General features: G+C 39.8%; 48 protein-coding genes, 1 tRNA gene and 1 pseudogene (1 of these 50 cut by a window edge). 17 read left to right on the forward strand and 33 right to left on the reverse strand.

The features are described from left to right. The 3 genes from nrdA to yfaE all read left to right on the forward strand — a co-directional run. Positions 1 to 824 carry the end of a class 1a ribonucleoside-diphosphate reductase subunit alpha gene (gene nrdA, locus WDB87_RS04555; RefSeq protein ID WP_286247421.1) on the forward strand. Its footprint begins 1,459 nt before the window's first position, so only the last 824 of its 2,283 coding nucleotides appear in the window; its start codon lies beyond the left edge, outside the window; its stop codon occupies positions 822 to 824. Between the two features lie 73 nt (positions 825 to 897). Further along, entirely contained in the window at positions 898 to 2,028 is a 1,131-nt protein-coding gene (gene nrdB, locus WDB87_RS04560; RefSeq protein ID WP_337849203.1) for a class Ia ribonucleoside-diphosphate reductase subunit beta, read from the forward strand. Further along, complete coding sequence (gene yfaE, locus WDB87_RS04565) at positions 2,028 to 2,300, forward strand: class I ribonucleotide reductase maintenance protein YfaE (protein WP_286247419.1); 273 nt, start codon at positions 2,028 to 2,030, stop codon at positions 2,298 to 2,300. Before nrdB ends, yfaE begins: the two co-directional genes overlap by 1 nt. A 6-nt stretch (positions 2,301 to 2,306) precedes the next feature. Here the strand turns inward: yfaE and WDB87_RS04570 are convergent, their stop codons facing one another. Together WDB87_RS04570 and WDB87_RS04575 are read right to left on the reverse strand one after the other, a co-directional pair. Continuing rightward, positions 2,307 to 2,909, reverse strand: coding sequence for a DUF1287 domain-containing protein (locus tag WDB87_RS04570; RefSeq protein ID WP_337849204.1), 603 nt, complete (start codon positions 2,907 to 2,909; stop codon positions 2,307 to 2,309). A gap of 25 nt (positions 2,910 to 2,934) precedes the next feature. Beyond that, positions 2,935 to 3,273 carry a hypothetical protein gene (locus tag WDB87_RS04575; RefSeq protein WP_337849205.1) on the reverse strand — a complete coding sequence of 113 codons (339 nt, stop codon included), beginning with the start codon at positions 3,271 to 3,273 and terminating at the stop codon, positions 2,935 to 2,937. 186 nt (positions 3,274 to 3,459) lie between these two features. On the opposite strand from WDB87_RS04575, the gene WDB87_RS04580 reads away from it, so the two are divergent. After that, entirely contained in the window at positions 3,460 to 4,470 is a 1,011-nt protein-coding gene (locus tag WDB87_RS04580) for an alpha/beta fold hydrolase (protein WP_337849206.1), read from the forward strand. 97 nt (positions 4,471 to 4,567) lie between these two features. Here WDB87_RS04580 and WDB87_RS04585 read toward each other — a convergent pair whose 3' ends face one another. Continuing rightward, positions 4,568 to 4,993, reverse strand: a complete 426-nt coding sequence (locus WDB87_RS04585) for a tetratricopeptide repeat protein (RefSeq protein WP_337849207.1) — start codon at positions 4,991 to 4,993, stop codon at positions 4,568 to 4,570. A gap of 224 nt (positions 4,994 to 5,217) precedes the next feature. Here WDB87_RS04585 and WDB87_RS04590 point away from each other — a divergent pair, with 224 nt between their 5' ends. Both WDB87_RS04590 and WDB87_RS04595 read left to right on the forward strand, forming a co-directional pair. Beyond that, positions 5,218 to 5,607, forward strand: a complete 390-nt coding sequence (locus WDB87_RS04590) for a YkgJ family cysteine cluster protein (RefSeq protein ID WP_337849208.1) — start codon at positions 5,218 to 5,220, stop codon at positions 5,605 to 5,607. A gap of 124 nt (positions 5,608 to 5,731) precedes the next feature. After that, positions 5,732 to 8,113, forward strand: coding sequence for a TonB-dependent receptor (locus WDB87_RS04595; protein ID WP_337849209.1), 2,382 nt, complete (start codon positions 5,732 to 5,734; stop codon positions 8,111 to 8,113). A gap of 270 nt (positions 8,114 to 8,383) precedes the next feature. Here WDB87_RS04595 and WDB87_RS04600 read toward each other — a convergent pair whose 3' ends face one another. The 7 genes from WDB87_RS04600 to WDB87_RS04630 form a co-directional block, all read right to left on the reverse strand. Beyond that, on the reverse strand, positions 8,384 to 9,004 hold the full coding sequence (locus WDB87_RS04600) for an FKBP-type peptidyl-prolyl cis-trans isomerase (protein ID WP_004587856.1): 621 nt from the start codon (positions 9,002 to 9,004) through the stop codon (positions 8,384 to 8,386). Positions 9,005 to 9,073: 69 nt separating this feature from the next. After that, complete coding sequence (locus WDB87_RS04605; RefSeq protein ID WP_029772511.1) at positions 9,074 to 9,460, reverse strand: hypothetical protein; 387 nt, start codon at positions 9,458 to 9,460, stop codon at positions 9,074 to 9,076. 53 nt (positions 9,461 to 9,513) lie between these two features. Beyond that, positions 9,514 to 9,604 (reverse strand) — tRNA-Ser (locus WDB87_RS04610). A gap of 128 nt (positions 9,605 to 9,732) precedes the next feature. After that, positions 9,733 to 10,110, reverse strand: coding sequence for a hypothetical protein (locus WDB87_RS04615; RefSeq protein WP_024034084.1), 378 nt, complete (start codon positions 10,108 to 10,110; stop codon positions 9,733 to 9,735). Between the two features lie 203 nt (positions 10,111 to 10,313). Continuing rightward, a complete protein-coding gene (locus WDB87_RS04620; protein ID WP_337849210.1) occupies positions 10,314 to 10,862 on the reverse strand; it encodes an NAD(P)H nitroreductase in 549 nt (182 codons plus the stop codon). Between the two features lie 241 nt (positions 10,863 to 11,103). Continuing rightward, the gene (locus WDB87_RS04625; RefSeq protein ID WP_286247402.1) at positions 11,104 to 11,787 is read right to left on the reverse strand and encodes an HvfX family Cu-binding RiPP maturation protein; all 684 of its coding nucleotides are present in this window, start codon (positions 11,785 to 11,787) and stop codon (positions 11,104 to 11,106) included. Between the two features lie 93 nt (positions 11,788 to 11,880). Then, positions 11,881 to 13,842, reverse strand: coding sequence for an NADPH-dependent 2,4-dienoyl-CoA reductase (locus tag WDB87_RS04630; protein WP_337849211.1), 1,962 nt, complete (start codon positions 13,840 to 13,842; stop codon positions 11,881 to 11,883). Between the two features lie 220 nt (positions 13,843 to 14,062). Between WDB87_RS04630 and sppA the strand changes: the two genes are divergently transcribed. Together sppA and ansA are read left to right on the forward strand one after the other, a co-directional pair. Continuing rightward, entirely contained in the window at positions 14,063 to 15,928 is a 1,866-nt protein-coding gene (gene sppA, locus WDB87_RS04635; RefSeq protein ID WP_337849212.1) for a signal peptide peptidase SppA, read from the forward strand. 82 nt (positions 15,929 to 16,010) lie between these two features. Then, positions 16,011 to 17,021 (forward strand): asparaginase, encoded by a 1,011-nt coding sequence (gene ansA, locus WDB87_RS04640; RefSeq protein ID WP_337849213.1) that lies wholly within the window; start codon positions 16,011 to 16,013, stop codon positions 17,019 to 17,021. A 63-nt stretch (positions 17,022 to 17,084) separates the two neighbouring features. Here the strand turns inward: ansA and gndA are convergent, their stop codons facing one another. Next, entirely contained in the window at positions 17,085 to 18,458 is a 1,374-nt protein-coding gene (gndA, locus tag WDB87_RS04645; protein WP_286247395.1) for an NADP-dependent phosphogluconate dehydrogenase, read from the reverse strand. 384 nt (positions 18,459 to 18,842) lie between these two features. Between gndA and pyk the strand changes: the two genes are divergently transcribed. After that, on the forward strand, positions 18,843 to 20,279 hold the full coding sequence (pyk, locus tag WDB87_RS04650) for a pyruvate kinase (RefSeq protein WP_286247394.1): 1,437 nt from the start codon (positions 18,843 to 18,845) through the stop codon (positions 20,277 to 20,279). A 269-nt stretch (positions 20,280 to 20,548) separates the two neighbouring features. On the opposite strand, the gene WDB87_RS04655 is transcribed toward pyk, so the two are convergent. From WDB87_RS04655 to thrS, 10 genes are all read right to left on the reverse strand, one after another. Then, positions 20,549 to 21,373 carry a LytR/AlgR family response regulator transcription factor gene (locus tag WDB87_RS04655; protein WP_286247393.1) on the reverse strand — a complete coding sequence of 275 codons (825 nt, stop codon included), beginning with the start codon at positions 21,371 to 21,373 and terminating at the stop codon, positions 20,549 to 20,551. Continuing rightward, positions 21,370 to 22,443: a sensor histidine kinase gene (locus WDB87_RS04660; protein WP_286247392.1), complete on the reverse strand. Its 1,074-nt coding sequence runs from the start codon at positions 22,441 to 22,443 to the stop codon at positions 21,370 to 21,372. The genes WDB87_RS04655 and WDB87_RS04660 overlap by 4 nt, the downstream gene beginning before the upstream one ends. 207 nt (positions 22,444 to 22,650) lie before the next feature. Continuing rightward, positions 22,651 to 24,207 carry a SulP family inorganic anion transporter gene (locus WDB87_RS04665; protein WP_286247391.1) on the reverse strand — a complete coding sequence of 519 codons (1,557 nt, stop codon included), beginning with the start codon at positions 24,205 to 24,207 and terminating at the stop codon, positions 22,651 to 22,653. A gap of 131 nt (positions 24,208 to 24,338) precedes the next feature. Then, the gene (locus WDB87_RS04670; protein WP_002960703.1) at positions 24,339 to 24,797 is read right to left on the reverse strand and encodes an Lrp/AsnC family transcriptional regulator; all 459 of its coding nucleotides are present in this window, start codon (positions 24,795 to 24,797) and stop codon (positions 24,339 to 24,341) included. Between the two features lie 90 nt (positions 24,798 to 24,887). Further along, positions 24,888 to 25,529 carry an MBL fold metallo-hydrolase gene (locus WDB87_RS04675; protein ID WP_337849214.1) on the reverse strand — a complete coding sequence of 214 codons (642 nt, stop codon included), beginning with the start codon at positions 25,527 to 25,529 and terminating at the stop codon, positions 24,888 to 24,890. A gap of 1 nt (position 25,530) precedes the next feature. Continuing rightward, a complete protein-coding gene (locus tag WDB87_RS04680) occupies positions 25,531 to 27,348 on the reverse strand; it encodes a M14 family metallopeptidase (RefSeq protein WP_337849215.1) in 1,818 nt (605 codons plus the stop codon). A 328-nt stretch (positions 27,349 to 27,676) separates the two neighbouring features. Continuing rightward, entirely contained in the window at positions 27,677 to 28,039 is a 363-nt protein-coding gene (rplT, locus tag WDB87_RS04685) for a 50S ribosomal protein L20 (protein ID WP_004587841.1), read from the reverse strand. Positions 28,040 to 28,054: 15 nt separating this feature from the next. Then, positions 28,055 to 28,255: a 50S ribosomal protein L35 gene (gene rpmI, locus WDB87_RS04690; protein WP_004587840.1), complete on the reverse strand. Its 201-nt coding sequence runs from the start codon at positions 28,253 to 28,255 to the stop codon at positions 28,055 to 28,057. Positions 28,256 to 28,466: 211 nt separating this feature from the next. Beyond that, positions 28,467 to 29,027, reverse strand: a complete 561-nt coding sequence (gene infC, locus WDB87_RS04695) for a translation initiation factor IF-3 (RefSeq protein WP_024034072.1) — start codon at positions 29,025 to 29,027, stop codon at positions 28,467 to 28,469. A 59-nt stretch (positions 29,028 to 29,086) separates the two neighbouring features. After that, positions 29,087 to 30,997, reverse strand: coding sequence for a threonine--tRNA ligase (thrS, locus tag WDB87_RS04700; protein ID WP_337849216.1), 1,911 nt, complete (start codon positions 30,995 to 30,997; stop codon positions 29,087 to 29,089). A gap of 383 nt (positions 30,998 to 31,380) precedes the next feature. On the opposite strand from thrS, the gene WDB87_RS04705 reads away from it, so the two are divergent. Continuing rightward, complete coding sequence (locus WDB87_RS04705) at positions 31,381 to 31,827, forward strand: DUF3010 family protein (RefSeq protein ID WP_273603268.1); 447 nt, start codon at positions 31,381 to 31,383, stop codon at positions 31,825 to 31,827. Between the two features lie 186 nt (positions 31,828 to 32,013). Next, entirely contained in the window at positions 32,014 to 33,747 is a 1,734-nt protein-coding gene (locus WDB87_RS04710) for an AMP-binding protein (RefSeq protein WP_337849217.1), read from the forward strand. A gap of 62 nt (positions 33,748 to 33,809) precedes the next feature. Here the strand turns inward: WDB87_RS04710 and WDB87_RS04715 are convergent, their stop codons facing one another. The 5 genes from WDB87_RS04715 to WDB87_RS04735 all read right to left on the reverse strand — a co-directional run bounded on the left by WDB87_RS04715 (position 33,810) and on the right by WDB87_RS04735 (position 38,525). Beyond that, positions 33,810 to 34,274: a DUF1456 family protein gene (locus WDB87_RS04715; RefSeq protein ID WP_286247349.1), complete on the reverse strand. Its 465-nt coding sequence runs from the start codon at positions 34,272 to 34,274 to the stop codon at positions 33,810 to 33,812. A 113-nt stretch (positions 34,275 to 34,387) separates the two neighbouring features. Then, positions 34,388 to 35,632: a lipoprotein-releasing ABC transporter permease subunit gene (locus tag WDB87_RS04720; protein WP_337849218.1), complete on the reverse strand. Its 1,245-nt coding sequence runs from the start codon at positions 35,630 to 35,632 to the stop codon at positions 34,388 to 34,390. Further along, entirely contained in the window at positions 35,622 to 36,320 is a 699-nt protein-coding gene (lolD, locus tag WDB87_RS04725) for a lipoprotein-releasing ABC transporter ATP-binding protein LolD (RefSeq protein WP_286247344.1), read from the reverse strand. The genes WDB87_RS04720 and lolD overlap by 11 nt, the downstream gene beginning before the upstream one ends. After that, a complete protein-coding gene (locus tag WDB87_RS04730; RefSeq protein ID WP_337849219.1) occupies positions 36,313 to 37,530 on the reverse strand; it encodes a lipoprotein-releasing ABC transporter permease subunit in 1,218 nt (405 codons plus the stop codon). Before WDB87_RS04730 ends, lolD begins: the two co-directional genes overlap by 8 nt. Before the next feature lie 125 nt (positions 37,531 to 37,655). Next, the gene (locus tag WDB87_RS04735) at positions 37,656 to 38,525 is read right to left on the reverse strand and encodes a LysR family transcriptional regulator (protein WP_337849245.1); all 870 of its coding nucleotides are present in this window, start codon (positions 38,523 to 38,525) and stop codon (positions 37,656 to 37,658) included. 131 nt (positions 38,526 to 38,656) lie between these two features. Between WDB87_RS04735 and WDB87_RS04740 the strand changes: the two genes are divergently transcribed. Then, entirely contained in the window at positions 38,657 to 39,778 is a 1,122-nt protein-coding gene (locus WDB87_RS04740; RefSeq protein ID WP_337849220.1) for an S-(hydroxymethyl)glutathione dehydrogenase/class III alcohol dehydrogenase, read from the forward strand. 65 nt (positions 39,779 to 39,843) lie between these two features. Next, a complete protein-coding gene (fghA, locus tag WDB87_RS04745; RefSeq protein ID WP_337849221.1) occupies positions 39,844 to 40,686 on the forward strand; it encodes an S-formylglutathione hydrolase in 843 nt (280 codons plus the stop codon). On the opposite strand, the gene WDB87_RS04750 is transcribed toward fghA, so the two are convergent. Continuing rightward, on the reverse strand, positions 40,640 to 41,014 hold the full coding sequence (locus WDB87_RS04750) for a hypothetical protein (RefSeq protein ID WP_337849222.1): 375 nt from the start codon (positions 41,012 to 41,014) through the stop codon (positions 40,640 to 40,642). The two genes, fghA and WDB87_RS04750, sit on opposite strands and share 47 nt — an antisense overlap. A 72-nt stretch (positions 41,015 to 41,086) precedes the next feature. Continuing rightward, positions 41,087 to 42,592, reverse strand: a complete 1,506-nt coding sequence (locus WDB87_RS04755; RefSeq protein ID WP_337849223.1) for a BCCT family transporter — start codon at positions 42,590 to 42,592, stop codon at positions 41,087 to 41,089. A gap of 347 nt (positions 42,593 to 42,939) precedes the next feature. On the opposite strand from WDB87_RS04755, the gene WDB87_RS04760 reads away from it, so the two are divergent. Both WDB87_RS04760 and WDB87_RS04765 read left to right on the forward strand, forming a co-directional pair. Further along, on the forward strand, positions 42,940 to 43,356 hold the full coding sequence (locus WDB87_RS04760) for an MgtC/SapB family protein (RefSeq protein ID WP_058549073.1): 417 nt from the start codon (positions 42,940 to 42,942) through the stop codon (positions 43,354 to 43,356). A 142-nt stretch (positions 43,357 to 43,498) separates the two neighbouring features. Beyond that, positions 43,499 to 44,683, forward strand: coding sequence for a DUF1624 domain-containing protein (locus tag WDB87_RS04765; RefSeq protein ID WP_337849224.1), 1,185 nt, complete (start codon positions 43,499 to 43,501; stop codon positions 44,681 to 44,683). Positions 44,684 to 44,739: 56 nt separating this feature from the next. Here WDB87_RS04765 and WDB87_RS04770 read toward each other — a convergent pair whose 3' ends face one another. Both WDB87_RS04770 and WDB87_RS04775 read right to left on the reverse strand, forming a co-directional pair. Then, complete coding sequence (locus WDB87_RS04770; protein WP_286247326.1) at positions 44,740 to 45,765, reverse strand: energy transducer TonB; 1,026 nt, start codon at positions 45,763 to 45,765, stop codon at positions 44,740 to 44,742. Between the two features lie 173 nt (positions 45,766 to 45,938). After that, on the reverse strand, positions 45,939 to 47,846 hold the full coding sequence (locus tag WDB87_RS04775; protein WP_337849225.1) for a beta-ketoacyl synthase: 1,908 nt from the start codon (positions 47,844 to 47,846) through the stop codon (positions 45,939 to 45,941). A gap of 124 nt (positions 47,847 to 47,970) precedes the next feature. On the opposite strand from WDB87_RS04775, the gene WDB87_RS04780 reads away from it, so the two are divergent. Continuing rightward, positions 47,971 to 48,981, forward strand: a complete 1,011-nt coding sequence (locus WDB87_RS04780; RefSeq protein WP_286247322.1) for a GlxA family transcriptional regulator — start codon at positions 47,971 to 47,973, stop codon at positions 48,979 to 48,981. Positions 48,982 to 49,017: 36 nt separating this feature from the next. Here WDB87_RS04780 and WDB87_RS04785 read toward each other — a convergent pair whose 3' ends face one another. Genes WDB87_RS04785 through WDB87_RS04795 form a run of 3 tightly spaced genes read right to left on the reverse strand, consistent with a single transcriptional unit; the run spans position 49,018 to position 52,056 of the window. Continuing rightward, positions 49,018 to 49,530: an MgtC/SapB family protein gene (locus tag WDB87_RS04785; RefSeq protein ID WP_286247318.1), complete on the reverse strand. Its 513-nt coding sequence runs from the start codon at positions 49,528 to 49,530 to the stop codon at positions 49,018 to 49,020. Between the two features lie 17 nt (positions 49,531 to 49,547). After that, the gene (locus tag WDB87_RS04790; RefSeq protein ID WP_286247317.1) at positions 49,548 to 50,657 is read right to left on the reverse strand and encodes a GNAT family N-acetyltransferase/peptidase C39 family protein; all 1,110 of its coding nucleotides are present in this window, start codon (positions 50,655 to 50,657) and stop codon (positions 49,548 to 49,550) included. A gap of 4 nt (positions 50,658 to 50,661) precedes the next feature. Further along, positions 50,662 to 52,056 carry a RimK family protein gene (locus WDB87_RS04795; RefSeq protein ID WP_286247316.1) on the reverse strand — a complete coding sequence of 465 codons (1,395 nt, stop codon included), beginning with the start codon at positions 52,054 to 52,056 and terminating at the stop codon, positions 50,662 to 50,664. 305 nt (positions 52,057 to 52,361) lie between these two features. Between WDB87_RS04795 and WDB87_RS04800 the strand changes: the two are divergent. Further along, positions 52,362 to 52,482 (forward strand): annotated as a pseudogene (locus WDB87_RS04800) (alkylphosphonate utilization protein); the annotation flags it as partial.

The raw sequence follows: 52,482 nt of genomic DNA on the forward strand, positions 1-52,482 counted from the left end.
GTGCCCTTGATAACCTACTTGATTTCCAAGACTACCCTGTACCGGCTGCACGTAATGCCACTATGGGTCGTCGTACGTTAGGAATAGGCGTAATTAACTACGCTTACTACCTAGCTAAAAATGGTAAGCGTTACTCAGATGGCAGTGCTAATGCACTGACTCACAAAACGTTTGAAGCAATTCAATACTACTTAATGAAAGCGTCAAACGAGCTGGCTAAAGAGCGTGGTGCGTGTCCTAAATTTAACGAAACAACGTACTCACAAGGTATTATGCCAACGGATACGTACAAACGTGACTTAGATAAAATTTGTGATGAGCCACTGCACTTAGATTGGGATTCGTTACGTGCCAGCATTAAAGAGCACGGTATGCGTAACTCTACGCTTAGCGCATTAATGCCTTCAGAAACATCATCGCAAATCTCTAACGCAACTAACGGTATTGAGCCACCACGTGGACACATTAGCGTTAAAGCAAGTAAAGACGGCATTTTAAAACAAGTAGTTCCTGAGTACGAACGCTTAAAAGATAACTACGAGTTACTTTGGGATATTCCTTCAAACGATGGTTACTTACAGTTAGTGGGCATAATGCAAAAATTTATTGACCAAACTATTTCGGCCAATACTAATTATGATCCAAGTAAATACGAAGGCGGTAAAGTACCTATGAAAGTCTTATTAAAAGACTTACTAGGTGCCTATAAATTAGGTGTTAAAACCTTGTACTACCACAATACACGCGATGGCGCATCAGATGCACAAGACGACACGCCAGAAGTGGAAGATGATGATTGTGCAGGCGGCGCGTGTAAAATTTAATAGTTAAACTTAAAGCGGGCTCTTTGCCCGCTTTGTCCTGATAGTTTTAGTGATAGTTTTTTGAGTGATAGACATGTCTTATACTACTTTTAGTCGTAACCATAATGATCAAATGCAAGAGCCAATGTTTTTTGGCCAAACCGTTAACGTTTCGCGTTACGATCAACAAAAATACCCTATTTTTGAAAAATTGATTGAAAAGCAACTTTCGTTTTTTTGGCGTCCAGAAGAAGTAGACGTAAGTAAAGACCGTTTAGACTTTCAAGCATTACCAGAGCACGAAAAGCACATATTTTTAAGTAACTTAAAATATCAAACGCTGCTTGATAGTGTACAAGGTCGCTCGCCAAACGTTGCTCTACTCCCCATTGTGTCTATTCCTGAGTTAGAAACATGGATAGAAACGTGGGCATTTAGCGAAACTATCCATAGTCGCTCTTATACCCACATTATTCGTAACGTAACACAGTCACCCGAGCTTATTTTTGATGACATTGTAAGTAACGAAAAAATCAGCGAACGTGCTGATGCGGTAACCACCTATTACGACGATTTAATTAATGGCGTGTCGCTTTATAACCTGTATGGCGAGGGCAAGCACGAAATTAACGGTAAAACCGTCGTGATTAGTTTATTCGATCTTAAAAAGAAACTTTACCTTGCAATGATGTCGGTAAATATTCTTGAAGCCATTCGTTTTTATGTTAGTTTTGCCTGCTCATTTGCCTTTGCAGAACGTGAATTAATGGAAGGTAACGCTAAAATCATCAAGCTAATCGCACGTGATGAAGCACTTCACCTATCGGGTACGCAGCATATTTTAAACATTATGCAAGATGGTAAAGACGACCCAGAAATGGCGATTGTTGCCGCGCAGTGCCGTGAAGAAGCGATTAAAATGTTTGTTGAGGCCGCAGAGCAAGAAAAAGAATGGGCCGAATACCTGTTCAAAGATGGCTCAATGATTGGCTTAAATAAACACATTTTGTGTCAGTATGTTGAATACATCACTAATGCACGTATGACAGCAATTGGCTTACCAGCGCAGTTTGAAAACAACAGCAACCCTATTCCATGGATCAACTCTTGGCTTGTGTCTGATAACGTGCAAGTTGCGCCGCAAGAAGCTGAAATTAGCTCATACCTTGTAGGTCAAATCGACTCTCAAGTAGATGCCTCAGAATTTGGTGACTTTGATTTATAATGAATGACAAACCCACTGCAAGTATAACGCTTGCAGATAACAGCCAGTGTATTGAATTTAGCACTGGCTGCCCTTCAGTTTTACATTGCTTAGAAAACCAAAAAATAGACGTAGCTTATCAGTGCCGCGAAGGCTATTGCGGCGCGTGTAGAGCCACCTTAGTCTCTGGCCAAGTACAATATAACGAAGAACCTTTAGCCTTTGTACGCGAGGGTGAAATACTGCTGTGCTGCTGTAAACCTAATGGCCACATTAGTATAAATCTAAAATAGAGAGTGCTAATTGGCAGCAGTAAAATGCTCGCTTGCATAACGGTAATGCCCAGTGATCGGATAAGCAAACAACATGTCGCTTTTTTCAGGCCCTCGGCCAATATTATGCACTATTAACGGGTTATCGCCTTCTTCTGTGCTTGCACTGACAACCATACCTATATGCGGTAAACTACCCGGTAACATCCACGTGACTATATCTCCGACTTTGTAATCATTCGGGTTTATAGATTTTGCTAAAACAGCGCCGTGCTTTTTAAAAAACACTTGTAAATTTGGCACACGTCGGTGGTCTATATTTTTATCAGGTTTTGATAACCCCCATATACGCTTTGACGGATAGTGAGTAAAGTGCGCTTGCATGTCTTCGTGTACACGTTTTTGTAAATCTACGCCAAGTGTGCGGTACGCCCTAATAATTACATCTGTACATACCCCAATATTGCTCGGCACATCACCACCTGGGTAGCCAATTGAATAATAAGCGCCATTATAAGTAATATTATGCGTTGTTCTTTCGATTAAAGCTGCGGTTATGTCTTCATCAAATGTATTAGCAGCACCAGAAAAAGACATAAGCGCGAATAAATATAGATAATAACGAATCATATAAATTCCTTTTAAAATTGTTTAGCTACAGTGTATTTGCAACATGATTTGGGATGTTAATTCCCTCGCCCGCATAGGCAAAATGCGCATCAAGCTCATAAACCATAAGCTCAAGTGGTGCATTATGATAACCAACCTGCTGAATTTCACGCATATAACGCTGCATAAATGCACTTGAGCCTAGTTCAGCCCACAGCGCTACATGAACAAACTTATGAAAATGAATCCTTAAATTAGTAGCGATGTGGGGAAGTATATAATAAGTATTTTTATACATTACACTCGCCGCGTCCATATCGACAAAATCACCTAGGTCCATTTCTCGCAGGCCCGTAAAGTCTAGCTTTGGTATTTGGCCTACCACAAAGGAATATGCTTTTTTTGTAAGCTTGCATCCTTGTACAACATTATAACACTTCAAAATCGCAGATATTATTTCTATGCACTATTTAGCAATAACAACTTATGCACTATTAAGCTGAACACAATGGTGTAAATAACAGGTCTAGTAAATTAATAAAGCGTTATTACAAAAATTACGAGTACACTTATGCATACAACTATACATAAAAACTTTAAAATACTACCTGCTCACATCGTTTCTTTTATTGTGTTTTTACTAATTTCTATGTCGACACTTACTGCCAAAATATATGCAGCAGATGCAGTATGGCCTTCAAAAACTACTTATAAATATGTAAACGTAGACGGTAAAAAAATATTCTACCGAGAAGCAGGTAAACAACATAAACAAACGATTGTTTTATTACACGGTTATCCATCGTCGTCACATAGCTATCGCGAGCTAATCCCTCTTTTATCTGGCCGCTTTCATATAATAGCACCTGATTATTTAGGTTCTGGTTATAGTGAAAAACCTGATCCAAATACACAAATATACACTTTTGATTTACTCGCTAGTTATGTAGATGGATTACTAAAAAAACTTAACGTTAATAGCTATAGTCTTTATATACAAGATTTTGGTGCACCGGTTGGGTTTAGAATGCTGTTAAAAAATACAGATAAGCTTAATGCACTTATTGTACAAAATGGGAACGCATATCTAGAAGGATTAACACCTGCAAGGCAAGCCTTTTTTAAAGCTGCAAATCAAGATAGGTCAAAAGAGCAACAGGCTAAGCTTTACTCATTTACATCAGAGCAAGCAATCATTAATAAGCAGTATTTACGTGATGTACAAAATAAGACACAAATAATGAACCCTGACAGTTGGACTCACGACCTAAGTTTTTTACAAACAAAAAGCGATCGATTAATTCAAGTACAACTATTTCAAGACTATTATAATAACTTGCTAGACTACCCAAAATGGCAAGCTTACTTAAGAAAGTACCAACCGCCTACATTAATTGTATGGGGTAAAAACGATCCCGCATTTATAGCGCAAGGTGCAAAAGCCTATTTAAAAGATGTGCCAAACGCCGAGCTACACTTGCTTGATTCTGGTCATTTTACTGTTGAAGAACAACCCGTTGAAGTCGCAAAGTATATCGTCAACTTTATGGATAAATTGGCCCTTAAAAACACACAAAAGTAATTAATTTTGTAATACACATACAAAAGCGCTGAGGGTATAAACCGTCAGCGTTTTTTAATTGAATAATTTTAAGATTAATACCCCTAAAAAAATGGACTTAACCTACTTCAACAAGCGACTCGAGTAAATCGTGTATTTCGGTTTTAAGATCTTTATCTGAAATTTTATTCGCGCTTACTTTAGCATCTTTTAAATTTTTAATGGCTTCGTCCTTTTGACCAAGCTCTATTTGTAATGTAGCCATTGAATAAGCAATCGACGACATGTGATCTTTATTATTTATAGCAATTGATTTCTTAAGCGCTTTTTCATAGGTGGTAATTGCTTCTTCAAGTTCTTCTGTAAAATCAGCAAGGGTTTCCCACTGCACAGGGTGATCTTTCGAGGTATTCTCATTTTCTACACAAATCGCTTTAAGCCTAGAAAATAACAATTCGAACCTTTTACGGTCGTTTCTGTTTGCCGCCTCCATCAGTTGCTCTGCTAAATCATGCACTGCTTTATATACTTTGGTGTTCATCATCAGGAACTATCCTTAACTGGTCACTAAACTAACAATTTAATTTAGCAAAGATACTATCTAGAGCCGCTCTAATCTTATTAGAGAAGCTAATTATTTAGACGTAATAATACATTATTAATTGATAACGGGTTGTAATTAAGAGCATGCTGCTTTTAAAATTATATATAAAAAGTAATCCACGTTAGTTACAGTGATACACTGAAAAACTAATATACTGGCTAAAAATGAAAGAGTGCAACCAATGTGGTAAATGCTGTATTAAATACGGTGGGGGCGATTTAAGCGCAACTGCACAAGAAATTGAAATGTGGGCACTGTTTAACCCAGACATTTATAAATACGTTAAAGGTGATGAAATTTGGTTTGATCCAAAAACGCAATTGAGACTCACCACTTGTCCCTTTTTAGAGGTAGTGCCCAAAAAAGAGCCCTCCCATAAAACACTGTATACCTGTAGCATTTACCTAGATAGACCAGAAGATTGCCGCCATTATCCAAGTTTGGTTTCAGAAATGATACGTGATGAATGCGAAATGATAGAACCTACCGATGTAAAAAACCAAATTAGAGCACAACATAAGCTTAATATAATTATACTAGATAGCCGCTCTTAAACAACTTATCTTATTTGCATGTTTATTCATCGAAAAACATTAAGCTATAGTATAACATTATTGATAAGTCAATAATGCGGTGTTATATTATATCACAACATAGTAACCGCGAACCTTTAAGATAATGACAAAGTTAACATTAATTTCCTCTGCAGTTTTTTCTGTTTTATGTTCTCATTCAGCACTTGCTGCTACCGTTACCGGTAAAATAACAGATGATAAAAACCAACCTATTGAAAACGCAGCTGTACACGTTCATGGTAAAGACCAAGGTGTAAAAACCAACGCACAGGGCGAATTTTCTATTGATGTAGACTCTCAAAGTCAGTTGCACGTAAGTAAAGACAACTTTATAGACTCGCGTATTGCGGTCAATGAAAACTCAAACAATGTGACGGTTTCGCTTACCCCTACCTCGGTAGAAACCGTGGTTGTATATGCCTCTGCATTGCATAAAAATAGCCTTGAGATGATTTCTCCTGTCAGCGTATTATCTGGTGATGAGCTTAAAAACAAGTCAAAACCTACCCTTGGCGAAACACTAAAAGGCTTACCGGGTGTAAATGCCAGTTACTTTGGCCCAGTATCATCAAGCCCTATTATCCGTGGCTTAGATGGCCCACGCGTAAAAATTACACAAAACGGTTTAGATGCCAGCGATGCATCGCGTATTGGTCCAGACCATGCGACTTCAAGCGACAGCTTAGCGGCTGAACAAATTGAAGTATTGCGCGGACCAAGCACCCTACTTTATGGATCAGGTGCAATTGGTGGTGTAGTAAACGTAGTTGATAACCGTATACCAACAAGTAATTTAAATGATTTAACCGGCGCTGCTGAATACAGCCACGACACGGTATCTAATTCAAATACTGTGGCGGCAAAACTAGAAACAGGCAATGATGGGCTTAACTTTCATTTTGATGGAACTAAGCGCAGTGGTGATGACTATGACACACCGACATTTAGCATTACAGATGAAGATGGTGACGTTGAAACAGCCAACACTGTAGAAAACACTTTTATTGATAGCGACACATTTAATGTGGGTACGAGTTATGTGGGCGATCATTTAACGGTTGGCTTTTCTTACGGCAGCATTGAAACCGATTACGGTATTCCTGGGCATGAGCATCATGATCATGACCATGAAGGTGAAACCGAAGAAGAACACGACGAGCACGCAGATGAAGAGGAAGAAGAGTCTGTTTATGCGCATCTTGAGCAAGACCGTTGGCAAGGCCTGATAAGTTATGCGCTAGATAATAACTGGATTGAAAATATTAACCTTCGTGTTGGCTACACTGATTACAAACACAGTGAAATTGAAGACGGTGAAATTGGCACTACCTTTAAAAACGAAACAACCGAAGCACGCTTAAATGTAGAGCATAAGTTAGCTCAATGGCATGGTATGATAGGCTATCATTATAGCGAGTCTGATTACGACGCCATTGGTGAAGAAGCCTTTACTCCTGCAAGTGTTACCACTACTCATGCACTATATCTACTTGAAGAACGTGAGTTTGGAGATGTTACGCTAGAGCTTGGTGCACGTATTGAAGATTATGAGATTACGAGCACAATTACAGAAGCAGAGCATGACCACAGCCATGATGAAGAAGAAGATCATGACGAAGGCGAAGAAGAAAGTATTGCATACAGTGAAAGCTTTACTAATGTAAGCGCCTCTGCCGGTGCTATTTGGCAATACACACCAGGGCAAAGCATAGCACTTAGCTTATCTCATTCAGAGCGTGCGCCCCTTTCAGCTGAGCTTTTATCAAACGGGTTACACATTGCTACAGGGACTTACGAGCTAGGCCTTGGCTATCATATTGAAGATAACGAGGTTCATTTTGAACCTGAAGACATTAAACAAGAAAAATCTACTAATCTTGATTTAAGCTTTAGACGTTTTAGCGGTGATTTTGGCTACACAGTAAACTTTTTCTATAACGATATTAAAAACTTTTACTATCAAGAAAACACCGGCCTAGTTTACGACGAAGAAGATGGTCTAGAGTCAGCGATTGGCGCACATGATGATGCAGTTGCTGTTTATCAATTTGCCAGCAAAGATGCTGAGCTATATGGTATTGAGTTTGATGTACACTATCAAATTGACTCTAATGCTATGGTTAAAGTATTTGGTGATTCAACTCGCGCTAAACTTAAAGATGATGAGGGCAATTTACCACGCATCCCTGCTAATAAGTTAGGCTCTGAATTACAATATAATTTAGGTGACTTACAGCTTACTCTTACTGGCACGCATTACTTTGAGCAAGACGATATAAGCGCCTTCGAAACCAAAACAGATGGCTACACAATTGTTGATGCACAAGCTAATTATCAGTTAAGTTTAGGCGCAATTGACACGCAACTTTATTTGAATGTAGATAACATTACAGACGAACTTGGCTTTGTTCACAGCTCGTTTATAAAGGATAAAGCCCCACTACCTGGTAGAAACTTCCGCTTTGGTATTAGAGGTTATTTTTAATAACGCTTTGGCATTTATTTAGTTAATTTTAAAGCCGCATTTTATATGCGGTTTTTTTATGCCTACTCATTTAATTAACTAGGTTATTTACTTGTTGTAATAGGCGTTTGTAGCGCAGGTAGCAATACGTTTATCTATCCCCAACATAACTCACTTAATTATGCGGATTGGCCTAAATTCTTAACGTTATATAGCTTGGTATTAAAGCACAGGACACAAAAAAGCCGCGGTCAAAACCACGGCTTTTTAAGTACTGACTTAATAACTAAATTAAGAAAGTATTTCGTGTAGCTCAACGTCGAATACAAGCGTTGAGAAAGGTGCAATTGCAGCACCTGCACCACGTTCACCATAAGCAAGCTCATGAGGAACGTAAATACGCCATTTAGTACCTACTGGCATCATTTGTAAAGCTTCAGTCCAACCTTTGATCACGCCACCAACTGGGAATTCAGCTGGTTGACCGCGCTCATAAGAGCTATCAAATACTGTACCGTTAATTAGTGTACCGTGGTAATCAACACGTACTGTAGACTCAGCTGTTGGCTTTTCGCCTTCACCCGTTGCTAGTACTTCGTATTGAAGACCAGACTCTGTAACAGTGATTTCAGGACGCTTAGCGTTTTCTTCTAAGAATGCGATACCTTCAGCAGAAAGTACTTTTGCTTCTTCTTCACGACGCGCTTGGATCTCTTCGTTAATTTTTTCAAATGCAGCTTGGATCTCAGGGATCTCAACTTGAAAAGCGCTACCAGCGTACGCATCTTTCATGCCTTCAAATACTGAATTTAGGTTTAAGCCTTCAAAAGGGTTAGACTTAAGTTGCTCACCCATTTGTAAGCCAATACCGTAACTTGCTTTTTCAGCATCTGTAGTAAAATTATCTGACATAATGTGTTTTTCACGTTTTGTTAGTTAAAAGACGCGTACATGCTAACATAAAATAAAACCGGTTTGGGGCTAGTTTTTACTGTGTTTCACCTTAATTTTGCCAACTATGTAACTACAAAGGGGTAAACTGAATAAAAATCCAACAAGCAACGGCCACGCCAATAAACCGCCAGAGCCAAACAGCACCAATGGCACTAATACTAAACCCACTAAAGCAATAAAAGCTGCGCCAATGACAGGCCAATGCGTATCGTATTTAGTAATAAGATGCGCAGTTAATACATTAAAGCCAATACCATATACAAAGGCGGTGATAAGCGTTGCGTCTGGTTGTGCATCTGCTGCCATTTTTATTAATAAATTAATCGCGCTTTGATAACAGTAGCCAAATACAATCCACAGTAATACATGCTTTACTAAGCGTTGCGATGTTGTAAGGTTTGCTTCTTTTGACATTTATTAAACTCCAAAAAGCAAAAAACCGCCCATAAGGCGGTTTTTTTAAGTAATGGTGGAGAGATAGGGATTTGAACCCTAGATAGGCTACAAACCTATGCCGGTTTTCAAGACCGGTGCATTCGACCACTCTGCCATCTCTCCGTACGGCGCGAATAATAGGAGGTATTGAGCAACTTGTAAAGACCTAAATGTAAATAATTAGCTAAAAACACTATTTGGTTCAAAAAAACACCACAAATAGCTAAAAACCTACGTTGTACATTACCTTATCAGTAATATTGCTTTGGCCTGCGTGCAATCCACGAACAAATTAGGCACAGTAATAAACTAAGCGCTAAAAATGTAACACTTTGAAAGATTAAGTCAAAACGGTTTAAGTCATCACTTGGGACAACCACAAATAAAAATGCAGGCAATACACTGAGTAATAATACATAAAAACAAATTTTAAAGGCTCGACCAAAGTCAAACCGCTTAGACTGCTGCATCCACCAAGTTAATAAAACAAGCATTCCCATAGCTGATCCAGCTATAAAGTGTGCCGTATTGGTGCTCATTGCCACATAAAGAGTAATAAAAGCACCCACTATTCCCCAAATTGACCATGCCAGCCAATTCTCTTTTTCTTGTAAAAATAAATTTCCCATCGTTTTCGTCTTCTTTATCGTTATTTTTATTAAGACTTTCCATACATTAACAAAAAACAACCGATTAAAAAACAAACTGAAGAAGAAAAAGTTAACCTTTATTGCTTCCGTGCGCTTCTCACAGCTAAATCAAAAAGTACAAGCTTAACAGCAGCAACCTTAATCCTGTATGACTGTGAGAAATCGCTAAAGTTCATTATTTATTATAAATAGCTAAAGTAGTCATCAGGTTTATGCTTAGCGGTCTTTTTACACTCAACCTCTGGGGTACCTAAATATAAATACCCAACTATTTCATCCTGCTCATTTAAATTAAGGGCATTTTTTACAGCTACACTTTGTGCAAAATACCCTGTACGCCATACTCCCCCCAAACCTTGTGCAAATGCGGCTTGTTGCATGGCAAGTACACTACAACCTGCACTTTGGACTTGCTCAATACGCGGTACTTTTGGATGAGCTTGATACTTAGCAATAGCTATAATCACCATCGGTGCACGCAGCGGGAGCGCTTTTGCGCGTTTAATTACCTTTTCTTCTTGTTGTTCGGCCACTGCGCTTTGATAATATATATCGCCGAGCTTTTCGCGGGTTTCACCTTCTACAACTATAAATTGCCATGGTGCAATACACCCATGATCAGGCACACGCAATGCGGCTTGTTTGATAATATCGAGTTGCTCTGAATTTGGTCCTGGGGCGGTTAATTTAGCGTCTGATTGGCGGGTTAGTAAAAGCTCAATAGCATCCATAGCGTACTCTCATAATTAAAACGTTAGAGTACCATTTATGCCTTTAAAAAATAAACTATGCTTTTATTATCAATTTTATTAAAACCCTAATTATTCTCTCGTATTAAACACCCTAACTGCGTTGAATCATATTCATAGACCACAGTAAAAATCAGATGAAGGCGCTATGCGCTTTATCTAAGTTATAACAAAAAGGGCGTATAAAAAATATTTACACACCCTTTTTAAACCTATTTGCTTACTACTGTTTTACTACTGCACGCTTTAGCCAATAATCAACGCTTACAAAGCGGCCGCCACCGACAAAAAATAAGCTCAGGAGCATCGCAAAGTAAATAGCCGAAAACTCAATGCCATTATTTAAAATTGATGGTTTGCCTTTTTCGTATAAGTAATCAGGAAAACCATGTTCTTCAACTAAGCCGCGGATTTTTCCTATTCGCTCTTGCACTTCAAGTGAGTTTTCTAGGCTTTCTTTTGCACCAGGAATAGATAACCAATCAAGCACTTGGGCTGCACTTGTGTCAGGGTTTGTCGGTGCAATGGCAAACCAACCGTTGTGCCAGTGCACGGTTGTTGCTGCCACAACCATTGTAAACATCAGCGGAATACTGATTAAACGAGTAAACAGGCCAAATAATAAAAACCAACCGCCTAAAAACTCACTCCACCCAGCCAAAAAAGCCAGTAAATCGGGAAATGGTAACCCTAAGCCCCATTCACTATTTCCAAACCATTGCACAACATCAGGCGACGCTAAGAAATAATTAAAAAAACCTTGGGTATCGCCACTTATCGCAAGCTTGTTATAACCAGCAATGATCATAACTGGGGCTAAAATAAGACGAAAGAGTAAAGCGGGTAAACCATCTAGAAACGATAGTTTACCAATAACTGAATGATAAAAGTGAGTTAGTTTCTTCATGCGAATCCTGTGTGTTTAGCGTTTATTTAGTTATAGACTATAGACAGTAAAGACCGCATGATTAAAAAAACTATTTCATTTTATTTACATCGTTTAAATACTTCTCGCTATTTGTAATGCTTCAAAAATAGCGCGTTTAGCATCAATCGCAGCAGCAAGTTTAGCACCACCAATAACATGTACATTCGCGTTTTCAGCATGCGCTTTTAACAGTTCATTATTAGAAACCTGCCCTATACACGCAATAACTGTATCAACCGGCAGTACTTGTTTTTCACCTTCAACAGTGATTGTTAGGCCATTATTATCAAAGCTATGGTATTGGCAATCTGCAATTTGCTTAACACCATGTTGCTTAGCAACTTGACGATGTATCCAGCCTGTGGTTTTCCCAAGCCCACTGCCAAAGCGACCTGCACTGCGTTTTAGCATGTATAACTGCCGCTCGTCTTTATGTGGTTGTGCCTCGCATTCAATACCCCATTGCTTTTTAAACTCAGGAATAGTTTGCGATTTGTGCTCGCTTAAAAAAGCGACCATATCAAAACCAATACCACCGGCCCCTAAAATGGCTATTGATTTACCAAGCTCAACCTCACCTCGTATCACTTCATCATAGGCAAATACGCGTTTGCCATCACTGCAATTAATTGATGCTTCACGAGGACGAACACCTGTAGCAAATACGATGTCATCGTATTTTTGTAACATTGAATCATCGTAGGCTTTGCCAAGCTCTACATTTACGTTAAGTCTATCAAGTTCATTAGTAAAGTAGCTAAGCGTATGATTAAAATCTTCTTTACCAGGTATTTGCATAGCTAAATTAAACTGTCCACCCATCTGTGTTTTCTGATCGATAAGCGTTACTGTGTGCCCTTTTTGAGCCAAATAGCAACTTGCCGAAAGCCCCGCGGGACCAGCACCTACTACTAATACACTCTTCGCTTTGGAAGCTTTATCTAACGGATAATCAAGTTCAAAGGCAGCTTGTGGGTTGACTAAACAGGTTGCACGTTTATTTTTAAATACGTGGTCTAAACAGCCTTGATTACAGCCAATACAAATATTTATTTGTTTAGTTTGTTGATTTTGATATTTATTAAAAAACTCTGGGTCAGCCAATAACGGGCGCGCCATTGAAATTAAATCGGCTTCATCATCATTAAGAATTTGGTTGGCTATATCCGGCGTATTGATACGGTTTACAGCTATAACAGGTACATTCACCACTGACTTTAATCGTTTTGACGCTTCTTTAAATGCTCCAGGCGGTACCATGCTAGCAATTGTTGGCACACGAGCCTCATGCCAACCAATGCCGGTATTAAAAATATCAACACCAGCTTGCTCAAGTGCTTTGGCCTGAATAGTCACCTCATCAGGGGTTGAGCCATTAGGGATAAGATCCATAACAGATAATCTAAAAATAATTAAAAACGTATCAGATACTTTCGCTCTAACAGCTTTAACTATTTCAAGCGCTAATCGCATTCTATTTTCTAGGCTACCACCAAATTCGTCGTTGCGTTTATTGGTGTGCGGCGCCATAAATTCATTAATTAAGTAACCTTCAGAGCCCATAACCTCTACACCATCGTAACCGGCCTTCTGTGCCATGTAAGCAGAATGGGCGAAGTCTTTAATCGTTTTTTTTATCGAACTTAACGACATTTGTTTAGGTTTGTATGGGTTAATTGGCGCTTGAATAGCGCTAGGAGCTTGGTTAAACGGATGATAAGCATATCGACCGGCATGTAAAAGCTGTAAACATATTTTCCCACCATGTTTATGAACAGCACCAGTGTATGCACGGTGTTTAAATACATCATAGTAACTATTAAATGATGAAGAAATTGGCGTTAGCTTACCGCGCAAATTAGGGCTATAGCCCCCGGTAATGATCATCGCAGTGCCGCCTTTAGCCCGTGCTTCATAAAAAGCACTTAATCTTTTGCGGTTATGCCAGCCCTCTTCAAGCCCTGTATGCATTGAGCCCATTACCAAGCGGTTTCGTAATTGTGTGTGTTTTAATTGTAGTTGTTGTTCTAACATCCTGTGCCCCGTTAACTGGTCTAACCTGTATACATTAGCTAATTCTGCTTTAATGGCAAGTAATAAGCAATATGTGCATGCATTTAATTAAAAATACTATTAAAAACGTATATTTATATAACCTCATAAACACTTCGTTACGATTTAACAGTTAAAATTATTTTTATTCTAGGCTAAGATGGAACTAATGTATTAGCTGTACCAATATTAAGGAGCTATTTTGATAGCAAAGGTATTTAGAGGTATTTGGACTGGAATAAACTTTTCTCGTCGTTTAATACTCAACATTTTGTTTTTATTACTGGTTGTTGTATTTTTTATGTCGCTTTCGAGCGATGACGATACAATAATGATAGAAGATGGCTCTGTACTTAGGCTTAATCTTAATGGGCCAATTGTTGAAGAAAAAACATACATAGACCCTGTTGAAGCAGCCATTAACGATGCAACATCTAATTCAGAAGCTCCGAGCGAAATTTTACTTGACGATGTAGTCAAAGTAATTGATGAAGCCAAGAATGATGAGCGCATCAGCGTTATCTTACTAGATTTGCAAGAAATGCCTAAAGCTCACTTAAATAAGTTAAAGCGTATAACTAAATCGTTAGATGCCTTTAAGCAAGCAGGTAAAAAAGTGATTGCTTCGGGCTACTATTACACCCAATCGCAATATTATATTGCTTCGCATGCCGATGAAATTGCAATGCACCCTTATGGTTCGGTAGCCATTGAAGGCTATGGAATGTACCCACTTTACTTTAAAGAAGCACTAGAAAAGCTTAAAGTAACGCAGCATATTTTCCGTGTCGGTACGTTTAAGTCGGCAGTAGAGCCGTTTATTCGTAACGATATGTCTGATGCTGCTAAAGAAGCTAACCGTGTTTGGCTTGGTGCGTTGTGGAGTGAATATAAGCAAGATGTTGCTGCGGTACGCCCTTTTGATGAATCTAACTTTGACGAAACCATGGATGTTTACCTTGCTAAAATGAAAGCAGCAAATGGCGATGCAGGTAAATATGCACTTGACCATCAATGGGTCGACTCGCTTAAAACAACTCAGCAAATTCGCCAACAACTAATTGATTTAGTTGGCGCACAAGAAGACGGCAAAACATTTAAGCAAGTGTCATTTCGTGAGTACTTAAGCGTAGTTAAGCCCCCTATCGAATTTGATAACCCCATAACAGAAAAAGTTGCCGTAGTTGTTGCTAAAGGGACGATTGTTGATGGTGATCGCAAAGCTGGAGAGATTGGAGGCGATTCTACCGCAGCTTTACTTCGCAAAGCTCGCCTTGATGATAAAGTAAAAGCGGTTGTTTTACGTATTGATTCGGGTGGCGGAAGCATGTTTGCCTCAGAGGTTATTCGCGCTGAAGTATTAGCACTTAAAGCCGCTGGCAAACCTGTAATCGCATCAATGAGCTCAGTTGCCGCATCTGGCGGTTATTGGATTGCATCAGCAGCGAATGAGATTTGGGCAGCACCAAGTACCATCACCGGCTCTATTGGTGTATTTGGTACATTTATGACGTTCGAAGATACATTATCTGAAATTGGTGTTTACTCAGATGGTGTTGCAACAACAGAAATGGCTGGATTTTCTATTACTCGCCCTCTTAATGAAAAAATGGCACATGTTATTCAAATGAGTGTTGAAGAAGCTTATGGGCGCTTTTTAAATGTGGTTGCAGATGCGCGTAATATGACACCAGAGCAAGTTGATAAAATTGCACAAGGGCGTGTGTGGATTGCTTCACAAGCGCAAGAGCTTGGCCTAATTGATAAGCTTGGCGATAAACAAGATGCAATTGATGCCGCTGCAGCACTTGCAAAGCTTAATCACTACGAAGTGAAAACAATTAAGCAAGACCTAAGCCCGCAAGAAAAAATGCTACAAGATATTTTTGGTAGTGCATCCGTTAAATCTATGCTTGGTTTAAATACAAATACAGCCTCTGTTTTAGCCACTCAAGCTAATATTAATACGGTGATAAAGCGTTTAAGTAGTGAAGTAGCAGACTTAAAAGATTATAACGATCCGCAAGGTGTATACGCACGTTGTTTAGTGTGTAGCGTTGCACAATAAGCGTGCGCGTATTTACTCAAGCAGCTGTATTTAAAACAACTTAACGTTATACTAAGCCCAGTTTTTTTACTGGGCTTTTTTTATGAAACGTAAACGCATTTATATCGCATACACAGGCGGTACCATAGGGATGAAAAAATCGAGCCGTGGCTATATTCCGGCTGAAGGTTTTTTAACAGAAACAGTGGTCAATAACGCAGAATTTAACCGTGAAGAAATGCCCCTTTTTGATATTCACGAATACTGCCCTCTCATTGATTCATCTGATATGTCGCCAGCGCATTGGCAACTTATAGCAGATGATATTAAAAGCAAATACCACGATTACGATGGCTTTGTTGTACTTCATGGCACCGATACAATGGCTTACACGGCCTCCGCTTTGTCATTCATGTTCGAAAACCTGACTAAACCCGTTATAGTTACTGGCTCACAAATTCCGCTATCGCAGCTACGCTCAGATGGGCAAGTAAACTTATTAAACGCCATGTTTTTAGCGGCTAATTACCCAATTGCTGAAGTGAGCTTATTTTTTAATAACCAATTATTTAGAGGTAACCGAGCCACTAAAGCTCATGCCGATGGTTTTAATGCCTTTGCATCTCCTAACCTAGAGCCTTTAGCGTTATCTGGTATTAATATTCAGCTAATTAGAGGTCAACTAAGTCCTTATGTAGAAAACGAACTGCAGGTCACCCCCATTACACCCCAACCCATTGGTGTACTTTATTTATACCCAGGCATTAGTAAAGATGTGGTTAAAAGTTTGGTGAATGACAATATAAAGGCATTGGTATTACTGAGCTTTGGCGTAGGTAATGCACCTCAAGACCCTGACTTTTTAGACGTGCTAAGTGAGGCAAGTAAACGCGGCATGGTTATTGTTAATTTAACGCAATGTTTAAAAGGCCATGTAAATATGGGCGGCTACGCTACGGGTAACGCGTTATTAAATATTGGTGTAATAAGTGGCTACGATATGACACTAGAAGCGTGTTTAACAAAGCTGCATTATTTGTTTAGCCAAAACTTAGAAATTGAAACGATTCGCCATTTAATGCAAGACAATTTACGCGGTGAATTAAGCCGCTAATGTTAGTAACCAAAACGCAAAAGGCACGCTAAATAGCGTGCCTTTATTATTTTAATACAGTAATTATCTTACTTTTGCGTCTATAGCGACTAAATCTGTTAAGTGGCACACTTCACCTGAGTGAGTTTTAATGCCATGCTCACCAAAGTAATCGCGCTGAGCTTGTACTAAATGTCCATTACTTGGCGTGGTTAATGTTGCTAAATATGTTTGTGTTGATGCAAGTACAGGAAACGCTAAGCCAGTCATTACGGCTTGCCCTGTTATTTTACGAAGCGCATTAGATTCATTTTCAAGTGTATCAATGTATTCAACGCCTTGCGCTACGCTATCTAGGTAATCAGCACGAATAATACAACCAGCACGCCATGTTTGCAGTGTTTTAGCTAAGTCTACTTTCCACTGATGGGTACGAGACGCCCCTTTAATTAACGCTAAACCTTGGCGATACGCTAATAAACTCGCTAATGTAAATGCATCTTTTAGCTCTTCAAGGTCAATATCAACCTCGTTTGTAGCTTTAGCAGCATACGTCATTTCTTGTGCAGCAGTCGTATCACATACATTGGTTAAGTGGCGAGCTTGTACTGCGGCTACCAAAGAAGGAACAGCAATACCTAGCTCAAGTGCATTTTGCGCAGTCCAAAGGCCTGTGCCTTTTGCGCCCACTTTATTATCAATTAAATCAACAAGCGGCTCTTGCTTGGTGTTTTCAAGAGACAAAATATGGCTAGAAATAGCAAGCAAATAACTATTTAGGTGGCCAGTAGACCAGTCATCAAAAATTTCAGCCACTTCTTTTGGTGAGCGGCCTGTGCCAATACGCAGTAATTGATACACCTCTGCAATAAGTTGCATAATTGCGTATTCAATACCGTTGTGAACCATTTTTACAAAATGGCCACTGGCCGATTGACCCACGCGTGCGAAGCACGACTCGCCATTGTAGCTAGCGGCTACTTTTTCAAACCACGGTTCGATTCGCTCCCAACCGCCTTCTGAGCCACTTGCCATCATTGCAGGACCATGACGTGCGCCTTCTGCACCGCCAGAAATACCCATAGTGGCAAATTCAAATTTGTTTTGATACTTAAGTTTACGATTAATGCCATCTTTGTAGTTGCTGTTACCACAATCTACAATCATATCATTACACTGTACGCCAGCTTCAATAAGCTCATTACATACCGCATCAACCAGTTCGCCTGCCGGCACTAGTAATAAAATAGAGCGAGGTGTTTCTAAACGCCTTACCATGTCTCCTAAATCAGAAACAATATGAAGTCTATCGGCCATGCCTTGCGATTTAGCACAACTTAATAACTCTTCACCCGCATGTGGGTTTTTATCATATGCGACTAACGTTATGCCTTTTTCAATCATGTTTAAGGCAATATTTTTGCCCATAACGCCTAACCCGACTAATGCAACTTGCATTTAGTGTCCTCCTCGGTAACAACTATTTGGTTAGTAAACTAAGTAATTCATTAAATAATACCGCGTGCATTATACTCATACCGTCATAAAATGCGAACGTTGAGCTAATACAGCATGCTTTTTTATTACGCTATTAAAAAGCACAGCAATTGTATCAAATATAAGGGCTTCGCGGTTACAAATACTCTGCGTATTTTGAATTTAAGATCATTGACGGATTTTGACACCGGTGTCATAATGATGACATATTCGTTTTGTATAAAATAGTGGCAATACTAACTAGTTTGCCTATAACTAAAAATGTTTATACATAAGTTATAAGTATTTTGAAGTCACAAAATAACCGTCAACCTGCTTACACATCTAAGCACACAGGAGAATTTGATGCTAAGACGCACAAAAATAGTCGCTACACTTGGGCCTGCAACAGATCGAGATAACAATTTAGAAAAAATTATTCGTGCTGGCGCTAATGTAGTACGTTTAAACTTCTCACATGGTGTTGCACAAGATCATAAAGACCGTGCACAAGCTGTACGCAATATAGCTAAAAAATTAGGTAAACACGTTGCTATACTTGCAGACCTTCAGGGCCCTAAAATTCGTGTTTCTACCTTTAAAGAAGGTAAAGTAAACCTTGCAGTAGGCGCAAAATTTACCCTTGATGCGAAAATGGAAAAAGGTGAAGGCGACGTAAATGCGGTAGGTATTGATTACAAAGAATTACCACAAGATGTAAGCCCAGGGGATTTATTACTATTAAATGATGGCCTTATTCAACTAACCGTAGAGCAAGTAGAAGGTCACTTAGTACACTGCTCGGTTACGGTAGGTGGTGTATTATCAAATAATAAAGGCATTAACCGTTTAGGCGGTGGTTTAACGGCCCCTGCGTTTACAGAAAAAGACAAAGAAGATTTAATCACTGCAGCTGAAATAGATGTTGATTACATTGCAGTATCATTCCCACGCAGTGGCGATGATATGCGTTATGTACGCTCTTTAGCAGAAGCTGCAGGCTCTAAAGCACAACTACTTGCAAAGATTGAACGTGCAGAAGCCGTAGAAACACAAGAAGCAGTAGATGATATCGTTTTAGCATCAGACGCTGTAATGGTTGCTCGTGGTGATTTAGGTGTTGAAATTGGTGATGCTGCACTAATGGGTAAACAAAAACTCATTATTCGTCGCGCTCGTTCATTAAACCGTACTGTTGTAACCGCAACACAAATGATGGAATCGATGATCGATAACCCAATGCCAACACGCGCAGAAGTTATGGATGTAGCAAACGCAGTACTTGATGGTACTGATGCCGTTATGCTTTCAGCAGAAACCGCTGCTGGTGATTACCCTGAAGAAACGGTAGCGACAATGGCACGTGTTTGTTTAGGTGCAGAATCGCAAAAAGAAACCCACGTATCTAAGCACCGTTTAGACAGCCGTTTTTCTAACAATGCAGAATCTATCGCGCTTTCAGCTATGTACGCTGCTAACCACTTAGATTCGGTTAAAGCAATTGTTACCTTAACTGAGTCAGGTAGCACCGCTAAACTTATGTCGCGTATCAGCTCTGGTTTACCTATTTACTCGCTTTCACGCCATGCAAGCACGCTAGGCCAAACAGCGCTTTATCGTGGTGTTTACCCTGTATTTTTTGATTCAACAAAAACTGAAAAAGACGGCATGGTAAAAGCTGCACTTGATACCCTTGTTGCACAAGGTTCATTACAGTCTGGCGATACAGTCATTATTACTCACGGTGACTCAATGGAAACTGTGGGCGCAACTAACACAATGAAAATTGTAACTGTAGCGTAATTTCTGCCTTATATAAAAAATGCGAGCTAAAGCTCGCATTTTTTATAAATACCAATCCGCATAATTAAGTGATGTATTTTGAGGATGGATGAACGTGTTGATAGCACAGCAAAAAATTCGCTATTTAGTTGTTCTCGGCAATTGCTCCTGCATTGCTCTACCTTCTGCATCCATGCAGTCGTAAATGAGAAATTTTTAACGCAGATAGCGACACGTTTATCCCCAAAAAAATGATTAAGTATTATTGTTGATTGGTATAAAACATCAAACTAGCTAGCTAGCGCTGCTTTTACTTTATCGCGGTAGCTTCGGCTTACTTTAAGCTCTTGTCCATTTTCAAGCACTAATAAATACTCACCACTTACTTGTGTAACCAGCTTGCTTATTTGTTTGGTATTTACAATTGCACTGCGATGAACTCGCACAAACAAATGTGGGTCGAGCTCTTGCTCAAGCTCTTTCATTGTTTTACGCAAAATATGTGTTTGCCCATCTTGGCAATGTAAACACATATAATCTCCTGCGGCATCAACCCATTGAATTGTTGCAACCGGGACACGAATAATTTCACCCTGCTCTTTTACCGCCAGTGATTCTGGGTAACGTTTATCAGTTAGGGTATCGCCTGTGGCTAATTTTTTAAGAATTTCTTCACAGTTATTACCTGTAATACCGGCAACAAAACTCGCTAGTTTTTTCTTATGGGCGTTGTCTTGCTGTGTTTTTAAGTAACTATGCACTTTTTCTACCGCCTGTTTTAGTCTGTTATCGTCAACGGGTTTTAAAATGTAATCCAAAGCATGTATTTCAAATGCCTTTACTGCAAATTGATCAAACGCAGTAACAAACACAATCGCGGGTAACGCTTTAGTGCTTTCGCTTAAGGCACGGGCAACTTCAAAGCCATTCATTCCTGGCATTTGTATATCTAAAAAAACTAAGTCTATTGCGTGCTCTTTGCATGCTTCTATTGCATCAGAGCCTGAACTACACAGTTTAATGACTTCTATATCAGTATATTCTTCAAGTCTTACTGCTAAGCCCTTTCTTGCTAATGGTTCATCATCAACAATGATGGTTTTAATTTTAGTCATTTCTTCACAGCCTTCTCAAACGGTACTCGCAGATTAACTTTCAATCCACTTGGCGTATTATGTGATAATACAAACGAATAATTATTTTCATAGAGCGTTTTTAATCTGTCTTTGGTATTTGCCACCCCTACCCCTTGTGCATTTACAAGTTGTCCGTCTATTAGTTCGGTACCGGGTCCATTATCACCTACTTCTAGTAGTAGCTCGTTGGCAAAAACCTGTGCTTTTATATCTATCACACCGCCTTGTGACATATGCGCAATGGCGTATTTAATTGCGTTCTCAATTATCGGTTGCAAAATTAAGCTCGGCACAAGTGCCTCTTTTGCTTGCTCGCTAACATCTACATTTACTTTTAAACGCTCATCAAATCTAACTCGCTCAATTTCTAAATACAGCATTAATGCGTGTAGCTCTTGCTCTAAAGGCACTTTTTTAATGGGGTCAGTATTTAGTGTATAACGCAAAAAGTCGCTTAACCTTGCTACCATTAAGTTAGCATCTTTGTTTTCTTTTACCAAAACTAATGTAGAAATAGCATTGAGGGTATTAAATAAAAAATGCGGGTTAAGTTGGTATCTGAGCATTTTTAATTGTGCTTCATGGGCCATTGTAGTTGCTTTAAGCGCTTTTTGTCGCTCACTCTGTAATAGCTGATAATACTTTATGCCAAAGTATAAGCCACTCCAACATAAAATTATGTAAACAGAGTCTAAACCATGCTGTAAATAGTAAAACCAATCTTCTGGGCGGTAACCATGGCGGTATATTTCCCATAAATTAAATTTTTGTACAATTGCCCACAACGTACCTGTAATGTACGAGGCACCAAATACAACCACCATTAATACCCATGGTGATGCATTCCAAGTTTTTCTGTAAATATAACGAAGTGGAACTGTCATTAAACAACCAGCATAGGCATTTAATAATATAACGAATACGTAAATATCACGCATTTCAAATACTTTAGAGCCGATATAATTTACAAGCGCATAACCAATCCAGCCAGCAATTTGCAATAGCCAAAAAAAGCGTTGCCTGTTATCAACCAAAGATTGCCAATTCAAAATAAAATACAACTCCGTATAAGTTAGCCAATAAGTTAAAATTCCGTTAGGTAATTTAACCACTGGTTTTGTTATTATATCGATTATTACAAAGTGTTAGCAGTGCCAACTGTCTTAATTTTTAAGACCCTTACCGCAAAGTAACGCCCATAAAAAAGCGAAAGGTATTTACCTTTCGCTTTTAAATATTTAATAGCAGGATTTAAGTTAAGCCAGCTTGTCTGATGCCACTTTATAAGTTGGGTCTTCAATTACGTTCACTTCAACTAAATCACGCGCTTTGTGTAAAAGTTGCTTACAGTCTTTACTTAAATGACGTAAGTGAAGCTGCTTACCTGCTTTAGTGTACTTATCAGCTAAGCTGTCGATGGCTTCTATTGCACTGTGATCTGCAACACGGCTGTGTTCAAATTCAATAATTACATCTTTAGGGTCGTTTTTAACATCGAATAACTCTGAAAAGTTTTTAACTGAGCCGAAAAATAACGGGCCATGCAGTTCGTATACTTTAGCACCTTGCTCGTCAATGTAGTTAGTTGTGTAAATATGTTTTGCATGTTGCCAAGCAAAAACTAAGGCAGAAACAATAACACCAACACACACTGCAATCGCTAAATCTGTTATTACAGTCACACCCGATACTAATACAATAACAAAAGCATCAGACAGTGGCACACGCTTCATCATTTTAAAGCTTGCCCATTCAAAGGTACCAAGCACAACCATAAACATAACACCGACAAGCGCTGCCAGTGGGATCATTTCAATTAAACTTGAAGCAAATATTATAAAAGCAAGCAGCATTAATGCTGCACTTATCCCCGACAAGCGCGAGCGCCCGCCCGAGTTAATATTAATCATTGATTGTCCAATCATGGCACAGCCACCCATAGCGCCAAAAAAGCCACAGGTTACATTAGCAGCACCTTGGCCAATACACTCTTTATTTGAATGACCACGGGTTTCGGTAATTTCATCAATTAAGCTAAGCGTTAATAACGACTCAATTAAACCAATAGCCGCTAAAATTAATGCATATGGAAAAATGATATAAAACGTTTCTAGCGTAAATGGAACCATAGGAATATGAAATTCTGGCAAGCCGCCAGCAATGGTAGCCGCTTCATTCCCTGTCATCCCTTTCAAGAAATCAAGTACTGTGCGTGAGTCTAAATCAAGGCCTATTACTAACGCCGTTACCGTTACAATAGCAACTAAAGAAGAAGGCACTGCAGTAGTTAGCTTTGGTAAAAAGTGAATGATAGCCATAGTTAACGCCACCAAACCCAACATGATGTATAGGGCTTCGCCCGTCATCCATTGCTGACCGCCTGCGCCATCTGGCACTTTAAACTGGCCAAGTTGTGCTAAAAATATAACTATCGCTAATCCATTTACAAAGCCGAGCATAACAGGATGCGGAACCATGCGAATAAACTTACCAAGCTTAAATACCCCCGCGAGTATTTGCAGTATCCCCATCAGCAACACTGTGGCAAATAAATACTCAACACCGTGATCTAAAACCAAACTTACCATTACAACAGCGAGTGCACCGGTTGCGCCCGAAATCATACCAGGGCGACCACCAAAAATAGCCGTAATTAAACCAACGATAAACGCGGCATAGAGACCAACTAAAGGTTCGACATTTGCTACAAAAGCAAACGCAACAGCTTCTGGAACTAAAGCAAGTGCTACAGTTAAGCCAGATAAAATATCGTTTTTAGCAGAGCTAGGCGCTTTGCTGAGTAAGTTAAACATTGAGTTCCTCAGGGGTTATCAGGTTAGGATCGAAAAAAGCGCTAAATGTTACCAAATTAGCGCTCATTTAACAATTCGCACACAGCGTTATTAGCTTTGTTAGTATAGCTTAACTGTGAGTTGTTTATTTTTTATAGAGGAAGAGACGTACTGCGTTTTACACATGTCATCGTTACGTTAGAGTGTACCTCTTGAACGTATTCTAAGCTGAGTAAATTATCACGTACAAAGTGTTCATAGCCTTCTATACCTTGTGAGATTATGCGCAGCATAAAATCCATAGTGCCGGCCATCGTGTAACATTCTGTCACTTCGTCATAGCTCATAATTAGCTTTTCAAACTCAGCTAAGTTTTTCTTACCATGGTTAGATAAGCGCACATGTGCGTATACAAGCATGTCAAAGCCAAGCTTTTTCTCATCTAAAAGCGCAACTTTACTTTTGATGTAGCCATCTTGTTCAAGCTTTGCAATGCGTCGCCAACAAGGTGATTGAGATAAGCCTACTTTGTCTGCAATTTCGGCAGTTGAAAGACTTGCGTCCTGTTGTAAAAGTGCCAAAATTTGGCGATCTACGTGATTTAGAGACATTTTATTTCTTATTTATCTAATAAACTGGTTAAATTATACAGCCAATTTAAAATTCCGTCTGCAATAATTTTGCATTTCCATGGATTTTAATTAACCAAATTGGCCACTTATAAATGGATTAGTGCGTTTTTCGTGGCCTACAGTGGTATCTTCACCATGGCCAGCTAAAATTTTTGTGTTGTCATCAAGCGTTAAAATATGACTTTTAATCGACTCAATGAGCTGCTCTGTGTTGCCTTTAGGGAAATCTGTACGCCCTACCGAACCTTTAAAAATAACATCACCAACAATAACGCATTGCTGATCAGGCTCATAAAATACAATATGGCCAGGAGTGTGCCCAGGGCAATGCTTAACACTAAAGCTAAGTTTTCCAAGCGTTAGTACATCATTATGGTTAAGCCAAATATCAGGATAAAATGCATCAATAGTTGAAAAGCCAAACATTTGTGCTTGCATAGGCAAGTTGTCAAACCAAAATGACTCATCTTTTTGCGGGCCAATAATTTGCACATTGTAATGTGAGCGTAGTTCATCGGCCGCACCTACGTGGTCTAAATGACCATGCGTAAGCCAAATAGCGCTCAATACTAATTGGTGCTCACTAAGCGTGGCAATAATTTTTTTTGGGTCACCGCCTGGGTCTATCACCACAGCTTGCTTTGTTTCTGGACAGCTAATTATTCTGCAATTTTGAGAAAAACCAGTCACGGGTATCGTAATAACGTGCATATTAAATTTCTTTATCTTTTTGATCGGGAATAACGGCTACTTGTTCGTACGACATCAAAATTGGGTATTTTAAATACGCCTCGTCATAAAATGGGGTGTGTGAATATAACCAGTGCAAACGTGCCTTAGCATCTTGCGAAAATGCTTTATCTTTAAGCTTTTCATCAAACTCCAAGGCAAGTTTCGGGTTGTCTTTGAGCATTTTTCGTGCGTACGGGATTAACGCATAGTTTTCCATATACTCTGTTCGTTGAAAAATTGTGTTGAATTCCCCCCACGCAAAAAAAGAATCTGGGGCTTCTGGGTGTAATAAATGAACCGCTAATTCCCCTGCTTTTTGCTGTGTATTTACTTGATACCATCCGTCTAAATTTACATTTATTGCCGGCACATAATCAAAACTTGCTGAAACCCTAAAACGACCCTCAAATGGGGCGTTATCAAACGAGTAATCAAGCACTTTAGCAAGCTTTAGCGGTTGCGTATTCTCGCCTTTAAGTTTGTTTACGGACACCCCATGTAGCTTGAGTTTTTCTATTATGTCGGTATACACAGGTGGAATAAAAAACGCCTGCGGCACATCAACAACTCGCTCAACCTCTTTTTGCCAATAAATCGGTAAATCAGTATAGGTATATGCTTTGCCTAAATATTTAACCTCAGTTTGCCCCGAAAGCGCACTCATACTTGATGTGTATTCTACCCCTTTAAATTCACTGATTGTGTCTGCTTGTTTAGCATAAGCTCGTTTAACAATTAGTTTCTTAGGTACAAATTCTTGCTCTTTTTTTACGGCGTTCGCAAGTTCATGACTGTACTGAGATAGCGCATTAATCGCCCCATCTAAAAATACATAGGTGCCTAATACACGTTGTTGATAAGGTTTTAAAGAATGGTTTTCGACTAAAATTGTTGGTAATGATTTTAAATCACCCCACCCGTTTGAAAAACGCGGTGTGGCAACCCAGCCCGCAAGGCCTTTTTTAAAGTCGCGTTTATCCATAACAAACACCAATGGCCCAGGTATATGCCCTTGCTTTTGTAATGTTTCATCAATAACCGGCTTTATATACTGATTTAATGCATCAGATATCGCGGGTGATTCACTTGCAAATACAGGGTTATAACCATAGGTCACATCGTACTGATAATCAGCGCCATCAGTAACATGCACATCAATGTATAAGTTAGGGTTGTAATCATTAATAACTTTTAAAACACTTCTCACCTCTGGTGTATCTAACTTAGTAAAATCACGATTAAGGTTTAGATTATTTGCATTGGTTCTAAAGCCCATTTTTTCAGGGCCGCGCTGATTTATGCGATTAAATGCACTACTGCGTTCATGCCCATCTACGTTTAAAATAGGAATAAAAAGTATGTTTACCTTTTTTAGAATATCACGGCGCTTACCCGTTGCAATATCGCGCAGCAACATAAACATGGCGTCTTTACCATCTATCTCACCAGCATGAATACCGGCTTGGATAAAAATAGTTGGCTTAGTGCTGTTGGCCATTTGCCCTGCTTCAAAAAAGCCTTGTTCACTGGCAACCAACATTTTAATAGCGCGATGGCTATTACTGTAGCCTATTACTTGAGACTGAAACTGTGTGGGATTTGCCGCTACTAGCCTATCTACAAACGCCATTGTGTCGGCATAGCTTGGCGAAGATTTCCCCTGAGATAATTCAAAATCAGTGGTTAGCGGGCCTTGCTGCTGTAATAACGAAACGCTATCACCTTGCCAAGGAATAAGGGGCGGTAAGTGACTGTTATCTGCCACAATTGCAGATAAAAATAACAGACTTGCAAACATAGTTTTCTCTAACAAACGCTTTAATAAAATAAATTATATCAAGTAAACATGCTTATATTATAAAAGTGCGGTGATTCAACAAAAAAGGAAGTCCATTTATATCAATTCGCTTAATTAGGTGATCTATTTTGAGGATGAAAAAACGTGTTGATAACTAGCCAAAAAATTTCGCTATTTAGTTGCTCTAAATGAGGTTTTAACGCAGGTAGCGACACGCTTAGCCCCGATAATGATTGAGTATCATTGCGGGTGGGAGTAAAGAATGTATTAAATTATAAACACAAAAAAAGGAGCCTAGGGCTCCTCTTTAATACTTATTTAAAAAAGCTTAAGCTGCCGCTAGGCCTTCTTTTGCTTTTTCAACAAGCGCTGCAAATGCAACTTGGTCGTAAACAGCGATATCTGCAAGGATCTTACGATCGATTTCTACAGAAGTCTTTTTAAGACCATTGATAAAACGGCTGTAAGACAGACCATTTTGACGTGAAGCTGCATTGATACGTGCAATCCATAATTGACGGAAAGTACGTTTCTTAGCACGACGGTCACGGTAAGCGTATTGACCCGCTTTAGTAACTGCCTGGAAAGCTACGCGGTAAACACGTGAACGTGCTCCGTAGTAACCTTTAGCTTGCTTTAAAACTTTTTTGTGACGTGCACGTGCGACAACGCCGCGTTTAACTCTTGCCATTTCTAAAAACCCCTATTAAGCGAATGGTAACATACGTGAAACTAGACCATGGTCATTTTTATGAACCATCATCTTAGGACGTAGGTGTAACTTACGCTTAGAAGTTTTCTTAGTCAGAATGTGACGAAGATGCGCTTGTTTACGCTTGAAACCGCCAGAAGCAGTTTTCTTGAAACGCTTAGCAGCGCCTCTGTGACTTTTTAGCTTATAAGCCATTGCAATAACTCCAAATGTATTGCTTAAAAATTAGTAAGCAGGCGTGAGATATATTTCTATAGCTCCACTTTTAGGCCTAACTTACTGCCATATTCCGGTGAAAACCCAGCATAAATGCCGCAATTTTACTTTAAAACCGGTTAGCACAGGTGAATATTTGCATATTACTTGGGTACCTGAGCTAAATTCGGTGCGCATTATCGCTTAAAAATTATTTTTTAGCAACAGGCGCCATCATCATAACCATTTGGCGGCCTTCAACACGATTTGGGAAAGACTCAACTACTGCAAGTTCTTCTAAATCAGCCTTAACACGGTTTAATAATTCGATACCAATTTCTTGGTGAGCCATTTCGCGGCCACGGAAGCGGATAGTAATCTTAGCTTTATCGCCAGCTTCTAAGAACTTACGTAAGTTGCGAAGCTTAACCTGATAATCACCTTCATCCGTGCCAGGACGGAATTTGATTTCTTTAATCTGGATTTGCTTTTGCTTCTTCTTCTGCTCTTTTAGTTCTTTGCTTTTTTCAAAGATGAACTTACCGTAGTCCATAACCTTACAAACAGGCGGCTCAGCGTTTGGGCTAATCTCTACAAGATCAACACCCGCTGCATCAGCCATAGCTTGCGCGTCTTTTAATGACTGAATTCCAGCTTGTTCGCCTTCGATGTCGATTAAACGAACTTCTTGAGCTGTAATTTCTTCGTTAATACGATTTTTTTGAGCTGTTTGTTGCCCTTTCTTGCCGCCTCTAATGGTACGTTCCTCCAAGAATATCAATAATATAAGCGTGTAGTTGGCTGTTTGTGATTGCCCTACACGCTCGATTTTTACTGTCGATTTTTAATTTCTTCACTAATTTTAGCTACAAAATCATCAACATTAAATTTGCCTAGGTCTTCACCTGTGCGGGTACGTACTGCTACTTCCTGTTGTTCAACTTCTTTATCGCCAACAACAAGTAAGTAAGGAATACGCTTAAGTGTATGCTCTCGGATTTTAAAGCCAATCTTCTCATTTCTCAAGTCGGCAGCGGCTCTAATTCCAAGTTTATTTAATTTTTGTACAATTTCGTGCACGTAATCTGCTTGTTTATCGGTAATGTTCATAATTACCACTTGCTTTGGCGCAAGCCACGTTGGGAATAAACCAGCGTACTCTTCAGTTAAAATACCGATAAAGCGCTCAATTGAGCCTAAAATAGCACGGTGTATCATAACTGGAGTGCGTCGTTCGTTGTTTTCTGCTACATAAGTAGCACCTAAACGACCCGGTAATGCAAAGTCGAGTTGCACTGTACCACATTGCCACGCTCTGTCTAAACAATCGTACAAAGTAAATTCAATTTTAGGGCCATAAAACGCCCCTTCACCTGGTAGGTAATCAAATTCAATGTCGTTTGCTTTAAGTGCATCGGCTAATGCAACCTCTGCTTTGTCCCAAATTTCATCGTCGCCGATACGTTTTTCAGGGCGCGTAGAAAGCTTCACTACAATTTTGTCAAAACCGAATGTCTCATAGGTATCATAAACCATCTTAATACACGCTGAAACTTCGTCCATTACTTGCTCTTCGGTACAGAATACGTGAGCATCATCTTGTGTAAAGCCACGTACACGCATTAAGCCATGTAAAGCACCTGATGGTTCGTTACGGTGACAACAACCAAACTCGGCCATACGCAGTGGTAAATCACGGTACGATTTTAAACCTTGGTTAAAAATTTGCACGTGACCTGGGCAGTTCATTGGTTTTATAGCGTATTCGCGTTTTTCAGACTCTGTGGTAAACATCGCGTCTGAGTATTTTTCCCAGTGACCTGATTTTTCCCACAAAGAGCGGTCCATCATCATTGGACCTTTAACTTCTTCGTAACTGTACTCACGCAGTTTTTCACGAACAAATTCTTCAAGCTCGCGATAAATGCTCCAACCATCATTGTGCCAAAATACCATGCCTGGCGCTTCTTCTTGCCAGTGCCATAAGTCGAGCGCTTTACCAATGCGGCGGTGATCGCGTTTTTCAGCCTCTTCTAAGCGTTTAAGGTACGCTTTAAGTTGCTTTTTATCACCCCACGCTGTGCCGTATATGCGCTGTAGCATTTTGTTTTCAGAGTCGCCACGCCAGTAGGCACCTGCTACTTTCATTATTTTGAAGTTTTGGCAGAATTTCATGTTTGGTACGTGCGGACCACGACACATGTCTACATATTCTTCGTGATGGTATAATCCTGGGCGGTCATCTTTTGCGATGTTTTCGTCCAAAATTTCAATTTTGTATGTTTCGCCACGCGCTTCAAATGTATCGCGTGCTTCTTGCCAGCTTACATTTTTTTTCACTACGTCGTAGTTAGTTTTTGCAAGTTGCAGCATACGCTTTTCAATCGCATCTAAGTCTTCTTGAGACAAAGAATGTTCCATATCAATATCGTAGTAAAAGCCGTTATCGATGGTTGGGCCAATGGCCATTTTAGCGTCTGGGAAAAGCTGCTTAACTGCGTGCCCTATTAAATGCGCACATGAATGGCGAATGATTTCTAGGCCGTCGTCATCTTTTGCGGTGATGATTTCAAGGCGCGAATCTTCGTTGATCATATCGCAAGCATCAACACGTTCACCATTAACACGACCTGCTATGGTTGCCTTAGCAAGACCAGGGCCGATATCATTAGCTACATCAAGAGTACTTACAGGGTTTTCAAAACTACGCTGACTGCCGTCAGGAAGAGTAATAACTGGCATTATAAATCCTTACATACAGTGGTGACACCTACAATGTATCACGTGTATTTTTAAATAAATTAAATGAGAATGACTCGACAACGCTTTTACGAATAAGCATTGACTATTTTTCGCCATAAATGACTAATGTAGATGCTGAGTCTGCTCAACTACAAAAAAGATATTGTCGCGTGATAGAGTATCAATTACAAGTTTAAAGCACGCCCATTACCTTAAATTATTTCTAAAATAGTCATTTTTTTGATTTTCGCTCACTAATTTAAATTAACCGTGTGACAACTTGAGTTTATTGATTATTAAAATGCACACGCAAAGCCTTGCTCTCGCAATTTATTCGATGTTGGGTATAATACCAAGCAATTAAGTTATATTAGAGAATAGCAATGAGAACATGTGGTGTAGAAATTACCGGTAGTGATGTACTACTTTGTATTTTAAGTAAAGATAACGACGTATTTGATATTCGCGATGTGCGCCAAACACGCTTTACCTTAGGTAACGGTAACGACACTGAAATAATGCGTAAATTTCAATTTGATTTTGCAAAATTAATGCAAGATTACCAAATTGATTCTGTTGCCATTCGTGAACGCCAACCTAAAGGAAAATTTGCCGGCAGTGCAAAAGGCTTTAAAATGGAAACTGCGATTCAATTAATTGAAGAGTTAGACGTTCGTGTGTTCTCAACAACCGAAATTAAAGAGCAGCTTAAGCGCAATCCTATTCCTATTGCGTTTGAAGACACTGGCCTTAAAAAGTACCAAGAAAACGCTTTTGTTAATGCCTATGTATACATTATGAAAAAAACCTACCGCAGTGACGAAATGTAATATAAAAAGTTTTATAAAGCTTTAAAGTAAAAACGTGCCCATACGGCGCGTTTTTTTGTGCCTGCAAAATAATGACTACACGCACCTCTCTAAGACTTTAGTCTAGATAGACTTCTTTTTGTCGACAATATGTGTTTATTTGAACTTTAGTTTATGTACTTCACACACATCGACATGGAGAAAAACATGCACACACACCATAAAGCGGTTAAAGAAGTAGAACAAATAAACTCTTTGCCGCTCACGAAAAGCTATTTTAAAGGAGCGCAAAGCACGCCCCTTACAAATAAAACAATTGGCGAGTACTTTGATTTTATTGTCGACAAACACCCTGATTCGCTCGCTGTCGTTGTAAGCAATCAAAATGTACGCTTAACGTATAAAGCGTTTCAAAAAGAAGTGAACCAACTCGCTATGGGGTTATTAGCCATAGGCGTTAAACCTGGTGATAGAGTAGGAATATGGTCACCCAATAACATTGAGTGGTGTTTAACTCAATTTGCTACTGCAAAAATAGGTGCCATTATGGTGTGCATCAACCCAGCCTATCGGCCTAACGAGCTTCAATTTGCATTAAACAGCGTTGAGTGTTCAACACTCATTACCGCTTCGCAATTTAAAGGCAGTAACTATGTAGAGATGCTAAATAGTTTAGCGCCAGAACTTAAACAGTGTGAAAATGGGAAGCTGTCATCTCACGCTTTGCCGGCTCTTAAAAATGTGATCCGTATTGGTGATGAGGCAAGCGCAGGTATGTTTTCTTTTTTGGATATTATGAAGATGGCCACGTCAGCTCATGAGCTAGAGCTTAACGCTATTGCAGCAAATTTAAGTGCCGATCAGGACATAAATATTCAATTTACTTCTGGCACAACAGGTAACCCAAAAGGCGCAACCCTCACCCATAAAAACATACTCAACAATGCCCTTTTTGTTGCTGACGCAATGCACTTTACGGCGCACGATAAGTTGTGTATTCCTGTGCCACTGTATCATTGTTTTGGTATGGTGCTTGGTAGTTTATTGTGCGTGACTAAAGGCGCTGCAGCTATATACCCAAGCGATGCATTTGATGCAAAAACAACGCTTGATGTAGTACAGCAAGAAGGCTGCACGGCATTGCATGGTGTACCTACTATGTTTATTAGCCAGCTAGAGCTGCCTAATTTTACTAATTATAACCTGGGCACTTTACGTACCGGTGTTATGGCAGGTTCTACTTGCCCTGAGCAAGTCATGCGTAAAGTACAAACACAAATGAACATGCACCAAGTATTAATTGCATACGGGCAAACTGAGTGCAGCCCTATAAATAATATAACTGAAACTGACTCATCAATAGAGCGCCAAGTAACCACTGTTGGCCGCGCTCTTGCTCACACTGAGGTTAAGATTATTGACGAACTGGGTAACATTCAAAATATAGGTGTTCCCGGTGAGGTTTGCAGTAAAGGCGCCGGTATTATGCGCTGCTATTGGAATGACGAAGAAAAAACAAAAGCCACAATAGATAGTGACGGCTGGCTTCATTCTGGTGATTTAGGGGTAATGGACAGCGAAGGGTTTGTGAGTATTGTTGGTCGCATAAAAGACATGATCATTCGGGGTGGTGAAAACATTTATCCTCGCGAAATTGAAGAAATCCTTTATACATACCCTGGTATTCAAGATGCCGCTATATTTGGTATTAGTGATGAAAAGTACGGCGAAGAAGTATGCGCGTGGATCCAGCCAAAAGAAGATGCTGTGCTTGATGAGCAAGCAATACGTGCATTTTTAAAAGACAAACTCGCCTATTTTAAAATGCCCCGTTATATTCGTTTTGTAGAGAGTTACCCAATGACAGTAACAGGCAAACTACAAAAGTTTAAAATGCGAGAGCAAATGCAGCAATCACTTACTGATAAGGCCTTTTCTTAGCCGCAAATATTAACTACAAAAAAGCTCAGCAATTACTGAGCTTTTAGCGTTAAATAGTTTATTTACTCTGCAGGGCGATACTGCTGCTGAACACCTGTTAAAAACAAACGCAAAACTTGGTCGTTACAAACACGGTAATGTTTATTTTCTACTTTGCGAGAAAACGCACTGAGCTCATGCTTGCTTAATTCAAAGTTAACCAGTGCAAGTGTTGCAATGACATCTTCTGCTTTCATGTCTAAAGCAATGCGTAGCTTCATAAAAATAATATTATTGTTTAACTTAGCCTCTGGCACCGGCTGCGGGCCTTCGCGTTTACCACGCTTAGTATTTATAAAGCCATTTAAAAATGTCGCAAACTCAGTGTCTGACATTTTAACAAACCCTGGCTCACCCTCTTTTGTTAACCATGCAACGACTTGCTCAGTGGTAACTGTAGCCTCTGCGGCGGCGTAAATACCGACCATGGCAGTATCGGTTAAATTAAAGGTATAGCGAACACGGCGTAAAATATCGTTATTTGTCAAAGTAATTTCCTGAGTAGGGAGAGGGGCTAAATTATAGCGCCCACGTTAAATGAGCGCGAAGTTTAGCAGCTTAAGGCACACTGCCCTATTGATATTTACACTATAAAGGGTTGTTAATTACCTAGTACCTTGGCAGGGTCTACTCGAGTTGCTTGCCACGCGGGGTAAATAGTTGCAAGTACAGCTAAAACAAAGGTAACAATAACCGTTATGCCAATATCACTGAGTACTAATTTACTCGGTAAAAATTCAATAAAATAAACCCCTTCAAGCGGGTTAGCTGCAAATAACTGGCTAGCCCATGTAAACAGCTCACTAATATTAAGCGCTAATATAACCCCAACCAGTGTGCCAAGTAACACACCAACAAAAGCTTGCGTTAAGCCTTGCATTACAAAGGTGGCTAAAATGGTACTGTCTTTAGCGCCCATGGTTTTTAAAATAGCTATGTTGCCTTGTTTTTCGCGCACTTCCATTACCAAGGAGGACACAATATTAAAACTGGCTACCGCAATAATTAAAAACACCACAATGTACACAATAGTGCGCACCATTTGTATATCTTGATACAGGCTACCTTGCGTTCTAAACCAGCTAGACACATACACATAATCACTGATAGTTTGGCCTACTCGCAGTGCAATTTGATGCGCAGCAAACACATCGTCTACGCTCAGTCGTAATCCTGTCACTTGGCTGGTGTCGTAACCTAAAACTGATTGTGCTTTATTTAAATGAATAAACGCAGCGCTACTATCAATCGGCCCACCCATTTCTATAATGCCCGCAAGTGTTAACGTTACGCGTTTAGGGGCTAATAGAGACTTGCCTTGCTCGCTAATTTTAGGAATGAGTAAAGTTATATTATCGCCTATATTAGCGCCCAATTGCTTTACAATTTGCTTGCCTAAAATAACGTCATCCGTGCGTAGCTGACTAACCAATGTACCTTGGGTAAATTGATTTATGGCCGATACATTTCCCTCATAGCTAGGTTCAACGCCACGTATTTCTACCGCTTTTAGCTGGCTTTTAAATTGCGCCATACCATTTACGGCTATAAACGGCGCAGCACCTGTAACATGAGGCTCAGCTTTAAGTTTTTCTACTTTATTAGGCCAATCAGCGATGGGGCGGCTAGGCGCTACGTATTCAACTTGCGGTACTACACTTAACAAACGATGTACTAATTGCTGCTCAAAGCCATTAATAACCGAAAGCGCAACAATTAACACCGCCACCCCTAATAAAATACCAACGGTAGAGGCTTTGGCAATAAAGCTTACAAATGCGTTTTTTTCGTCTTTATGGCCAGAATACGCCCTAAAGCGCTCACTTAAAAATAAACTAAGCAACATGTTGCGACTCTTTAATGGCAAGTTTTCCATCATCTAAATACGCAATTTTACCTAGCTTGTCTGCAAGCTCTAAGTCGTGAGTAACCACTACAAAACTGGTATTTAGGCTTTTATTTAGCTCATTAATTAAATCGTAAATTTTAATCGCATTTTGCTTATCAAGATTACCAGTGGGTTCGTCGGCTAACACTAATGCAGGTTTAGTCACCAGCGCTCGGGCAATAGCAACACGCTGGCGCTCTCCACCCGATAGCGCCGAAGGTTTATGCTCACTACGATGCGCAAGACCTACTTTATCTAACATTTGCAAAGCTTGCTCTTTCGCCTCTTTTGCGTTGAGCCCTTTAATTAACAGCGGCATAGCCACGTTTTCAACCGCACTAAATTCCATTAATAAATGATGAAACTGATAAATAAAACCCAAGTTTTTATTTCTAAACGCCGCTTGCTCTGTTCGCGATAATTTAGCAACGTCTTGGTTTTTTATTTTAGCGCTCCCTGAGGTAGCCGTATCAAGGGTTCCTAAAATATGCAATAAGGTACTTTTCCCTGAGCCTGAACTGCCCACTATAGCCAGCATATCCCCTTGGTTGAGCGATAGGTCCACCCCTTTTAATACTTCTACTTGGTTTTGGCCATCTTGATAAACTTTACTTAAATTTTGACAGCTAATAACTAAATCATTCATAACGCAATACCTCTGCTGGTTTTACTTTTGCGGCTTTGCGCGCAGGATATAAAGTGGCTAAAAAGCTCATTGCAATACTGCTAAGTGCAATAAAAACGAGGCTAAACACATCAAATTTTACCGGAAGCTCTACGCCTGCTAGTAGGTTTAGCCCCACAGCAGCGAGTAGTTCATTAATATATAAGCTAAACAACACACCTAAAAGTGCCCCTATTGCGGTGCCAATAACCCCGTTATATAAGCCTTGCACCATAAACACTTTTTGTACTTGTGAAGGCGTTAACCCTAAGGTTTGTAATATAGCCACTTCACCTTGTTTTTCACTCACCATCATAGTCAGTGCCGAAACAATATTAAATACAGCCACTAATACAATCAGCCCTAACAACATAGACATAATACGTTTTTCCATGGCAACCGCGGCAAATAAGGTACCTTGGCTACTGCGCCAGTCACTTACTTGGTAGTCGCGCAAAATGTGCTGGCTGTCCTTTGTAAATTGCGCTAATTCAAAAGGTTCATGTAACGATACACTTAAGTTAGGCGCGGTATTTTTGTTAAGCTTTAATACGCGCTGTAAAGATGCACCACTGGTAAATGCAAGGCTCATATCTATCTCAGAGCCGGTTTCGTATATTGCGGCTATTTTAAATAAACGCTGGCTAGGAACACGCCCAAGTGGCGTGTAAGTTGAGGCATTAGGCATAATTACGCGCAGTTTTTCTCCCATACCTACGCCAAGTTTACGGCTTAAATAACGGCTAATAGCTATGTTGTAGCTATTATTTAAAACGTTTTGCCAATTGCCCTGCACAACTTTATCGGTAATTTTATATAACGAGCCGTTATCGCCATACAAACCTTGCAGTAATACGCCGTGTAAATCTTTATTGGTTTGTAAAATGGCTTCGCCGTGGCGGTAAAGGCTTACGTGATCTACATAATCTGAGCGCTCTAAATCGGCTTTTAACGCTGTCATTTGTGCGCTGGAGTGTTTATTGGCTTGTACTTCTACATGGGGGATAAGCCCTAACATATTTGTTTTTAAACTGTTTTCAAAGCCATTCATTACACTACTTACAGTGAATAAGGCCATTAGCCCTATGGCTATTCCGGCAATAGAAAAAAACGAGATAAACGATATAAACGCATTTCCTTTGGAGGAGCGGCTATATCTGAGCCCTATAAATAAGCTAACCGGTTGAAACATATTATTTAAAACATTTATGCTAAAAGTGTGCAGCTATAGTAGCACGAACTACGATGAATTGAATATGACCATAAATGTAAGAAATAATTTATAAATCTTATACTTGGCTATATTTTAGGCGCGCTTTATTCAAGCCCCGCTACTAAATAATCGAGTAATACTCTTACGTTAGTGGCAACAAACTGACGCGGCGGGTAAATTCCCCACACGCCCTCTTGATCCGGCTGATAAGAAGTTAATACTGGCACAAGCTCGCCCGTTCGTAGCTCATTTTCAATGTAATAATTGGGCAGCTGCACTATTCCTAAGCCTTTTTTAGCTCCATCAACTAACGCCCAGCCACTATTACAGCGCAAGCGCCCTGCAATTTTAATATGTTTATCGCGGTCATTTTCGTTTACTCGCCAATAACTGCTGTTACCAATTAAACATTGATGTTGAGTTAGCTCGCCTAACGTATGAGGCTCACCTACACGGGATAAATAATCTGGGGAGGCACACATTATAAAGCGCCGAGCACTTAAACGCCGGGCTCTGTGGCTTGAATCTTTTAAATGGCCTAACCGTATAGCTAAATCAAACCCGCCTTCGAGCAAATTTTCTTGCTCGTTCGAAAGTGTAGCAATAACTTCGACCTCAGGGTGAGCGTGCATAAAATTGTGCACAATGGGCATAATAAAAGTTTCACCATACATAACCGGGGCTGTTAATTTAATTTTACCTTTAGGCGTTGTTTGCTGCATAGCTAAGCTTTGCGTGGCATCGTCCATAGCAAGTTGTAATTGCTTAGTTTGATGTAAAAAGGCTTCACCTTCTTTGGTTAATACCACTTTGCGGGTGGTACGGGTGAGTAACTGGGTGTTTAATCGCTGCTCAAGCGCCGTTACATGGCGACTTATATGTGCAACCGATAAACCCAATAAGTTAGCAGCGGCGGTAAAACTGCCCTCTTCGCCTACCGCTATAAATTCGTCTATGCCATCCCAACGCGCCATTATTACCATACTGTAAAAGTGTTTTAATAAATCAGAGATTATCATTATCTGAGAAACAAATACAATAGCTGCATTACCCAAACAAATTGGGTCTACAATTGTTATTTAAAACCACTACAAAGGATAAACACATGTCTGAATTTATAAAATCAAAAGCAGCTATTGCGTGGGGACCTAACCAACCACTAAGCGTTGAAGAAGTTGATGTGATGATGCCTAAAAAAGGCGAAGTAATGGTAAAAATTACCGCTACTGGTGTTTGTCATACTGATGCATTTACTTTGTCGGGTGAAGATCCAGAAGGTATTTTCCCAGCAATTTTAGGTCACGAAGGCGCAGGCGTTGTGTATGCAGTGGGCGAAGGCGTAACCAGTGTTGAAGTGGGCGATCACGTAATTCCTTTATACACAGCTGAATGTGGTGTATGTAAAATGTGTACATCAGGCAAAACTAACCTGTGTTCAGCAGTGCGCGAAACACAAGGTAAAGGCCTTATGCCAGACGGCACAACACGCTTTTTTAAAGACGGCCAGCCAATTTACCACTATATGGGTTGTTCAACGTTTTCTGAGTACACAGTACTTCCAGAAATTTCATTAGCTAAAGTAAACAAAGAAGCATCGCTTGAAGAAATTTGTTTATTAGGCTGTGGTGTAACAACTGGTATGGGTGCTGTAACAAATACTGCAGACGTAAAACCTGGCGACACAGTCGCAATTTTTGGCCTGGGTGGTATTGGTTTATCAGCCATTATTGGTGCAAAAATGGCAGGTGCAGGTCGTATTATTGGTGTTGATATTAACACCAGTAAATTTGACCTTGCGACAAAACTTGGCGCAACAGATTTAATAAACCCTAAAGATTTCGATAAGCCAATTCAAGAAGTGATTGTTGATATGACCGATGGCGGTGTTGACTACTCATTTGAATGTATTGGTAACGTTGATGTAATGCGCTCTGCCCTTGAGTGTTGTCATAAAGGTTGGGGGGAGTCGGTAATCATTGGTGTAGCCGGTGCTGGCCAAGAAATTTCTACACGCCCTTTCCAACTGGTTACTGGTCGTGTATGGCGTGGTAGCGCATTTGGTGGCGTTAAAGGTCGCTCGCAACTTCCTGAAATAGTTGAGCGCTACATGGCTGGTGAATTTGCGTTAAACGACTTTATTACTCATACAATGAGCCTTGAAGAAATTAACGATTCGTTTGATTTAATGCACGAAGGTAAAAGTATTCGTACAGTAATTCACTACTAATACGCAACTAGTAAGCAATTTAAAAAGCCGTAAAACCTAAAGGTTTGCGGCTTTTAAGGATTTTTATGTTAGAAAATATCTCAAGTACAAAAGTAGCTGGTGGTTGGCACAAACAATATACCCACGCAGCAACAAGTACCCATTGCACAATGCGTTTTGCGGTATTTTTACCCCCTGGCGCAAGCGAAAAAAATAAAGTGCCGGTGCTATATTGGTTGTCGGGCTTAACTTGTACCGATGAAAACTTTATGCAAAAAGCCGGCGCATTTAAAAAAGCGGCTGAGCTGGGCATTGCTATTGTAGCGCCTGATACAAGCCCACGTGGTAATAATGTCCCGGATGACGATAATTACGACTTTGGCCAAGGCGCTGGCTTTTACGTAAATGCGACACAAGCACCGTTCAATACACATTTTAATATGTATGACTATGTGGTGGATGAGCTTCCAACACTTATTGAACAACACTTTCCAGTGACCAGTACTAAAGCAATTAGCGGTCACTCTATGGGCGGGCACGGCGCTTTAATGGTGGCACTTAAAAACCCTAAAGCGTTTGTTAGCGCATCGGCCTTTAGTCCTATCGTAAATCCAATTGATTGCCCATGGGGCGTGAAAGCGTTTACGGGTTATTTAGGCACTGATAAAGAGCTTTGGGCTCAATACGATTCGTGCGAGTTGATGAAAAAAGCCCAACAGGCTGATTTTCTCCCTATGCTTGTTACACAGGGTGATGCCGATGGGTTTTTAGAGGAGCAACTTAAGCCACAAAACTTAGCGGCTGTTGCTAAAAATAAAGGCTATCCGCTTAGTATTGAAGTGCAACCAGGCTACGATCATAGCTACTTTTTTATAAGCAGTTTTATTGACCAACACTTATCATTTCATAGTCAGTTTTTATCTGCGTAGTTTCATTAGTGTGTAGTTCGGATCTATCTACTTCTACACACTCTTTCAATACTTTATTCACTTCCCTGCAAACTTGTACCGTATTGCCCTCACCTTTGACTAAATTGATCAGCAATGAATCTATTTTCAATCCTATATCGGTAAAGCTAAACCCGTTTTTGTCTTTAGGTACAGGTTCGAGTGGATTTTTATAAGGCTCTGAACGAGCAGGACTATTACTATATTTATTATCACGTGCATTTGACTGTGCCTGGCCATCAATTATGGCACCGGCGACTGTGCAGCCACTTAGGTAAATAACACATAAAAATACAGTTAACGTTCTCATGATGTATCCTGATCAAAATATTACCTAAATTATATACAACCTTATAAATAGTATTGTAAAAATATGTAAGCGCTAGTGCTTAAATTCACTTATAAACTCTTTAATAAAACCCACCAGCTGTAAAATAAAAATAACCAAAAACGGAAGCGCACCAATAATGGCAACACTTCTATTGAGTGGCTCGTTATTTTGAACAAGTAATACTAAGGCACATAAACCTAAAGCAAAAGCCCACCCATATAAACTAGCTGAGTTATTAGTATGCATATTTTTATTTGACGAACTTAACTCCTTTATTACAAGTATTGCTGAGTCTGCCGATGTTGCTACAAAAATCAGCAAAAGCAGTAAGCTTGACCAAATTAAAATACTTCCTTGCCAGCCTAATTGTGCAAAAAATACAAATAACCCTTGAGTATAATCGGCTTTAATAGCCGCTAAAATACCTGCATTGTGCGTTTGGTCCCACGCTATAGCCGACCCCGAAAAAACACTAAACCATATTATGGTGACAAAAGTAGGCACAAACACTACGCCTATAATGTATTGCCAAACCGGTCTACCTTGGCTTATTTTAGCTAAAAACACACCTACAAATGGCCCCCAAGCTAACCACCAAAAGTAATAATTATAGGTCCAACCATTTGCCCACTCAGGGTTTTTAAGTACGCTTTCTAATTGCCAAGTACCAGTAGTAATAAGTTGAATGTAATCCCAAGTCCCCCCAATTGCTATATCAATAATTGGTTTTATCGGTACATAAAACAATAACCATATAATCAGCCCAAAAGCTAAAAAAACATTAAACTTACTCAGCGCTTGAACACCCTTTTTCAGGCCAAGCTTTGCCGAAGCCGTATACAAAATAACGATCAAACTAATTATAATAAAACCTGAAAGCAATACCGACTCAACGCCAAGCTTTAACTCCAATCCTTTACGAAGCAATAACGTTGAGTTTGCAATAGTCCCTACGACGCCAAAAAATATTGCAAATATGGCTATAAGTTTAATACTAAAGCTCAACTTTAATTGCCAACCTCTATTAATAATCCCTTTGGTTGCATTAATTACAGGCGCGGTTATATCGCCAGCTTTACCACTTTGAGTACTAAGCCCTCCTAAAACTAAACCAAACACCGCATACAGTGCCCATGCATGTGCTCCCCAGTTTACAAGTGTAAGCGCCAAGCCACTCGTTTGAGTGTTTGCATATAAACTTTGTTTTAGTACAGGATTAACTGAGTGAAGTGCAGGTTCTGCTACACCCCAAAAAATGAGCCCCGATCCCATTCCTGCCGCAAAAAGCATAGAAAGCCAGCCAAACAGACTAAATTCAATATGGGCCTGTTCTCCACCCATTTTACGTTGCCCAATTGGGCTAATCGCAATAACAATTACCGCAAATAGTAAAAGATTTACCAAAATAAAAAATGGTGCTCCTAACAAGCCTAATAAATCATTAATAATTGGCTGTAAGTTTGTCGTTAGTAATTCAGGAAATAAAAAAGCGACAATAGATAAACTAATGCAAAGAAATAAGGCTGTTTTTTCAAGCTTTGGAGTTGTTAAGTGCAAGTGGCTCTCGCGCATATGTTGTTTATGTTTAAAAGAATAAGGCGCTTTAATACACAGTTCAAATCTTCTTATGCCAATTGCTTAATTAAGTGAGCTAATTTAGGGTTTAATAGGTGAAAACCTCGGCGGAAGTAATGAAAAACGTGTTATTTAAATTCTCTCAAAAGCAACGTCTGCACATTGCTATTTATGTTCATTATTGAGTAAAAGCGTAACTGATTGTGTAAATGTTTCTAGTTCTTTTAACTTTAGGGGCACAATTAACTAATAAGTCACTGTTTTATAATTAGTTTTAAGTTGGCTTATCTATTGCTATTAATTTACAAACTTTACCAACAGGAATAACAATGGAAATTGATTTACAATGGAACGAAATCATAGATAATTTAATTCACCTCGGCATAGCCTATTTACTGGCTCTTCCTATGGCTTACGATAGAGAGCGCAGCCACGATGGTGCAGGGTTAAGAACTTTTCCATTAGTTGCCGTAGCATCGTGTGGGTATGCATTAATAGCTATGTCGGTTTTAGATGGCGCAGAAGCGCAGTCTAAAATGCTACAAGGCATAATCACTGGTATTGGTTTTATAGGCGGTGGTGCAATTTTAAAAAATAATAAGTCAACATCAGGCACTGCAACCGCAGCAAGTATCTGGAATATGGGGTTAATTGGCATTGCTGTAGCCTACAGCCGTTATGAAATAGCGATACTGCTCGCTGTTATTAATTTTATAACACTCAGGTACGTTAAAAAGTTTAAATAGCCACAAATCTGAATACTAAACTTTTTACCAACTTTAAAAAGTGCAGCTTACATGCACATAAACTAACTCCCTCAAACTCGCATGGCGTTATTATATAACATATAATACCGGTAAATTTTCAACACGCGTTTTGAGCTTAACTATGTCGACCCCATCCGTAACGCCTCGATTGCATCACATTGATTTACTTCGAGGTATTATCATCATTTTTATGGTGATAGACCATGGCATGTATTACTGCCTAAATTATTCAGTCACCGACCCGATGACTATTCCAGGGACTGATCCCCTCACCTTTTTTACGCGCTTTGTTTCACACTTTTGCGCCCCTTTATTTGTATTTTTAGCGGGGCTTTCGGCGGCTATAACCGAGCATAAATATGCCTCCACCAAAGCATTTTCACAAAACTTGATTGTTCGCGGTTTGGTACTTATTTTGTTTGAATTTACAATCGTCTCATGGTCGTGGAGCTTTAACCCGTTATTTCCAATGTTATACGCACAAGTTATATGGGCTATTGGCTGGGGATTTGTAATGCTGGGGCTGCTTCGTTTAATTGGCCTACATGCTGTATTTATAGCTGGCCTATTATTAGTATTTGGCCACAATATGTTTGATGGTGTAAGTTTTGAGCCTAATACGCTAGCAAATACGCTTTGGTCTATCGTTCATCAAAAAAATGTACTCGAACTGCCTTTCGATTTTAAAATCAGAACAACCTACCCTGTAGCCCCCATTGTAGGCTTAATGGCACTCGCTTATTGCGCTGGTGTTTATTACAAAGCAAAACAATACAGTACAAAATCAATAAACCATGCTGCTTTACTTGGTGTAAGTTGCTTAGCTTTATATGCAGTATTACGAGGTTTTAATTTATACGGCGATACTTCAACTTTTACAATTCATGACCATACGTTTGAAACCGTTATGTCGTTTTTAAACCCTACAAAGTACCCACTGTCATTACAGTTCATGTTGCTCACAGTTGGCCTTGGGCTTATTGCACTTAAGTGTTTAAGCCATCTAAAAACCGATTTTTCTCGTGACTTTTTACAAGTGCTCGGAAAAACCAGTATGTTTTCATACCTTGTACATTTGTACTTATTGCACGCATTAGCTTGGCTACTAATCCCCGTTTTAGGGCTTAATTTTAGCGATATGACTTACGGAGATACATTAGTAGGCCTTCCAGCTGGTTACGGTATGAGTTATGGCGCAACCCTATTATTTATAGCTGTGGTTATAGGGTTAACAACGCTACTTGCTAAACGCTATTTAGGTTGGAAGCGCAATAACAAACACAGCTTAATTGCTAAATACATTTAAAACAAAACCCCGCATACACTGCGGGGTTTTTATTGATAAGCGAGCTTGCTCAATAGCTATAAAAAGCTTTTACCACTTTGTTTTAGGGTCACAGTTTGGGCATGAGCACTTTTAATTAATAATCCACAGCGCATATCATTTTTAGAAATTACAATTTTATCAATAGCGCTTGTATCGTAATCCACTACTTTGTTTTCACATCTAAGCTGAACTTTAGACAATGGTTTTTCAGCCTTTAATACAGCTTCGCTTTTAGACAATAAAGGTAAAACAGCCTGCTCAGACTCAAGTGAAATTTGCTGATTAATATCACCCGAATTTTTATATATATCGTTTACTTGCGCTAATAGCTGCGCTTTGTTTTGCTCTGAAAAGGTTATAGATTCTATATCGCCTAATGCATCAATTGCATCGTAAGCACGTACGTAATCTTGCTTTGAAATAAACCACTGTAGCGCATTTTTAATAACGCGTTTTTTTATTTGATCCGGCAAGTTATCTCTAAACAAAAAGGCTTCATAAATAGACTTATCAAAGCTTTTCCAATCCTTTACAAAGTAGCTATGTTGGCTTTTAAGCCAAGCCAGTAAAACTATTTCAACAGTGTTTTTAGTATGTTCGTTTTCAAGCTCAGTAATATACGTTTTAGCTTCATCAAACTTTTTATCATCGATAAGCTGGCTGGCTTTTTCATAATCTTTAAAAAAGCCAGGAGATGCCTGATCGTTTGAAAAACTAGCATGTACATTTTGTGAGCTTACCGTAATAGTTTTAGCTGTAGAAACAGCACCGCCATTAATTTGTGCACTTTTATAATTAAGTTTAGAAACGTAATCGACGACTTCTCGTTGATATTTTTTTTGCCCTGCCGTGGCTACAATTTCGATATCACTCACCTGCCCGTTTTTATCAACCACGTAGCTACTTAAGTTAATGCCTTCTAACCTTGATGCGCGTGGTGACGTATTAGTGAGCTGGTCGTAATTTTTATTTATTACCTGTGCAGGTACAAAGTCATCCGCTGATGCAGATAGGTGAGTAAAGGTTGAAGCTAAAGAAAGTGCGAGTAAACGTTTTTTCATCGATTTATCCATCCTAGATTATGTTTCTAATATAAAAACAAATCTAGCCCATAAACGCAATACAAGAAACAACAAAAGCGATTATTTTTTAATCGCAGCAAAACTCAGCTAGGTAAAATTCAAGCATAAAAAAAGGCGCCTTAAACAGCGCCTTTGGATTCAAGTATGTGTGCTTAAAACATATCTTGATAGGAGTTGGTTGTAGTAAACGAAATGGCTTTATCAAAACCAGGTAGTTCAATGCCCTCTTCGCCAATTACAATATCGTTATCATCTATGGCGCCATCGCCAAAACGGTATACTAATTCGTACTTGCCTAGATCTGCTTGTGCTTTATAGGTATTTTGCGCAGCAACAACAGATGTATGCTTATCAGCGTAATTACTCATTGCTTTTTCACCATGGCGCTTAGCAAGCATTTGCATTGTTACTTTAGCGCTAAGTACAGTCGCAGTGGCGTTATTACCGCCAAAGCCTTTTGAGTTTATAAAAGCTATGTCCATATCGCCGCAATCATAATGACTGTTACGTATATCTAAGTGATCTGCATAAACATCGTCAGCAACTTTATCTATAGTCGTAATACCCGGCATAATATTATGGCTAAATACACCCAGCGCTATCGCAAGCTGATCGCCACTAGCAGGGGCAATTGTATGCCCTACATAAGCTTTTGGCGCTGTTACTTTCCAGCTATCAATGGCAAAGGTTTGTGCTACTTTATGATAAATAAGTGACTCAGTTACTCTATTTTGTGGCGTACTTGAACCATGCGCTAAAATAAAGCTGCGATTTTGTAGCGCGTCTTTACCTAATAAGCTTGTTGCCAATGCCGCAGATTTAGCCATGGTAATGTAATTACCTGGGCCCGGCGAGGTGATTGATTTTTTAATGCCATCGGCATTTACAAATACATCTGGTACTGAGCCCATAATGTCTGCACCAAGCTCTAGTGCTAATGCATCATCCATTAAAATAGTCACTTGCGCGCCTTCACCTAATGTAAAACCACAGTTTTCGCCAAACGGGCGGCTGCTTTTACGGTAATCGGGCTCTTGTTCACTGCTTAAGTTATCTAAACGGCGCAGGCCTTCAACATTTGCAAGGGCGCTCATATTACCAAAGCCTTCGACTACTTCAGGCGTTATAGCGCATTCAACACTTGCAACAACCGCAACACGGGTACGCCCAGCTTGAATATCGTTTACTGCAGCGCGTAAGTTATATAAAAATGTGGCACATGCGCCCGAGGTAGAAAACGTAGTACCTACATTACCTGTAACGTACGCGTTTATAAAATCAGTAGACATCGTATTTAAGCCAAGTGCTAATTGCTTAGTACTAACACGATCGCCCTGCTGGCGCGCTTTAACTAAACCACCTAATCCTTTATCGTCCATTTGGCCAATAACAGAGGCTGAATAGGTACCAATTTTATCTGGCTCTACGCTATTCATTATACGTTGCCAGTCAAGTCCTGTTGACTTAATAGCGTCGTTTGCAGCAAAAATGGTGGCTTGCAAACCGCGTGGCTGATAACGGCTGTTATACATAATTGATGGATCAAACCCAGTAGGAAACTGCCCTGCCGATTTAATTGGGTTGTCACGTGTAGAATCAAGCTTTACGTCTAAGTCTGCGGCTATCGTTACTTTTACTTTTTTGCCGTCAAGCTCTTGCACATTCCAGCTTGCAGGCACAGGGGTTGGTAAATCACGTGCGCGAGTTTCAAATACAATTGCGTTTTCGTCAGATGTCTTTAAGGTCATTTTTTGCTGCCAAGGCGTGGCATCTGCATCAAAATGTTCTTTTTCAATTTTACGAATAAGCGTCCCAGCAATAATTTGCTCACCAAAGCGTGCTTCTATGTCGCTTTGCTCAACATTATTACCGTTTGTATCTTGTAATTGGCCATCAACAACGCGTACCAAGTTCATTAAAGTGGCGAGGCCTAAAAATGTTTCACTACGATCTTGTGCGTTTAATGCATCTAACACGATACGGCGGTAACCTTGATGGAAAGAAGTTCGGCCTGCGGCGTTAATACCGCCCATGCCTACAATTACAGGTAATGCTGTCATAATTAACCTTTAAAACGTGTTATAGGAGAAGCAAACAGTTTAAATGGATTAACCACAGCACTTTGTGCTTTAATAGCCAAATATTCAGCATTAAAGGCCAAAAAGTACTGGTCGGAGCATTCACATGAATAACAAATCAGTAAACCCAGCGTTAAATATTGCCATAGCAGTATACCCGCATTTACTTATTACCAGTTTAACACTCCCTATTGAAATGCTAAGAGCCGGCGAAGCCTATGCAAAAGGCCATTTAAACCAAGCTGATTTTAGACCACTTAGTATAAATTTAATTGCTAAAAATAATGAGCCAATACAAAACCGTACTGGTCTTGCTATAGTTCCCGATTTCACTACAGCCAACGCACCGCATAACGATTTAATTATTGTACCCGGTATATGGCGAAACCCTCGCCCAGTTGTTCGTACTAATAAAGAAGTGGTTGAATGGCTGCAAGAAAGTTTTGAAACTGGCAGCCAACTAATTGGTGTGGGTACTGGTAATTGCTTAGTTGCAGAGGCAGGGTTACTTGATGGGCACCCCGCAACAACCCATTGGCATTATGCAAAACAATTTAGCCACGACTACCCTTTGGTCAGCCTAAAGCCCGACTTTTTTATCACCCAATCTGAGCGCATGTATACGGTGGCAAGCTTAAATGCCCTTGCCGATGTGATCGTACATATTATTAGCCAATATTACGGCAAAGCAGCTGCGCAGCACGTAGAACGTAACTTTTCGCACGAAGTACGTAAACCCTACGAAGATCAGCGCTACCTTGAAGGCGCGGTTGACCGCCACCCAGATGAACTAATAGCGCAAATTCAGTTTTGGCTTAAAACCAATTTAGCCAGCGAGTTAAACCTGCAAGAAGTAGCGGCACAATTTAGTTTAAGCTACCGTACCTTTACACGGCGCTTTAAACTTGCCACTAACCAAAGTCCGATAGAATATTGGCAACAATTACGGGTTGAAGGTGCTAAAGAGTTATTAGCGTCGTCTAATTTAACTATTCAAGAAGTGGCGCTTGAGGTTGGCTATAACGACCAAGGCCATCTAACTCGCGTATTTAAAAAAGTGCTAAGCCAAACGCCAAGCGAGTATAGAAAAGTAGTGAGAAGAAAGTTATTTGGTTAATGCAAGTAATAACGCCACTAAATTAGTGGCGTTAAATCAGTGGCGTTCTGGGTCATTAAAGTCTTTTCGGTAGTAACGTTTTTGATAATTTTTTACTTTAGTATGGACGCCTTTACTTAAGCTTTTAAATTTTGCCTCTAGTACATCTACCCCATATAAAATACCAACCACCAGCACCGAAAGCTTAATGGCAGCAGCTAGATTGTCGGTGGCTATCATTACGCCAATAGAGGCAAGCACCCAAATGGTTGCAGCTGAGGTAACCCCTACTACGGCTCCGTCTTTTGCAAGCATTACGCCAGCGCCTAAAAAGCCTATACCTGTAATTATTTGCCCCACTACACGAGAATGATCAATTACATCGCCTTGTAAGTTAAACGCGGTCGATAAAAACAAATACGTGCCTAAAGTTATTAAAGCAGATGTGCGAATACCCACAGGTTTACCGCGTAACTGGCGCTCTAAACCAATTATGGCACCACAAAAAGCGGCGGTGCCAATGGCTGCCCAAGAATAAGGGGCTACATCAATTAAATCTAAAAAAGTCACTCTTTACATTAAACCTATTAATTATTAGCAATGGCCACTGCGGTTCTTAGCCGTTGGCCACCAAATGCTGACATTTTACTAAAATCACTGCGTGCTATAGGTACGTACTGGCAATCTATTGCGAGTTGTTTGTCGCTTCCTGGCTCGCAAAACGGGTCATGAACATACACGCAGTGCTCATCAAGGTGGGTAACGCACACCCAATGAGGTGATTTTTTACCATCAAAACTGTATGTGCTAATTAATAAGAGCACACTAAAGCCTTCGCTTAACCACTGTTCAATATGCTCAAGCTCAACATCTTTATGCACAAGCGGTATATTTGCCTGTGCAATACCATCTACAAATTGTTGATGCACGGTGGCAAGTACCACTTTTTTGTTTTCATTGCGTACGCCATCTAAAAACAAAGGCTCTGTGGTATTAACCATTACCTCGCTTTTAAAACCACGCTTATTAGCGGCAAGTGCCAAACCAAACGGATGGCAACCACCATGGCCTGAGGTCATAAAAATGGTGGTACCTTCACGCCAAAGTGCCAGCTCATGTGATTGGCTAAGCTCGGTTGTTGGCTTAAGTGCCCCCATTGCCATTAATAACGCCGCTGGCCCACAGGTAAACTCGGTAGTTTGCTGATACCACGGCGTTAATCGCGCTACTTTTAGCTCACTCGTTTGGCGAATATTTTTTTGCATTCGCAACGCATCACTGTGATCGTCATAATAATCGCTATATTGGCCAAACACTCTGTAACCCAAACTTTTATAAAGCCCAATAGCACTGTCGTTATTTACGGCCACTTCTAAACGAAGGTAAATTCGCCCGCGCTCACACGTTTGTTTTTCAAGCGCAGCTAAAAGCATTTTGGCAATGCCTTTACCTTGCATTGTGGGTTTTACAGCAAGCGAATATAAACGTGCCAAACGCGTGCCTTTATGGCACCACACCAGCCCATAGCCGCATACTTGTTCGCTATTTTCTGCGATTAGCAAAATACCGTGCTTAGCACTTAACCAGCGCTTTAAGCTACGCGGGCTCAATTTATCGTTATTAAAGCACGCGTTTTCAACATCAATTAGTGCGTTTAAATCACTGCTAATTGCCTTTCTAATAACAAGGTTGCTCATGTTATTAACCACGGCCTCGCGCTTCTAAACGTTGTTTAAATTCATCCATAATGATCATGTATAGTTCGTCGCCTAAATAGCCGTCTTCAACTTTGTGATCAATACTTGGATTGTCATTTACTTCAAGCACATAAGCACGGCCCTGATGCTCTTTAACATCTACGCCATATAACCCTTTACCCACTGTTTTGCATGCTTTTAAAGCGGCATCTAGTACAGCTTTTGGTAACTCAAAGGTAGGTAACGTTTCAAAACCACCCGAGAAAAACCGTTTAGCGTCGTGGTTATAAATTTGCCAATGGTTGCGTGCCATTAAATAGCGACACGCATATATAGCACGGCCATTTAACACACCCACTCGCCAATCGTACTCGGTATACATGTATTCTTGTGCAAGTACCAATGCGCTATAATCAAACAGCTCGGTTAGTTTTGCTTCAAGCTCACTGCGGTTTGCAACTTTAAACACCCCTTTTGAGAACGACCCTTCAGGCATTTTTAACACCAGCGGATAGGTAAACGTCTCTTCTAATTGCTCAAGCGTTTGCGCTGATTGATCAGCCACTACCACGGTTTTTAAACTGGGTACTTTTTGGTAATTAAACGCATCGTGTAAATACACTTTATTACAACAACGTAAAATAGATTCAGCATCGTCAATTACCACTAAACCTAGGCTTTGCGCTTTACTTGCAAGGCGATACGTTGGATGGTCAATCGCTGTAGTTTGACGAATAAATAACGCATCAAACTGGGCAATATTGTCTATTTCATCAAAACTGAGTGCTTGTGCATTAATACCGTGTTTAGCCGCTGCTTTTATAAAGCGGGCAATGGCGTCTTTATCGCTCGGTGGTACTTTTTCGTTATGATCAACCAGTATTGCCATGTCCCATCTAAAACGGCGCTGCACAGTACCAATACGCCATTGTGTTTGGGTAAATGTATTTAGTTTTGCTACAAAATTGCTATATTGTTCATCGTTTAAAGTATTTAGCGAACCTTGCTGTAACAAACCTTGCTCATCTACATATAAAATAGGCGCTGGGTATTGTTTAAATACCGATTTAGCCGCTTTGCTTTGTAATTCGTTTAAGGCATTACCAAAGTAAATTTCGCCATCAATTTGCCCCACATTTGACATAGGAGCTTGGCCACTTCTAAGCGCGTTTATTGTTTTTACACTTGGCAAAACTTGGTGCTTACGCGCCTCTGCAAGCAGTGAGCAATAGTAACCCTTACTCAAGTATTGGCTTGAGTCGCATAAATTAATAATGCGGGTTTTAGGTTCATTATGTTTTGGGTAATCACGTAAGTAACTATTAAACGTAATGACATTTTCGAACGATTGAGCAAGTGTTTGCTCGTTGTTATCAACCACTATTAAGGTTTTAAACACGACTTTTCCTAGTTAAGTCAGAAATATAAAAAGCATGCCTAATAAAATACTCAGCACTATAAATAGAAACACCCAGCGTACTAAGTGGGCATTGCGCGTATCACTTAATACGATGGGTGCTTTAACAAATACCTACTGTAAGTGTTAGCGCTTAAATTGCTTAAGCGACATTTGCTTTATATGCCCTTTTTTAAAACCACACAAACGAGATATTTTTAGCGTGAAGATAAAAAATATTGATTAACTATATTTTCCTATTAATGCAGATTAAAATACGCAAAATTACTATTTTATGAGCGTTATAAATGTCACACCCAGCCTGCCCCCAGTGCCAATCTGAATATGTTTACGAAGACCAGCAACTGCTTATTTGCCCTGAATGCGCCTATGAATGGAACCCAAATAGTACAAACGATGAAGACGCAA

The sequence above is a fragment of the Pseudoalteromonas sp. C12FD-1 genome, assembly GCF_037414265.1.
GTDB lineage: Bacteria > Pseudomonadota > Gammaproteobacteria > Enterobacterales > Alteromonadaceae > Pseudoalteromonas.

Bases quoted from the DNA above. Each gene is read 5' to 3' on its own strand.
- nrdB (WP_337849203.1), top strand. From the start codon at position 898: ATGTCTTATACTACTTTTAGTCGTAACCATAATGATCAAATGCAAGAG.
- yfaE (WP_286247419.1), top strand. From the start codon at position 2,028: ATGAATGACAAACCCACTGCAAGTATAACGCTTGCAGATAACAGCCAG.
- WDB87_RS04570 (WP_337849204.1), bottom strand. From the start codon at position 2,909: ATGATTCGTTATTATCTATATTTATTCGCGCTTATGTCTTTTTCTGGT.
- WDB87_RS04580 (WP_337849206.1), top strand. From the start codon at position 3,460: ATGCATACAACTATACATAAAAACTTTAAAATACTACCTGCTCACATC.
- WDB87_RS04585 (WP_337849207.1), bottom strand. From the start codon at position 4,993: ATGATGAACACCAAAGTATATAAAGCAGTGCATGATTTAGCAGAGCAA.
- WDB87_RS04590 (WP_337849208.1), top strand. From the start codon at position 5,218: ATGAAAGAGTGCAACCAATGTGGTAAATGCTGTATTAAATACGGTGGG.
- WDB87_RS04595 (WP_337849209.1), top strand. From the start codon at position 5,732: ATGACAAAGTTAACATTAATTTCCTCTGCAGTTTTTTCTGTTTTATGT.
- WDB87_RS04600 (WP_004587856.1), bottom strand. From the start codon at position 9,004: ATGTCAGATAATTTTACTACAGATGCTGAAAAAGCAAGTTACGGTATT.
- WDB87_RS04605 (WP_029772511.1), bottom strand. From the start codon at position 9,460: ATGTCAAAAGAAGCAAACCTTACAACATCGCAACGCTTAGTAAAGCAT.
- WDB87_RS04615 (WP_024034084.1), bottom strand. From the start codon at position 10,110: ATGGGAAATTTATTTTTACAAGAAAAAGAGAATTGGCTGGCATGGTCA.
- WDB87_RS04620 (WP_337849210.1), bottom strand. From the start codon at position 10,862: ATGGATGCTATTGAGCTTTTACTAACCCGCCAATCAGACGCTAAATTA.
- WDB87_RS04625 (WP_286247402.1), bottom strand. From the start codon at position 11,787: ATGAAGAAACTAACTCACTTTTATCATTCAGTTATTGGTAAACTATCG.
- WDB87_RS04630 (WP_337849211.1), bottom strand. From the start codon at position 13,842: ATGTTAGAACAACAACTACAATTAAAACACACACAATTACGAAACCGC.
- ansA (WP_337849213.1), top strand. From the start codon at position 16,011: ATGAAACGTAAACGCATTTATATCGCATACACAGGCGGTACCATAGGG.
- gndA (WP_286247395.1), bottom strand. From the start codon at position 18,458: ATGCAAGTTGCATTAGTCGGGTTAGGCGTTATGGGCAAAAATATTGCC.
- pyk (WP_286247394.1), top strand. From the start codon at position 18,843: ATGCTAAGACGCACAAAAATAGTCGCTACACTTGGGCCTGCAACAGAT.
- WDB87_RS04655 (WP_286247393.1), bottom strand. From the start codon at position 21,373: ATGACTAAAATTAAAACCATCATTGTTGATGATGAACCATTAGCAAGA.
- WDB87_RS04665 (WP_286247391.1), bottom strand. From the start codon at position 24,207: ATGTTTAACTTACTCAGCAAAGCGCCTAGCTCTGCTAAAAACGATATT.
- WDB87_RS04670 (WP_002960703.1), bottom strand. From the start codon at position 24,797: ATGTCTCTAAATCACGTAGATCGCCAAATTTTGGCACTTTTACAACAG.
- WDB87_RS04675 (WP_337849214.1), bottom strand. From the start codon at position 25,529: ATGCACGTTATTACGATACCCGTGACTGGTTTTTCTCAAAATTGCAGA.
- WDB87_RS04680 (WP_337849215.1), bottom strand. From the start codon at position 27,348: ATGTTTGCAAGTCTGTTATTTTTATCTGCAATTGTGGCAGATAACAGT.
- rplT (WP_004587841.1), bottom strand. From the start codon at position 28,039: ATGGCAAGAGTTAAACGCGGCGTTGTCGCACGTGCACGTCACAAAAAA.
- rpmI (WP_004587840.1), bottom strand. From the start codon at position 28,255: ATGGCTTATAAGCTAAAAAGTCACAGAGGCGCTGCTAAGCGTTTCAAG.
- thrS (WP_337849216.1), bottom strand. From the start codon at position 30,997: ATGCCAGTTATTACTCTTCCTGACGGCAGTCAGCGTAGTTTTGAAAAC.
- WDB87_RS04705 (WP_273603268.1), top strand. From the start codon at position 31,381: ATGAGAACATGTGGTGTAGAAATTACCGGTAGTGATGTACTACTTTGT.
- WDB87_RS04710 (WP_337849217.1), top strand. From the start codon at position 32,014: ATGCACACACACCATAAAGCGGTTAAAGAAGTAGAACAAATAAACTCT.
- WDB87_RS04720 (WP_337849218.1), bottom strand. From the start codon at position 35,632: ATGTTGCTTAGTTTATTTTTAAGTGAGCGCTTTAGGGCGTATTCTGGC.
- lolD (WP_286247344.1), bottom strand. From the start codon at position 36,320: ATGAATGATTTAGTTATTAGCTGTCAAAATTTAAGTAAAGTTTATCAA.
- WDB87_RS04730 (WP_337849219.1), bottom strand. From the start codon at position 37,530: ATGTTTCAACCGGTTAGCTTATTTATAGGGCTCAGATATAGCCGCTCC.
- WDB87_RS04735 (WP_337849245.1), bottom strand. From the start codon at position 38,525: ATGGCGCGTTGGGATGGCATAGACGAATTTATAGCGGTAGGCGAAGAG.
- WDB87_RS04740 (WP_337849220.1), top strand. From the start codon at position 38,657: ATGTCTGAATTTATAAAATCAAAAGCAGCTATTGCGTGGGGACCTAAC.
- fghA (WP_337849221.1), top strand. From the start codon at position 39,844: ATGTTAGAAAATATCTCAAGTACAAAAGTAGCTGGTGGTTGGCACAAA.
- WDB87_RS04750 (WP_337849222.1), bottom strand. From the start codon at position 41,014: ATGAGAACGTTAACTGTATTTTTATGTGTTATTTACCTAAGTGGCTGC.
- WDB87_RS04760 (WP_058549073.1), top strand. From the start codon at position 42,940: ATGGAAATTGATTTACAATGGAACGAAATCATAGATAATTTAATTCAC.
- WDB87_RS04765 (WP_337849224.1), top strand. From the start codon at position 43,499: ATGTCGACCCCATCCGTAACGCCTCGATTGCATCACATTGATTTACTT.
- WDB87_RS04770 (WP_286247326.1), bottom strand. From the start codon at position 45,765: ATGAAAAAACGTTTACTCGCACTTTCTTTAGCTTCAACCTTTACTCAC.
- WDB87_RS04775 (WP_337849225.1), bottom strand. From the start codon at position 47,846: ATGACAGCATTACCTGTAATTGTAGGCATGGGCGGTATTAACGCCGCA.
- WDB87_RS04780 (WP_286247322.1), top strand. From the start codon at position 47,971: ATGAATAACAAATCAGTAAACCCAGCGTTAAATATTGCCATAGCAGTA.
- WDB87_RS04790 (WP_286247317.1), bottom strand. From the start codon at position 50,657: ATGAGCAACCTTGTTATTAGAAAGGCAATTAGCAGTGATTTAAACGCA.